48 protein-coding genes and 1 tRNA gene (1 of these 49 running past the window's edge) are annotated in these 57,671 nt (G+C 33.3%); 27 read left to right on the forward strand and 22 right to left on the reverse strand.

What is annotated here, in order from left to right; translation table 11 throughout:
* Positions 1–2,403 (forward strand): helix-turn-helix domain-containing protein (locus P7122_RS13265; protein WP_347402822.1); only part of this gene is annotated, 2,403 nt, incomplete at its 5' end.
* A gap of 52 nt (positions 2,404–2,455) precedes the next feature.
* Here P7122_RS13265 and P7122_RS13270 read toward each other — a convergent pair.
* Positions 2,456–3,598: an acyl-CoA dehydrogenase gene (locus P7122_RS13270; RefSeq protein WP_278006290.1), complete on the reverse strand. Its 1,143-nt coding sequence runs from the start codon at positions 3,596–3,598 to the stop codon at positions 2,456–2,458.
* Between the two features lie 91 nt (positions 3,599–3,689).
* Here P7122_RS13270 and P7122_RS13275 point away from each other — a divergent pair, with 91 nt between their 5' ends.
* From P7122_RS13275 to P7122_RS13315, 9 genes are all read left to right on the forward strand, one after another.
* The gene (locus P7122_RS13275; RefSeq protein WP_278006291.1) at positions 3,690–4,757 is read left to right on the forward strand and encodes an anhydro-N-acetylmuramic acid kinase; all 1,068 of its coding nucleotides are present in this window, start codon (positions 3,690–3,692) and stop codon (positions 4,755–4,757) included.
* A gap of 73 nt (positions 4,758–4,830) precedes the next feature.
* Positions 4,831–6,057, forward strand: a complete 1,227-nt coding sequence (locus P7122_RS13280) for a Glu/Leu/Phe/Val dehydrogenase dimerization domain-containing protein (RefSeq protein WP_278006448.1) — start codon at positions 4,831–4,833, stop codon at positions 6,055–6,057.
* Positions 6,058–6,073: 16 nt separating this feature from the next.
* Positions 6,074–7,465 (forward strand): sodium:proton antiporter NhaD, encoded by a 1,392-nt coding sequence (nhaD, locus tag P7122_RS13285; RefSeq protein WP_278006292.1) that lies wholly within the window; start codon positions 6,074–6,076, stop codon positions 7,463–7,465.
* Between the two features lie 64 nt (positions 7,466–7,529).
* Positions 7,530–8,234, forward strand: a complete 705-nt coding sequence (locus tag P7122_RS13290; protein ID WP_278006293.1) for a MotA/TolQ/ExbB proton channel family protein — start codon at positions 7,530–7,532, stop codon at positions 8,232–8,234.
* 2 nt (positions 8,235–8,236) lie between these two features.
* On the forward strand, positions 8,237–8,629 hold the full coding sequence (locus P7122_RS13295; RefSeq protein ID WP_278006294.1) for an ExbD/TolR family protein: 393 nt from the start codon (positions 8,237–8,239) through the stop codon (positions 8,627–8,629).
* Between the two features lie 48 nt (positions 8,630–8,677).
* A complete protein-coding gene (locus P7122_RS13300; RefSeq protein ID WP_278006295.1) occupies positions 8,678–9,559 on the forward strand; it encodes an energy transducer TonB in 882 nt (293 codons plus the stop codon).
* A gap of 7 nt (positions 9,560–9,566) precedes the next feature.
* Positions 9,567–10,784: a bifunctional folylpolyglutamate synthase/dihydrofolate synthase gene (locus P7122_RS13305; RefSeq protein ID WP_278006296.1), complete on the forward strand. Its 1,218-nt coding sequence runs from the start codon at positions 9,567–9,569 to the stop codon at positions 10,782–10,784.
* A gap of 43 nt (positions 10,785–10,827) precedes the next feature.
* The gene (locus P7122_RS13310; RefSeq protein WP_278006297.1) at positions 10,828–11,121 is read left to right on the forward strand and encodes a hypothetical protein; all 294 of its coding nucleotides are present in this window, start codon (positions 10,828–10,830) and stop codon (positions 11,119–11,121) included.
* A 5-nt stretch (positions 11,122–11,126) separates the two neighbouring features.
* A complete protein-coding gene (locus P7122_RS13315; RefSeq protein WP_278006298.1) occupies positions 11,127–13,625 on the forward strand; it encodes an Hsp70 family protein in 2,499 nt (832 codons plus the stop codon).
* On the opposite strand, the gene P7122_RS13320 is transcribed toward P7122_RS13315, so the two are convergent.
* On the reverse strand, positions 13,622–15,277 hold the full coding sequence (locus P7122_RS13320; RefSeq protein WP_278006299.1) for a hypothetical protein: 1,656 nt from the start codon (positions 15,275–15,277) through the stop codon (positions 13,622–13,624). The genes P7122_RS13315 and P7122_RS13320 overlap by 4 nt on opposite strands.
* A gap of 150 nt (positions 15,278–15,427) precedes the next feature.
* Here P7122_RS13320 and P7122_RS13325 point away from each other — a divergent pair.
* Positions 15,428–15,502 (forward strand) — tRNA-Val (locus P7122_RS13325).
* 160 nt (positions 15,503–15,662) lie between these two features.
* Here the strand turns inward: P7122_RS13325 and P7122_RS13330 are convergent.
* Positions 15,663–16,943, reverse strand: a complete 1,281-nt coding sequence (locus tag P7122_RS13330) for a UDP-N-acetylmuramoyl-tripeptide--D-alanyl-D-alanine ligase (protein WP_278006300.1) — start codon at positions 16,941–16,943, stop codon at positions 15,663–15,665.
* 65 nt (positions 16,944–17,008) lie between these two features.
* On the reverse strand, positions 17,009–18,688 hold the full coding sequence (gene gldJ / locus P7122_RS13335; protein ID WP_278006301.1) for a gliding motility lipoprotein GldJ: 1,680 nt from the start codon (positions 18,686–18,688) through the stop codon (positions 17,009–17,011).
* A 324-nt stretch (positions 18,689–19,012) separates the two neighbouring features.
* Here gldJ and porU point away from each other — a divergent pair, with 324 nt between their 5' ends.
* From porU to P7122_RS13370, 7 genes are all read left to right on the forward strand, one after another.
* Positions 19,013–22,873, forward strand: coding sequence for a type IX secretion system sortase PorU (gene porU / locus P7122_RS13340; protein ID WP_278006302.1), 3,861 nt, complete (start codon positions 19,013–19,015; stop codon positions 22,871–22,873).
* 65 nt (positions 22,874–22,938) lie between these two features.
* Complete coding sequence (gene porV, locus P7122_RS13345) at positions 22,939–24,168, forward strand: type IX secretion system outer membrane channel protein PorV (protein ID WP_278006303.1); 1,230 nt, start codon at positions 22,939–22,941, stop codon at positions 24,166–24,168.
* A 74-nt stretch (positions 24,169–24,242) separates the two neighbouring features.
* Positions 24,243–24,725: a cytidine deaminase gene (gene cdd / locus P7122_RS13350; RefSeq protein ID WP_278006304.1), complete on the forward strand. Its 483-nt coding sequence runs from the start codon at positions 24,243–24,245 to the stop codon at positions 24,723–24,725.
* A 91-nt stretch (positions 24,726–24,816) separates the two neighbouring features.
* Positions 24,817–25,815, forward strand: coding sequence for a pyruvate dehydrogenase (acetyl-transferring) E1 component subunit alpha (gene pdhA, locus P7122_RS13355; RefSeq protein ID WP_278006305.1), 999 nt, complete (start codon positions 24,817–24,819; stop codon positions 25,813–25,815).
* Positions 25,816–25,818: 3 nt separating this feature from the next.
* Complete coding sequence (locus tag P7122_RS13360; RefSeq protein WP_278006306.1) at positions 25,819–27,456, forward strand: dihydrolipoyl dehydrogenase family protein; 1,638 nt, start codon at positions 25,819–25,821, stop codon at positions 27,454–27,456.
* A gap of 106 nt (positions 27,457–27,562) precedes the next feature.
* Positions 27,563–28,495, forward strand: coding sequence for a M28 family metallopeptidase (locus tag P7122_RS13365; RefSeq protein ID WP_278006307.1), 933 nt, complete (start codon positions 27,563–27,565; stop codon positions 28,493–28,495).
* Positions 28,488–29,171 carry an SDR family NAD(P)-dependent oxidoreductase gene (locus P7122_RS13370; protein WP_278006308.1) on the forward strand — a complete coding sequence of 228 codons (684 nt, stop codon included), beginning with the start codon at positions 28,488–28,490 and terminating at the stop codon, positions 29,169–29,171. The genes P7122_RS13365 and P7122_RS13370 overlap by 8 nt, the downstream gene beginning before the upstream one ends.
* Before the next feature lie 213 nt (positions 29,172–29,384).
* Here P7122_RS13370 and P7122_RS13375 read toward each other — a convergent pair whose 3' ends face one another.
* Positions 29,385–29,888, reverse strand: coding sequence for a hypothetical protein (locus P7122_RS13375; RefSeq protein WP_278006309.1), 504 nt, complete (start codon positions 29,886–29,888; stop codon positions 29,385–29,387).
* A gap of 2 nt (positions 29,889–29,890) precedes the next feature.
* Complete coding sequence (locus P7122_RS13380; protein ID WP_278006310.1) at positions 29,891–30,790, reverse strand: hypothetical protein; 900 nt, start codon at positions 30,788–30,790, stop codon at positions 29,891–29,893.
* A 133-nt stretch (positions 30,791–30,923) separates the two neighbouring features.
* Between P7122_RS13380 and P7122_RS13385 the strand changes: the two genes are divergently transcribed.
* The 4 genes from P7122_RS13385 (at position 30,924) to P7122_RS13400 (ending at position 35,772) form a co-directional block, all read left to right on the forward strand.
* Positions 30,924–32,510, forward strand: coding sequence for a vWA domain-containing protein (locus P7122_RS13385; protein ID WP_278006311.1), 1,587 nt, complete (start codon positions 30,924–30,926; stop codon positions 32,508–32,510).
* Between the two features lie 89 nt (positions 32,511–32,599).
* Positions 32,600–33,199 (forward strand): SprT-like domain-containing protein, encoded by a 600-nt coding sequence (locus tag P7122_RS13390; protein WP_278006312.1) that lies wholly within the window; start codon positions 32,600–32,602, stop codon positions 33,197–33,199.
* Positions 33,196–34,278 (forward strand): mannose-1-phosphate guanylyltransferase, encoded by a 1,083-nt coding sequence (locus tag P7122_RS13395; protein WP_278006313.1) that lies wholly within the window; start codon positions 33,196–33,198, stop codon positions 34,276–34,278. Before P7122_RS13390 ends, P7122_RS13395 begins: the two co-directional genes overlap by 4 nt.
* Before the next feature lie 3 nt (positions 34,279–34,281).
* The gene (locus tag P7122_RS13400; protein ID WP_278006314.1) at positions 34,282–35,772 is read left to right on the forward strand and encodes a DUF389 domain-containing protein; all 1,491 of its coding nucleotides are present in this window, start codon (positions 34,282–34,284) and stop codon (positions 35,770–35,772) included.
* On the opposite strand, the gene P7122_RS13405 is transcribed toward P7122_RS13400, so the two are convergent.
* On the reverse strand, positions 35,773–36,540 hold the full coding sequence (locus P7122_RS13405; protein ID WP_278006315.1) for an ABC transporter ATP-binding protein: 768 nt from the start codon (positions 36,538–36,540) through the stop codon (positions 35,773–35,775).
* Positions 36,540–37,277 (reverse strand): MlaE family ABC transporter permease, encoded by a 738-nt coding sequence (locus P7122_RS13410; RefSeq protein WP_278006316.1) that lies wholly within the window; start codon positions 37,275–37,277, stop codon positions 36,540–36,542. Before P7122_RS13410 ends, P7122_RS13405 begins: the two co-directional genes overlap by 1 nt.
* A 113-nt stretch (positions 37,278–37,390) precedes the next feature.
* Here P7122_RS13410 and pafA point away from each other — a divergent pair, with 113 nt between their 5' ends.
* Both pafA and P7122_RS13420 read left to right on the forward strand, forming a co-directional pair.
* Positions 37,391–39,058, forward strand: a complete 1,668-nt coding sequence (gene pafA, locus P7122_RS13415) for an alkaline phosphatase PafA (RefSeq protein ID WP_278006317.1) — start codon at positions 37,391–37,393, stop codon at positions 39,056–39,058.
* Positions 39,059–39,066: 8 nt separating this feature from the next.
* Positions 39,067–39,873, forward strand: a complete 807-nt coding sequence (locus tag P7122_RS13420) for a DNA/RNA non-specific endonuclease (RefSeq protein WP_278006318.1) — start codon at positions 39,067–39,069, stop codon at positions 39,871–39,873.
* 40 nt (positions 39,874–39,913) lie between these two features.
* Here the strand turns inward: P7122_RS13420 and P7122_RS13425 are convergent, their stop codons facing one another.
* From P7122_RS13425 to gcvP, 5 genes are all read right to left on the reverse strand, one after another.
* On the reverse strand, positions 39,914–40,519 hold the full coding sequence (locus P7122_RS13425; protein WP_278006319.1) for a hypothetical protein: 606 nt from the start codon (positions 40,517–40,519) through the stop codon (positions 39,914–39,916).
* 43 nt (positions 40,520–40,562) lie between these two features.
* The gene (locus tag P7122_RS13430) at positions 40,563–41,411 is read right to left on the reverse strand and encodes a glycosyltransferase family 2 protein (protein ID WP_278006320.1); all 849 of its coding nucleotides are present in this window, start codon (positions 41,409–41,411) and stop codon (positions 40,563–40,565) included.
* A gap of 33 nt (positions 41,412–41,444) precedes the next feature.
* Positions 41,445–41,972: a class I SAM-dependent methyltransferase gene (locus P7122_RS13435; protein ID WP_278006321.1), complete on the reverse strand. Its 528-nt coding sequence runs from the start codon at positions 41,970–41,972 to the stop codon at positions 41,445–41,447.
* Positions 41,973–42,001: 29 nt separating this feature from the next.
* The gene (locus P7122_RS13440; RefSeq protein ID WP_278006322.1) at positions 42,002–43,060 is read right to left on the reverse strand and encodes a 3-oxoacyl-ACP synthase III family protein; all 1,059 of its coding nucleotides are present in this window, start codon (positions 43,058–43,060) and stop codon (positions 42,002–42,004) included.
* Positions 43,061–43,236: 176 nt separating this feature from the next.
* Positions 43,237–46,086: an aminomethyl-transferring glycine dehydrogenase gene (gene gcvP, locus P7122_RS13445; RefSeq protein ID WP_278006323.1), complete on the reverse strand. Its 2,850-nt coding sequence runs from the start codon at positions 46,084–46,086 to the stop codon at positions 43,237–43,239.
* A 122-nt stretch (positions 46,087–46,208) separates the two neighbouring features.
* Here gcvP and P7122_RS13450 point away from each other — a divergent pair, with 122 nt between their 5' ends.
* On the forward strand, positions 46,209–47,042 hold the full coding sequence (locus P7122_RS13450) for a UbiA prenyltransferase family protein (RefSeq protein ID WP_278006324.1): 834 nt from the start codon (positions 46,209–46,211) through the stop codon (positions 47,040–47,042).
* Here the strand turns inward: P7122_RS13450 and P7122_RS13455 are convergent.
* The 9 genes from P7122_RS13455 to P7122_RS13495 all read right to left on the reverse strand — a co-directional run bounded on the left by P7122_RS13455 (position 47,025) and on the right by P7122_RS13495 (position 55,386).
* Positions 47,025–47,282: a hypothetical protein gene (locus P7122_RS13455; RefSeq protein WP_278006325.1), complete on the reverse strand. Its 258-nt coding sequence runs from the start codon at positions 47,280–47,282 to the stop codon at positions 47,025–47,027. The two genes, P7122_RS13450 and P7122_RS13455, sit on opposite strands and share 18 nt — an antisense overlap.
* Positions 47,283–47,289: 7 nt before the next feature.
* On the reverse strand, positions 47,290–47,844 hold the full coding sequence (locus P7122_RS13460; RefSeq protein WP_278006326.1) for a sigma-70 family RNA polymerase sigma factor: 555 nt from the start codon (positions 47,842–47,844) through the stop codon (positions 47,290–47,292).
* Positions 47,845–47,912: 68 nt separating this feature from the next.
* On the reverse strand, positions 47,913–48,791 hold the full coding sequence (locus P7122_RS13465) for an SAM-dependent methyltransferase (protein ID WP_278006327.1): 879 nt from the start codon (positions 48,789–48,791) through the stop codon (positions 47,913–47,915).
* Positions 48,792–48,795: 4 nt separating this feature from the next.
* The gene (locus P7122_RS13470) at positions 48,796–49,689 is read right to left on the reverse strand and encodes a fatty acid desaturase (protein WP_278006328.1); all 894 of its coding nucleotides are present in this window, start codon (positions 49,687–49,689) and stop codon (positions 48,796–48,798) included.
* Positions 49,690–50,088: 399 nt separating this feature from the next.
* Positions 50,089–50,592, reverse strand: coding sequence for a GbsR/MarR family transcriptional regulator (locus tag P7122_RS13475; protein WP_278006329.1), 504 nt, complete (start codon positions 50,590–50,592; stop codon positions 50,089–50,091).
* Positions 50,593–50,639: 47 nt separating this feature from the next.
* Positions 50,640–51,407, reverse strand: coding sequence for a hypothetical protein (locus tag P7122_RS13480; RefSeq protein ID WP_278006330.1), 768 nt, complete (start codon positions 51,405–51,407; stop codon positions 50,640–50,642).
* A 26-nt stretch (positions 51,408–51,433) separates the two neighbouring features.
* Positions 51,434–53,464, reverse strand: coding sequence for a M3 family metallopeptidase (locus tag P7122_RS13485; RefSeq protein ID WP_278006331.1), 2,031 nt, complete (start codon positions 53,462–53,464; stop codon positions 51,434–51,436).
* A 185-nt stretch (positions 53,465–53,649) separates the two neighbouring features.
* Positions 53,650–54,129 (reverse strand): 5-(carboxyamino)imidazole ribonucleotide mutase, encoded by a 480-nt coding sequence (gene purE / locus P7122_RS13490; RefSeq protein ID WP_076620265.1) that lies wholly within the window; start codon positions 54,127–54,129, stop codon positions 53,650–53,652.
* A 102-nt stretch (positions 54,130–54,231) separates the two neighbouring features.
* Entirely contained in the window at positions 54,232–55,386 is a 1,155-nt protein-coding gene (locus P7122_RS13495; protein ID WP_278006332.1) for a 5-(carboxyamino)imidazole ribonucleotide synthase, read from the reverse strand.
* A 152-nt stretch (positions 55,387–55,538) separates the two neighbouring features.
* Between P7122_RS13495 and P7122_RS13500 the strand changes: the two genes are divergently transcribed.
* Both P7122_RS13500 and obgE read left to right on the forward strand, forming a co-directional pair.
* Positions 55,539–56,651, forward strand: a complete 1,113-nt coding sequence (locus tag P7122_RS13500) for an adenylate kinase (protein WP_278006333.1) — start codon at positions 55,539–55,541, stop codon at positions 56,649–56,651.
* A gap of 84 nt (positions 56,652–56,735) precedes the next feature.
* A protein-coding gene (gene obgE, locus P7122_RS13505) for a GTPase ObgE (protein WP_278006334.1) crosses the window boundary here: on the forward strand, positions 56,736–57,671 show its 5' portion. The gene runs 63 nt beyond the window's last position; only the first 936 of its 999 coding nucleotides appear in the window; its start codon is at positions 56,736–56,738; the stop codon falls past the right edge of the window.

Below are 57,671 nucleotides of genomic sequence, written 5' to 3' on the forward strand. Positions count from 1 at the left end.
GCTCATAAATTTGTTGAAATTACCAATAGAAATATTTTCCTTACTGGTAAAGCTGGTACCGGAAAAACTACTTTTTTACATAAGTTAAAAGAGAATTCTAGCAAGAGAATAATAGTCGTTGCGCCAACAGGTGTTGCTGCTATAAATGCCAAAGGTGTCACTATTCACTCTTTTTTCCAATTACCTTTTGGGCCTATTATCCCTGAATTAAATGCTTCTAGTGATTTTAATAGGAAATTCAGTAGAACTAAAATAGATATTATTAAGTCTCTAGATTTATTAGTTATCGATGAGATTAGTATGGTTCGAGCTGACTTATTAGATGGAATAGATAAAACGCTTCGTAAGTATAGAGATAGAGATAAAGTCTTTGGTGGCGTACAAGTGTTAATGATTGGAGATCTTCAACAGTTATCACCTGTTGTAAATGACAACGATTGGGAATTATTAAAGAACTATTATAAAAACGTATTCTTTTTTAGTAGTAATAGTTATAAGAAAAGCAATCCAATAGTTGTTGAACTCAAGCATATTTATAGACAGGACAATCCTGTGTTTATAAATATTTTAAATGAGATACGAAACAATATATTAAGTGCTGAGTCAGCAGAATATTTAAACAAACGCTATTTGCCAAATTTTAACCCTAAAGAGGATGAAGGCTATATTTCGTTAACCACACACAATTCGAAAGCAATAAGCATTAATAACAGAGCTTTAGAGAATATAAAAGGCGAGATGAGAGTGTACAATGCTAAAGTCGATGGTAAATATACAGAGCATTCTTTTCCTAATAAAGAAGAATTAAAATTAAAAGTTGGAGCGCAAGTGATGTTTATTAAGAATGACTCTTCTCCAGAAAAACGATATTATAATGGTAAAATAGGTAAAGTTATCTTGTTAGATAAAGATGAAGTCGTGGTTAAATGCCCAGAAGATGAATATAATATTATAACAACCTTTGAAACATGGGAAAATATAAAGTACAATATTGATGAAAATACAAATTCTATAAAGGAAGAAAAGATTGGTAGTTATTCTCAAATACCATTGCGTTTAGCTTGGTCTATAACTATTCATAAAAGTCAAGGTTTAACGTTTGAAAAAGCCATTATTGATGCTGAAGATGCTTTTGCACATGGACAAACATATGTAGCTTTAAGTAGATGCAAATCTTTAGAAGGCTTAGTTCTTAAGAGTAAAATATTACCAAGTCAAATTATAACCGATACAAATGTTTTATCCTTTAGCGAACAGGCAGAAGCTAATCCGCCTAATGAAAAAGTGCTTTTTGAATCTCAGCGATTGTATCAACTTGAGTTAATCTCCGAAATTTTTGACTTCTATGAATTTCTATTTCCTATAAATAGAATCTTAGATGTTTATTATAAAAATAGAACAAGTATTGAAGGTGATATTGAAAAGAAGTTTATAAGCGTCAAAGAGACCATAACAAATCTTCTAAAAATAAGTAACAGTTTTAATGTGCAATTAGAATCGTTAACTCAAAAAAATGAACTTCCTGAACAAATAACTCAGATACAAGAACGATTTACGAAAGGACTATTGTATTTTTTAGAAGCAACAAAATCTAATATTCAAAATCCTTTTAAATCTTTAGTTTTTTCTACCGACAATAAAGCCATTGAAAAAGATATTACAAAACAACTGGATGCTCTGGAAGAACTCATTGTAAAAAAGCTTCTATATTTTGAAGGATTAAAAGACGGCTTTAATACAACCTCTTTTTTAAAGCTTAGATCTGAGGCGGTTTTCTTAGCAAAGAAACACCCCAAAAAACAACGTAAAGCAATTATTGAAGGTACTAAAAATGTAAAGTTATTTGAATTATTAAAGGCTTTACGTCACCATATCGCTATGCGCGAAGATGTTGCCCATTTTCAGGTTTTTACTCAAAAATCGTTATATGCTATGTGCGAGTTGTTACCCACAACATCAGCTGAACTTAAAGCTGTACATGGAATGGGTAAAACAAGAGTTGAAAAATATGGTGCTGAAATCTTAGAAATAATTTCAGAATACATTAATGACAATGATATAGAAATCACAAATACATTACCAATAACGCAACAAAAGCCAAAGCGTCAAAAAGGAGATTCTCAAAAAGAATCTTTAGAGCTTTTTAAGCAAGGAAAAACAATTGAAGAAATTGCAAATATTCGAGAACTAAATGAAAATACCATATTCGGACATCTCGCAAGCTTCATTCCTTCAGGTAAAATTAAAATGACCGAGTTAATCTCAGAAGATCATTACTCAGAATTAAAGTTAGCAATTCCTAAACAAAATTTTGAGAACCTATCAGATTTAAAACACCAATTAGATGATAAATTTTCTTATGCAGAGATAAGATTAGTGTTAGATGAACTATCTAGTAATTAAAAAAGGCTTCAAAATAAATTGAAGCCTTTTTTTAATGATTGTTATAGATTTATTAATCTCTAAGAACACCTCTAGAAATTACAATTTTCTGAATTTCTGAAGTCCCTTCGTAGATCTGTGTAATTTTAGCATCACGCATTAATCGTTCTACATGGTATTCTTTTACAAAACCATTTCCACCATGTATTTGTACTGCTTCTACACTTTGCTCCATTGCAACTTTACTAGCATATAGCTTAGCCATGGCACTAGACATATCGTAATTATTACCTTGGTCTTTATCCCAAGCAGCTTTCATTACAAGCATACGAGCTGCTTCAACTTCAGTAGCCATATCTGCTAATTTAAAAGCAATAGCTTGGTGGTTAGAAATTTCTGTACCAAAAGCTTTACGCTCTTTACTATATTTTAAAGCAAGTTCATAAGCACCAGAAGCAATACCTAATGCTTGAGCAGCAATACCAATACGTCCACCAGATAGAGTCTTCATGGCAAACTTAAATCCAAAGCCATCTTCTCCAATTCTGTTTTCTTTTGGCACTTTTACATCATTAAATTGTAATGTATGTGTGTCACTTCCTCTAATTCCTAGTTTGTCTTCTTTTGGTCCAATATCAAAACCAGGAGTTCCTTTTTCAACAATAAAAGCATTGATACCTCTATGTCCTTTTTCTTTGTCAGTTTGGGCGATTACAAGATAAACTTCAGCTCTTCCTCCATTAGTAATCCAGTTTTTAGTACCATTAATAACATAATGGTCTCCCATATCTATAGCAGTTGTAGTTTGAGAAGTAGCATCACTACCTGCTTCAGGCTCACTTAAACAAAAAGCACCAATACATTCACCAGCCGCAAGTTTTGTTAAGTATTTTTGTTTTTGTTCTTCAGATCCATAAGCTTCAAGACCGTAACAAACTAAAGAATTATTAACCGAAACCATTACAGAGGCAGAGGCATCTATCTTAGATAGCTCTTCCATAATTAAGACATATGAAATAGCATCCATTCCACTACCACCATACTTAGGGTCTACCATAATTCCCATAAATCCTAATTCGCCCATTTTTCGAACCAATTCGTCCGGAAAAGTTTGTGCGTTGTCTCGTTCTATAACACCAGGAAGTAATTCTGTTTGAGCAAAATCTCTCGCCGCATCACGAATCATTAAATGTTCTTCAGTTAAGCTAAAATCCATAAAGTAAAATAATTATTGATTTGTTAAAAAATTCACGCAAAGATAACTCTTTCTTGCTGTTTTTTCAATAAGTAATATTATTTTTACTAATATGATAAAAGCTGAATATAAAGTTGTAGCCGTAATGTCTGGAACATCTCTGGATGGTATAGATGTTATCTACGCAATTTTTAGATATGATAACGATTGGAGCTTTAAAATAAGCCATGCTGAAACTCTAAAATATTCATCTCAATGGAAAGCTTTACTAAGCAATCTAGTAAACAAATCTCTTGAAGAATTAAAAGAATTAGATATCGCTTATTCTGAGTATTTGGCTAACGCAATACAGAGCTTTATAACCAAGCATAACCTTAGTGAGATAGATTTTGTGGCATCTCACGGACATACAGCACTTCATCAACCAGAAAACAAGCTTACTTACCAAATAGGAAATAGAACAGTTTTAGCAGATAAATTACAACAAAAAGTTATTTGCGATTTTCGATTACAAGATGTTGAGTATGGTGGACAAGGTGCGCCATTAGTACCAATAGGCGATAGGTTACTTTTTTATAACTATGATTATTGTTTAAACCTTGGTGGTTTTGCAAATGTTTCGTTTGAAGAAAATGAAAAGCGAATAGCTTTTGATATTTGTCCGGTTAATATTGTGATTAATCATTATGTTTCAAAAATTGGTTTAGAATATGATGATCGCGGAAAAATAGCATCAAGAGGAAATGTACACGAAGGGTTGTTGAAACAATTAAATCAGCTCGAATTTTATCAGCAATCTGCACCAAAATCATTAGGATTAGAATGGGTGAAACTACATGTCTTTCCCAATATTGATAAATTAGAACTTAAGACCGAAGATATACTAATAACTTTTACAGAACATATTGCTTTACAGATAGCTTCGGTTCTAAAAGGTAAAGGAACAAGCACACTCGTAACAGGAGGAGGAGCATACAATGATTTTTTAATTGAGCAGCTTAGATTAAAAACAAAGTCAGAAATCATAATTCCTAATAACAAGATAATAGAATTTAAAGAGGCTTTAGTATTTGGTTTGTTGGGTGTTCTTAGAGATAGAAATGAAGTTAATTGCCTTAAAAGCGTTACAGGAGCAAAGCAAGATCATTCTTCAGGAAAAATTTTAAATCCTAATTCTTAAAATTAATATTTAATTCACTTTTAAGGGCTTTTAGTTTTTTATATTTGTTACAAATAAAAACTTACTAAAATTGATAAAAGAGCTACTTCAAAAGTACGAAGATAAATCCCCAGAAATAGTGTTCCATTGGAACGATCCAGAAACCGAAGCAGAAGGCTGGACAGTTATAAATTCTTTAAGAGGAGGTGCTGCAGGAGGCGGAACCAGAATGCGTAAAGGCTTAGATATGAACGAGGTTCTGTCTTTAGCTAAAACTATGGAAGTTAAATTTACAGTATCTGGTCCTGCAATTGGTGGTGCAAAATCTGGAATAAACTTTGATCCGCAAGATCCTAGAAAAAAAGGTGTTTTAGAACGTTGGTATGCAGCGGTTTCGCCTTTGTTAAAAAGTTACTACGGAACAGGTGGAGATCTTAATGTAGATGAAATTCACGAAGTTATTCCTATTACAGAAGAAAGTGGTGTTTGGCATCCGCAAGAAGGTGTTTTCGAAGGGCATTTTAAACCAACGCAAGCAGATAAAATTAACAGAATTGGCCAGTTAAGACATGGTGTAATAAAGGTTATCGAAAATTCTGAATATTCTCCAGATGTGTCTAGAAAATATACAGTTGCAGATATGATAACTGGTTATGGAGTGGCAATAGCAGCCAAACATTTTTATGACATAGACGGAAATTCTATAAAAGGAAAACGTGTTGTTGTACAAGGGTTTGGTAATGTTGGTGCAGCTGCGGCATTTTATTTTGCTCAAATGGGCGCTAAAGTTGTTGGTATAATTGATAGAGTTGGTGGATTAATTAGTGAAGAAGGTTTTTCTTTTGAAGAAATCACTAATTTATATCTTAACAAAAACGGTAATACACTTGTAGCTGATAACCTTATTCCATTTGATGAAATCAATCAAAAAATATGGTCTTTAGAGACTGAAATATTTGCACCATGTGCTGCATCTAGATTGGTAACTAAAGAGCAGATTGACCAGATGATTGGTACAGGTTTAGAAGTTATAACCTGTGGCGCTAACGTACCTTTTGCAGACAAAGAAATTTTCTTTGGTCCAATAATGGAGCATACAGATCAAAAAGTTAGCTTAATTCCAGATTTTATTTCTAACTGTGGAATGGCAAGAGTATTCGCTTATTTTATGGAGCGCAAAGTATTAATGACAGACGAAGCAATTTTTAATGATACTTCAGACGTTATTAAAAAAGCACTTAAAGAGGTAAAAGAAAGCAATAAAACAAATGTTGGTATAAGTGAAACCGCATTTGAAATTGCACTAAGACAATTAATATAAAAATATCCCTTAATATATGGAAACCGTAATAATTCTCGTATTTGTATTTGGTTATTTAGCCATTACGTTAGAGCATAATATCAAAATTGATAAACTAATCCCAGCCTTAGTAATGATGGCTATAAGTTGGGCATTAATATCTCTTGGAATTGATGATTTTACACAGTGGTTTGATTCTGCCAAACACAGTCTGATGGAAAATTTTGGTCTCTTAAATCATGAAGATAAAATGCATCTCATGGAAGAGACTTTGCTTCATCATTTAGGCAAAACAGCTGAGATTTTAGTATTCCTTCTAGGTGCTATGACCATAGTTGAAATCATAGATTATTTTGATGGTTTCTCAACGATTAAGTCAGCAGTAAACTTCAACAGTAGAAAGAAACTACTTTGGATGTTCTCAATTTTAGCTTTTATCTTATCAGCTATTATAGATAACCTAACAGCAACAATTGTTTTAATTTCAATCTTACAAAAAATTGTAAAAGACAGAGACGTAAGAATTTGGTTTGCTGGTTTAATTATTATTGCTGCAAATGCAGGTGGTGCATGGTCACCTATCGGAGATGTTACAACAACAATGCTTTGGATAGGAGATAAGGTATCTACAGGTAAATTGTTCTCGTATTTATTTATACCTTCTGTATTATGTATGGCTGTGCCAACATTTATTGCGTCTTTACTTCCGGCATTTAAAGGTACAGTAGAATTGCAAGAAGAGGATGATAAACCAAAGAATAAGTTTAGTTCTACTATGTTATTCTTAGGTTTGGGTGCAATTATATTTGTTCCAATTTTTAAAGTTATAACACATTTACCTCCTTATGTAGGTATGATGTTATCACTAGGTGTCGTTGCTATTTTTGCAGAAGTTTACAGTAACTCAAAATTTGCACTCTCTGCAACAGGAGATGGAGAGCATGAAGCGCATGCAAGTCATAGTCCAGTACATTACTCATTGTCTAAAATTGAATTGCCAAGTATATTATTTTTCTTAGGTATATTAATGGCAGTTGCAGCATTAGAGTCTCTGGGAATTTTATTTGGTTTCGCAGATAATTTACAGACTTCTATGCCAATGTTAGGTACAGAATATCATGGTGAAGGTGTATCAGACTTAGTAGTATTATTACTAGGTGTTGGTTCTGCAGTAATTGATAATGTACCTTTAGTAGCAGCTAGTTTAGGAATGTTTTCTGAGCCGCTTGATAATGAGCTATGGCACTTTATCGCATATTCTGCAGGTACTGGAGGTAGTATGTTAATTATAGGTTCTGCAGCAGGTGTAGTAGCAATGGGTATGGAAAAGATTGACTTTTTCTGGTATTTAAAGAAAATTTCTTGGTTAGCACTTATCGGATTTTTAGCAGGTGCTGCTGCCTTTATGGTAACAAGAGCGGTTTTCTAATATACTTAAGTTAAAAACTTAGCGTTATATTTAACAACAACTTACATAACTTAAAATTTATTATATGATATTACTAAGTAATATTCAAGATGGTACAGAAGCTTTAGCTGATGGAGCCTCAGGCGAACAAGTAGAAAAAACGCTTTCTATTATAGAGCTAATTTCAAGTGGTGGACCTTCAGGAATTGTAATTATCCTTGTGTTGTTTATCCTTCTTATTGCAGCAACATATATTTATTTTGAAAGAATTTTTGCCATCAAAGCAGCTTCAAAAGTAGATTCAAACTTTATGAATCAAATTAAAGACCATGTAAGTAATGGTAAGATAGACTCTGCTCAGATGTTATGCGCGCAGCAAAATTCGCCAGTATCTCGATTAATAGGTAAGGGTATTTCCAGAATTGGTAAGCCGTTAGAAGATATAAATACAGCTATTGAAAACGCAGGTAGATTAGAGATTTATAGCTTAGAAAAGCATGTTAGTATACTAGCAACAATTTCTGGTGTGGCACCTATGATAGGGTTTTTAGGAACTGTAATAGGAATGATTTTATCAATTTTTGAAATTGCCAACTCAGGCGGTTCAATAGATATTAAATCTTTAGCAGATGGATTATATACCGCAATGACAACTACAGTTGGTGGATTAATAGTTGGTATTGTTGCTTATGTAGCGTACAATCACTTGGTAGTAAGAACCAACAAAGTGGTGTACCAAATGGAAGCTAACTCTGTAGAGTTTTTAGATCACTTAAACGAACCAATCTAATTATGAATATTAGAGGAAGAAATAAAGTAACACCAGAATTCAATATGTCGTCTATGACAGATATTGTGTTCTTGTTGTTAATCTTTTTCATGATAGCATCTACATTGGTTTCTGCAGAAGCAATAGATTTATTGTTACCGAGTTCAACAAGCAAAACAACTCAAACTAAAAACTTATCGGTAAGTGTGAACAAAGATCTTCAGTATTTTGTAGATATGAAGCAAGTACCCAAAAGTCAGTTAGAGACAGAAGTGTTATCTAAATTAGGAAATTCAGATTCCAGAACTATAACAATACGTTCAGACGAAAGTGTTGATCTAAAGCATGTTGTTTACATTATGGACATTGCTAATAGAAATAAGATAAAATCTACTTTGGCAGTTAAATCTAATTAGCGGCATCATTTTTGAAAGCCATAATAGAATTGAAAGTACCAGAATAAAGTGAAATATTTAGAGACCATACACCAACGTAATTCGGCTAAAATAACAGCTCTTATAGTGCTGCTTATATTTTTGTTGATGTTTTTTGCAGGTCCTCCGTATTTAGATCCACCAGAAGAATATGGTGTTGCTGTTAATTTTGGAACTACAGATGTTGGTAGTGGTAGCAAGCCACTCAGTCAACCAAGAGAAGCTGTTACAGAAGAAGTTGTTGAAGAATCTCAGCCACAAGAAGCTGAAGTAACACCTACTGAGCCAGCAGAATCTACTCCACAAACAGAAGATGTTTTAACACAAGAAGAAGCTGAAGCGATTGCTATAAAAAAGCAAAAGGAAGCAGAGGCTAAAGCTAAAGCAGAAGCCGAAGCAAAAGCAAAAGCTGAGGCAGAACGAATCGCAAAAGAAAAACGTGAAGCTGAGGAAAAAAAGCGTAGAGAAGAAGAGGCTAAAAAGAAAAGTTTAGATAACCTTATTGGTGGTGTAAAAAACTCAAAAGGTAATGACGATGGAGGTGAAGGAGATGATAACGTAGGAGGAAATAAAGGTCAATTAGATGGTGACCCTTATGCACCTAGTTATTTTGGTGGTTCAGGTCCAGGAAAAGGAGGAGTTGGTTATGGACTTGGTGGTCGAGGAAAACCTTCTCGTCAAATTTACAAGCAAGATTGTAACGAATATGGTTTAGTTGTCGTAAGAATTGAAGTTAACAGACAAGGAAAAGTTGTTAAAGCTACTCCAGGTGAACGAGGGACAACAAACACAGCACCTTGCCTATTAGAGCCAGCAAAAAAAATTGCATTATCTCACAAATGGCCAGCAGACTCTAATGCTCCTGAGACACAAATAGGATTTGTAAGTATTAACTTTGATATCGGTCAATAATTAATCAATGAAATATACTGATACAGTCAATTGGATGTTTCAACAACTGCCAATGTATCAAAACAAGGGTAAGTCTGCGTTTAAAAAAGATTTATCTAATACAATTAAGCTTTCGGTACATCTCAATCATCCAGAACAACAATTTAAATCAATTCATGTTGGTGGTACTAATGGAAAAGGTTCCACAAGCCACATGTTGGCTTCTATACTTCAGGAAGCAGGTTATAAAGTTGGGCTTTATACATCACCTCATTTAAAAGATTTTAGAGAACGAATTAAGATAAATGGACAAGTCGTTTCTAAGCAATTTGTTATTGGCTTTATAAAGCGAAATAAGACTTTTTTAGAGTCTAATAATTTGTCTTTTTTTGAAATGACTGTTGGTATGGCTTTCGATTATTTTGCAAAGCAAAAAGTTGATATCGCCATTATCGAAGTTGGTTTAGGTGGTCGATTAGATTCTACAAATATCATTACTCCAGAGCTTTCTGTAATTACCAATATTGGTTTTGATCATGTACAGTTTTTAGGAGATACACTCGAAAAAATTGCAGGTGAAAAAGCAGGAATTATAAAACAGAATATACCTGTTGTAATTGGCCAAACACAAGATGAAACCAAAAAGGTGTTTTCTTCTAAAGCAAAGTCTACAAATTCCGAAATATATTTTGCAGATCAATTGATTGAAGAAGTTTTAGAAAGTGATTTAAAAGGTTCTTACCAAGAACACAACAAAAAAACGGTTATACAATCTGTTACAGTGCTCAGGCAATTGGGTTACGATATTTCAAATTCAAACTTAAAAAAAGGGTTGCTTAACGTTGTTAAAAATTCTGGATTACAAGGACGTTGGCAAGTTCTACAGCAACAACCTAAAATTGTGTGCGATACAGCTCATAATAAGGAAGGTTTAAGTTATACAATGCAACAATTGCAAGCTGAGTCCTACAATAAGCTACATATTGTCTTTGGAGTGGTAAGCGATAAAGACTTAGACGGAATTATATCATTATTGCCAAAACAAGCTTCATATTACTTTTGTAAACCAAATGTACAGCGTGGACAAGATGAAGAATTGCTGAAGGAGTATTTCCTTAACAAAGGGTTTACAGGTAATTCTTATTCTTCTGTAAATGAAGCACTACATACTGCAAAGCTAAATGCAAATACAGACGATTTAATTTACGTAGGAGGAAGTACTTTTGTGGTAGCAGAGGTTCTTTAGAGTCTAAAAATACGTATATTTCAAAATCAAATTTTTTTAAGTGATGATAGAAATTATCAATCAGATATTTGCTTTAGAATCTAAGTTGCAAAAAAACGGTGTAGATGATTATTCAAGAAATTTTGACCGTATTGCTAATGAGTTTAAAAACTTAAATTACCACGTTATCAATCCAATTGGGAAGTCATACAGAAATGAAATGACAGATGTTGAGGCGAGTATTTCGGGTGATTTAAATAAAAATTCAAAAATCACTAAAGTTTTAAAACCTGTTATTTACGAGATTAATGGTAGCGAAACTAGCTTAGTTCAAAAAGGGATTGTAATTGTAGAATAAGATTAATGAAGACTATAAATTTTGCTATAGACTTAGGAACAACAAATAGCCTGGTCGCCAAATATGATAACGGGAAAATAAAAATATTTAATAATCCTCTGGGTTTAAAACAGACCTTACCATCGTGTATAGCCTTTAGAGGCAACAGAATAGTAATTGGAGACAAGGCACTGGATTATTTAGAAAAAGATGCAGAAAATGTCTGCATGCTTTTCAAAAGAAAAATGGGTACACAGGATACATATTTTGTGCCTTCATTAGATAAAGAAATGCAACCAATAGAGCTTTCATCATTGGTTTTAAAAGAGTTGAAAAACTTTTTGCCAGATGATGAGGTTGTCAATAGTGTTGTTATTACTATACCAGCAGCTTTTGATACCATACAATCTAATGCCACAAAAAAAGCAGGTTATTTAGCCGGATTTAAAGAGGTGGTTTTACTTCAAGAACCTATAGCAGCTTGCTTGGCGTTTGCCAATACGTCTAATACCGAAGTTAAAGAAAAAGAACACTGGATTGTTTATGATTTTGGTGGAGGAACGTTTGATGTAGCTTTGGTTGAAGTTGATGAAAGAGAGTTAAAAGTTGTAGATCATCAAGGCGATAATTATTTAGGTGGCGCAGACTTTGATAATTTAATTGTCAAAAATTTAATAGTACCTTTTATTGAAGAAAAAACGGGACAGTCAGATTTATGGAAGTCTTTAAAATCAAAATCTTCAACCCATAAAGGGCTTTACTTTGAATTATTGAAAAAAGCTGAAGAAGCTAAAAAAGAACTTTCAAATTTTGAAGAAACCGAAATAGAACTTGATTTCAGTATTAATGATGTCGATTTGTATGACCACTTAATAGTAAAACGTGAAGTTTTTGAGAATTTAATTCTTTCAAACGTAGAAAATACGGTTACTATCATTAAAGATATTATTAAGGATAATCAATTACTTAATTCAGATATAAAACGTGTAATTCTAATTGGAGGAACTACATATATCCCTTTAATAAAAAAATCAATTACCAATGCTATTGGTGTGGAGGTTAATTCTTCAATAGATCCAACATCAGCGGTTGTTGAAGGTGCAGCATATTATGCAGGCTCTAAACCTAGCGAGCTTAAAGAAGATGAAATTGTTGAGGAAGAAGAAACAAAAGAGGAAGCAATAATAGATTCTAAATTTTTCTACGAACAAAATACCAGAGATGCTGAGGAATTGATTACAGCAAAATTTTCTGGAGTAGATATCGATAACTATAGAATAATACGAAAAGATGGAGGTTACGATTCTGGTGTAAAGGGATTAAAGAATAACTCGTTTTCAGAATTTGTACCACTTTTAGAAGGCAGGCTTAACCAGTTTAAGGTACAATTACTTAATAGTGCTTTAGAAGTTTTAAAAGTTATCGATCCACTTTCTATTAATCACGGAAGCTATAGTGTTAATGGGCAACCATTACCAAATGATATTTGTATGGAGGTCGATGATTTAGACGCTTCGGCTACACGATTAGAGCGCATATTTGCTAAAGGAAGTATTTTGCCATTAAAGAAGAAAATATACAAGACAGCTTCTAAAACCATCTTAAAAAAGTCTAAATCTAATCTTGCTATCAATGTCATCGAAGGACGATCTAATGGCTTGCCAAGTTCTGGTTTAAGTATTGGATATATTGAAATTTTTGGTGAAGATTTAGAGGACGATTTAATAAAAGGAACAGATATTGAGATTGAATTAGAAATTTCTGAATCCAGAGAGCTTAAAATAAATGTGTTTTTACAGTCTTGCGATCAGGAATTCGAAAATGTGTTTAGTGAGTCAGAACGATCTATTAGTGTTAATAAAATCAATACCGAAATCAATACAGTTTTAAGTGATGTAGAAGCAGTAATAAAAACGGCAAATGCTAATGAAAACTTTGAGTATTCTAATAAGCTTGAATCGATACGAGTAGGACTTATAGAAATTCAGATTGAAGCCTCAATGATTAATGATGATGATATTTCGGATACGAAATTTCAACTTGATGATAGAAAACGAAAACTTATACAAGATTTTGATGACTTAACCCGAAATGAGATAGTAGCCAAAGAAATTGAAGAGTATAACGATACAAAGGCAGATTTAGAATATCATCTTAACCAGAATGAAAATGAGCGATACAAAACAAAGTATCAACGTATCATTCAAAATGAAAAAGAGGTTATTAATTCATTAGATAGGTATCTAATTCGTTCAAAAATTAAAGAACTTGAGGATTTATTTAATGCCATTATACAATCTAGTGACGAAAATTTTATTTCCTACTACTTAGGATTAAAACTATATGATAATTTTACAAATAAGCGTAAGGCCGAAAAGTTATTTGATCAAGGAGATAAAGCTTTAGAACAAAAGGATTATAAAGTTATACGACACGTAGTTTACGGACTCTCAGCTCTGGTACACGAGAATGATAGGCATCAGCGCAAAGACTTTAATGACAATAGCAAAACAGGACTAAACTAATAAGATCTGTACTTCTTTTTGTAATATTTAGCGTATAAAGCATCTATATTTATAGAAATTAACTCAATGTCTTTGGGCTCAATTTTATCTATTCGTCTTGTTCTAATCTTAACTTTAGATTTTTGAGGTCTTCTAGATTCATAGACTTTATCTTCAAAAGGTAAAACTGTTATTTCAGAATTTTTTGTAAGTAGACTGTCAATCTTGTATAAATAACTAAAATCTGTGTTTCTGTTAAAATGCGAAAGGCTTGTTTCTACAAAATCTTTTCCTGTGTAAAAAGCAAGGCAATCCTTAGGTTTTAAATTTATATAAGTGCTTTGGTTTCTAGGTATATAAATAGATTGATCTATACCTTGTGTAAGGCGAAAAACAATTAAATCTTCATTGCTTTTGTTTTCTAAAAACGTAGTGTTGTCAGAATCTTTGATATTGAAATAAGGTAGAAGATTAAAAGTTTTAGGGTAAGGATTAGAAAAAGCTTCTAGTTCTGTAGGTGCTAAATCAGAAGAATCTTTTCTAAGAACTTTATTTTTCATCATATACAAGAATCTTATATGATTAGAAAGCTTGTATTTATCATCATTATATGAAGTGCTGTTAGAAGAATTGTACTCACCACTAAGCACTTTTTTAAGATCTTCGTTATCAGCATTTCCTTTTTGCATCTCTTTGATAACACTATCTAAGCGTATTAGTTGTTCATCGCTGGTGTTGGGTGCTTTATAGTTGAAATTATCAAAATTAATAGGATTGTAATCTGGTTTAGAATCGTTAGAAATACCTTTTCCAATCCAAAAAATAAGTCTAATAACAACAAATACTATTAAGACCATATTCCAGCCACTTAGTCCAGAATCAGATTTTTCACTTCTGTGAGAAGAGTATGCATACTCTCGTGCAATTTCTGCATTAGATTCTAAATTATCTTTTAGAAACGCATTTGAGGTGTCTAGATGAGCAAAGGCTACCATAACTCTAGAACAAAACTTGAAACTTTCGTTAGTTACGTTTTTTCTTAAACGATTGTAGGTGTCTACAAGTTCAGAATTTAATTCTAAAACTTCTTCATTAAAAGCGTCAGGATAGGTGTTTAAGCTTAATATAAATACTCTATTACTTATAAAAGCAATAGGAAATTGCTTTTCTTTTAATTTATCATTTTGAATGTATGTGCAAGCGTAGTTTAACCGTGCTTTAAAAAGATTAATAACCAATTGGTTAATAGCCTCAGTAAAAAGATAATTGTGTTGTAGGGTTTTGTGAATTTGCTCATACTTTCCCTTTTTTATGGCATTACCTAAAAATATAACGAGATTTTCTTTAAGATAATCATTCAAAAAATATTTAAGTGTTTCCAGGTCTTGTATTGAAGACTCATCAACAGTAATCTCTTTTAGTTTTATTTGCTCAAAATTGCCAGATATTAAGTGCTTTAACCAAGTGTGTTTTTCAACAAAAATATAGCAGTCTCTTAGACTATCATTCTTTAGGTCATCTATAATTTTTGCTACCTCACCAATATTATTATTGTCTTCTAACATGGCTTTTGCCTTTAGTTGTTTTTGAAGTCTAATTATACTATTGGTATTTAGTTCAGATATTTCATCTAAGCTAAGGTCGAGAAGGTCGGTTAAAGAGGTGTATTTCAAGGCTATATTCTTATAAGAATTTTAAAAGTAATTAAATAAATTAAGTTGAAAAATGTTTTTCATTTTTTTGAATTCAAATTTTTTTAAAAAATTTCTAAAAAAAATTTTGAGATATTAAAAACTAGTCTATCTTTGCAGTCCTAATAATTAGGGCGCGTAGCTCAGTTGGTTCAGAGCACTTGGTTTACACCCAAGGGGTCAGGGGTTCGAATCCCTTCGCGCCCACAAAAGTTCACAGAAATGTGAACTTTTTTTGTTTATAAAAAGGTCATTAAATCAGTATTTTTTTTGAGTGTTGCGTTAGTGGAGTAGGTGTCACAGATTGCAACTCAAAATGACCCATGTAAAAAGTATAAATCCAAGGCAAAAGCTTGGATTTTTTGTTTTATAATAATTCTAAAATACGCTCTAACGCCATTCCTCTAGATCCTTTTATTAAAACTGTAGAATTTTTTAGGTCTAAGTTTTTTAATAAAGGTTTTAAATCTTCAAAGCTTTTAAACTTTTTAGTTGTAGACTTAGTTGTTGTTTTGTAGAAATTTTCTCCGACTAAAAAGATATTTTCATCAAAATTATCTTCAGTAAAATTTGCTATAGTTTGGTGTTCTTTCTCAGCTTCTTTTCCTAGCTCAAACATGTCGCCAAGAAAAAGATATTTACGATCAGCATTAAGTTGCTTAAGATTTTTAAGTGCAGCCAACATGCTTGTTGGGTTGGCATTGTATGCATCTAAAATAATCTTTGTGGTATGTCTATTAATGATTTCTGAGCGATTATTGTTAGGTTGGTAGCTTTCTATAGCTTTTTTTATGTTTTCGGTCTTAACTTCAAAATATTGACCAATAGCTACAGCTACAGCTATGTTGCCATAATTATAGTCGCCTATAAGTTGACTGTGTATGTCAATATTGTTGTAACTTAGGTTAACATAAGGGTTTGCGCTTTTAAACTCAACGATGCAGTCGTTTTCTTTTGTTTTTCCAAACGTTTTTATGTTATGATAGGAATTAATTTGCTTCAGTTGTTTTGGATCGTCTGAGTTTATGAAAACTGTTTTTTCATTAGCCTTTAAATAATCATACAATTCAGATTTACCTTTTATAACACCTTCTTCTCCTCCAAAACCCTCAAGATGTGCTTTTCCAAAATTTGTAATTAATCCAAAATTTGGTTCTGCAATACCACATAGAAATTCGATTTCTTTTTGATGGTTAGCACCCATTTCTACAATGCCAAAATCTAAGTCTTTTGTAAACGATAATAGGGTAAGAGGTACGCCTATATGATTGTTGAGGTTTCCTTTTGTGGCATCTACTTTATATGACGTTGATAGTACGGCTTTAATTAGTTCTTTTGTGGTAGTTTTACCATTGCTTCCTGTTAGAGATATAATAGGTATGTTAATTGTTTTTCTGTGGTAATTGGCTAAATTTTGTAATGTAGTTAAAACATCATCTACCAAGATGCAATTATCATTTATAACTGCATTTTTATCGTCTACAATGCAGTGTTTTGCGCCACTTTCAAATGCTTGTTTTACAAACTTATTACCGTCAAAATTATCGCCTTTTAAAGCGAAGTACATATCACCTTTACTTATTTTTCTGGTGTCTGTAGAGATAGAAGCAGATGCTTCAAACTTTTTATAAATAGATGCTATTTCCATAAGCCTAAAAATAAAAAAGTCCTGATAAATTTATCAGGACTTTTTCAATATTATTTAACGTGTTATTAGTTACGTTTCTTTTGTGATTTTACTGATTTAGAACCTACTCTAGAAACCGCACATCTAAACCCAATATAGTCTGTAGCCATATCTTGTGGGAAATAACGACGCTGAGCTGGATCTATCCAATAAGCTCTGTCTCTCCAAGAACCTCCTTTGAAAACTCTTACTTCATCATTAATTAAAGAAGTTCTGTTGTTAGACTTATCGTATTCTCTAATAAGTTTACCACCTGCAGAATCTACTTCAACACTATGCTTAGGAGAGTTGTACATTTTTCCTGTAGTATTGATTCTTTCATCACCTTCGTCAAAGCTCTCTCTATAGTAACGAGAAGAACGCTTGTCTCCATCTCTAAAGTTTCTGTTGTCACTCTTGTCAAACTGAGTTCTTAAATAAGTATCCTCGTCATCAACAGGTATCTTAGCAATTTCACCAGGAAGGTTACGTGCCACAATTTTACCGTTGCTTAAAGTATCGTATACTATTTCTTCAGTTGTTACAATCTTTACAGTACCATCTTCGTTTAATGCATTTTTAGTATAAACGTTACCTCTATAGTAGTTAAAATCGTTAAAGTCATCATCTACAATAGGACGATAAACATCAGCTACCCACTCTGCAACGTTACCAGCCATATCATAAAGACCGTAGTCATTTGGTTGGTAAGATTTTACTTCGGCAGTAATATCTGCACCATCATCAGACCATCCTGCAATTCCACCGTAGTCACCTTTACCTTGCTTAAAGTTAGCCATTTGGTCACCTCTGTTTACACGCTTACCAGATCTTGTGTATTGTCCATCCCAAGGATATTTCTTACGACCTCTGTAAACATTGTAGCTTCTTAATTCGCTCATACCTAAAGCAGCATATTCCCATTCAGCTTCAGTTGGTAGTCTGTATTTTACAGGAATTAATCCGGTTTCTCTGTTAGCATAAACATTAATTGGATTTCCTTCAGCATCTGTTTGCTGTCTTCTTTTACCACCTTCTAAAACTTCAGAATTACCACCATAAGTTTGTGTTGGTGCATTTGTATATGTGTCTACATCAAAAGTACTTTCTGCGTTTAAGTCTGTTAAGTGAGCATCTCTTTTTATGTAACCAGCGTCTTGTAAAGACATTTCTGCAACACGATTAGATCTCCAGTTTGCATATTCAACAGCTTGAATCCAGCTAACACCTACAACAGGATAGTTAGCATAACCAGGATGACGTAGATAGTTTTCTGTCATCATTTCGTTATAACCTAAACGATTTCTCCATACTAAAGTATCTGGAAGAGCTCCTTTATAGATAAGTGCATAATTTGGATCGTCTGGTGGATATACACTCTTTAAATAGTGTAGGTAGTACAGGTAGTTTACGTTAGTAACCTCTGCTTCATCCATGTAAAATGATTGAATGTGTTGCTGATTTGGAGTGTTGTTCCAATCGTGCATTGGGTCATCTTGTACTTTACCCATTGTAAAAGTTCCACCTTCAATAAATGCTGTGCCAGGAGGAGTTTCTTGTTCTTTGAAACTTGTATTGTATTGAAAACCACCGTTTTTGTCGTTGATTTTCCATCCTGTAGCACTATCAATATTGCCTGAGTTAGAGTTACGTTTACAACTAACAATACTAGCGCAAAGCGTCAGTGCAATTAAAAATTTTAGGTTTGAGACATTTTTCATATCCATATGTTTAAGTAAGCTCGTTGAATTTTTAGTTCCGCAATATAACAATTATAGGTAAACCAACAACTTTTTTTCGCCTGAAAATTCAAAAAAAAATGCATTTCATCCTTTTTTTTGAACACAATAACGGATTTTTAGTCGATTTAACGATGTGTTTTGCTCTTTAATAACGACCACTAAAATAAATTATTGTTGTATTTTTGAAATAAAAATTGAAGTACTATAATAAGCCTATAAATTAACCGTTATCCAACTGTGTTTTATATATTGTTGTTGTAATGGTGTTTACTTTCAGCGTTTTAAGGCTTTTAAATCATAAAATTTTAAATGAAAAATAGCTCTATTTTTATTCTAATTATGTTAGGTTTTTTTGCTTTTGGGCAACAAAAACAATTCAACATTGAATGGAATGGTGATAAGGTATTAGAAACAGAATATAGCAAGATAATTGTTCCTGGTTTTGATCAAAAACATTTTAGTTATGATAGCAAAAATGGGTTGTTGTTTTTTTCGCAATGGGATAGTAGTGGAGGTTTAGTCGACGAAAATTCTGTAACCTTATCTAATGTTGCTTATGAAACGATTACTCAATCAGATCTTAAAAATTTAAGTGTTAATCTTATACCAGAAACGGTAAAGTTTAATTTTTACAATACTAACGCAAGAGGCAAACGCGGTTATTACATTCAGGTTAGTCCTATTATAAATGATAGAGGTGTATTTAAAAAAATTAAATCCTTTACAATAAATTATAATACCAGAGCAAACAGATCGCCTATTGTGGCTAAGTCTCAAATTACAAATTCAGTGCTCAATTCTGGTGAATGGTATAAGTTCTACATAGAAGAATCTGGAGTATTTCAACTAACAAAAGGTTTTTTAAATAGTCTTGGTATTAATACCAATTCTGTAGACCCAAGACAAATCAAAATTTATGGTAATGGAGGTAGGATGTTACCATTGTTAAACTCTGCTAACTATCCGTTTGATGTTGTTGAGAATGCTGTAAAGTTTGTAGGTGAAGACGATGGAAGTTTCGATAATGGTGATTACATTTTATTTTATGGAGAAGGGCCTAAAACCTATAGTGAAGAAAGTTTAACAAACTTAAATCTCTACACAGACAAAACGTATTATTATGTGAATATTAGTTCGGGAAATGGTAAGAGAATTCAGCAAATGCCCACTATTAATGCAGCTGCGGATATAGAGGTGAATACATTTGAAGATTATCAATTTTATGAAGTTGATGAGCATAATTTAGCTAAATTGGGTAGAAGATGGTTTGGTGATGATTTTGATATTGAAAACGAACAAGAGTTCGATTTTCAATTTCCAAATTTAGTTACAAGTGAGCCTGTTAGGTTTGATATTGCTGTAGGATCAGTTTCAGAGGTGGATGGTACAACAATGGGTGTTACCATAAACGGAAATTCCATAACAACGCTTGGTTTGGGTGTTATTAATCCAGGATCTGTTTTAGGGACAGCAAGTGCATATGGAGGTAATTTAAATATTGCAGCAGAAACAATAACTGTAGCTTTAGACTATAATAATAATGGTAATCCGTCAGCTAACGCTTACCTTGATTATATTAATATAAAAGCAACCAGAAATTTAACCTATGTAGGAGACCAATTGATCTTTAAAAACAATGATGTTGCAACTACACCAGGTATAGCACAGTATAATCTTACTAATGCTTCAGGTGTTCATGAGGTTTGGGATATTACAGATCGGTTTAATGTTACAAACACTTTAAATTCAGAAAGTGTAAGTGATCTAAGTTTTAAGGCTGCGTCTGGAGAAGAACGTACTTATATAGCGTTTTCAACTTCAAATGTTATGTATCCTAGTAGAGATTCAAGATCTACATTAGCAAATCAAAACTTAAAAGGAACAATATTTCTGAATAATCAAGGTGTTTTTCAAGACATAGATTATATTATTTTATCACCTTCAGAGTTGTTATCTCAAGCAGAGCGTTTAGCGCAAATCAACAGAGATAGATATAATCTTAATGTAAAGGTTGTTGATCTTCAAAAAATTTATAACGAGTTTAGTACAGGTAATCAGGATATTGCAGCAATTAGAAATTTTATAAAGTATGTTTATGATAATGCAAGTATACCAAGCCGAAGGCTAAAGTACGTTTGTATGTTTGGTGATGGGTCTTATGATTATAAAAACAGAGTAAGAAACAATACCAATTTGGTGCCTTCATGGTACTCTAGAGAAAGTTTTAGTCTTACAAACTCATTTGTTTCAGATGATTTCTACGCCATGTTAGATGATAATGAAGGTGGAATGGGAAATATGGACAGGATGGACGTTGCTGTAGGTAGAATTTTAGCAGATGATGCTCAGCGTGCAAAAGAACTGGTAGATAAAATAAAAGCTTATTATCAGCCAGAAGCCTATGGTAGCTGGAGAAATAATGTTCTGTTAGTGTCTGATGATGTTGATGAAGCATGGGAAAGAACATTGCAAGAAACAACTGATGATTTAGGGACTAATATAGAAACAAACAAGCCCTTTTTTAATGTAGTAAAGATACATACAGATGCATTTGAGCAAGAGTCTTCTTCCGCGGGAAATAGATATCCTCAGGTAAATGAGGCTTTTAAAGATGCCATTGAGGTTGGCGCTTTGGTTGTAAATTATTTTGGGCATGGTGGTGAAGATGGATTAGCAAAAGAACGTATTTTCGATAAGTTCGATGCTCAAGAAATTAATAACATATGTAAGTATAACTTATTCATTACTGTAACATGTGAATATACCAAGTTTGACGATCCTGGTAGACCAACAGCAGGTGAGTTTACATACTGGAATACAACAGGCGGCGCAATCGCATTAATGACAACAACAAGACAGATTTTTGTTACTGTAGGAGAGGATTTTAATGAAACTTTAGATGATCATTTGTTTGCTTACGACTCTAATGATTATTTGCCAATAGGTGAGGTGTTGCGCTTAACCAAAACAGACAACAATATTGCAGGTAATATTCAAAAACGACTAGTTTTTTTAATTGGAGATCCAGCTATGAAGTTGGCATTTCCTCAGCCAGACATAAGATTAACTAAGGTTAATGATGTGGATATTACCCAACCAGTAGATACATTAAAAGCCTTAAGTCATACCAAACTATCCGGAGAAGTTACAGATGTTAACGGAAATGTGTTATCAAATTACAATGGCATATTAACAGCTACTGTTTTTGATAAAAGAATTGAAAGACAAACATTGGCTAACGATGGAATTTCTGATGGAGGAGGTACTATTTATTTAAACTATACTACTCTTGGTGAGATTCTTTTTAAGGGACAAGCTACTATTGAAAACGGACAATTTGAATTCGATTTTATAGTGCCTAGAGATATTGGTATTCCGGTCGGAAATGGAAAAGTTAGTTTCTATGCTCAGACCAGTAATTCTTCTTCTGACCAAACAGGAGCAAATTTTGATATAAAAGTAGGTGGAATAAATGAAGATGCACCAGAAGATAATATTGGTCCTGTAATAAAGCTGTACATGAATGATGAAAATTTTGTTTCAGGAGGTGTTACTAACGAATCACCAAGTTTATTAGCAAAGCTTCAAGATGATAATGGTATAAATACGGCAAGCGGTATAGGTCATGATATCACAGCTATTATAGATGGAGATGAAACTAATCCTATAATATTAAATGAATATTATCAGGCAGAAGTTGATGACTATACTAACGGAACTGTTACATTTCCATTTAGAGATTTAGAGCCAGGCTTACATACATTAACCTTAAAAGCTTGGGACGTTTATAATAATTCTTCATCAACCGAAATTCAGTTTACTGTTTTTGATAAGGATGAAGAATTAGTTGTTAAAAACGTACTTAATTATCCAAACCCATTTGTTAATTATACAGAATTTTGGTTTAACCATAATAGTTCAGAGCCTTTAGAGGTTTCTGTTCAGATATTTACTGTGTCAGGAAAACTAGTAAGAACCATCAATGGGCAAACAGGTGCAGATGAATGTTGTGGTAGTGGATCTTCATCTTTATCGCGTAGTATAGTATGGGACGGAAGAGACGATTTTGGTGATAAAATTGGAAAAGGAGTCTATGTGTATAAACTAAAAGTGAAATCTAGCCGTTTAAATAAGCAAGTTGAAAAAATTCAAAAACTTGTCATACTATAATAATAAATTATATTTGCTAACGAATTAGTGCTATATGTTATAGTGTTAATAACCTAAATATGAACATGAAAAAACACGTAATAACCCTTATTGCTTTTGTAACTTTAAATCTTGCATTTGGGCAAGAAACAATAACCTTTCCAGATCAATCTTCTGTCATAACTACAGGAATGCCATTCATGCTTATTGCTCCAGATGCAAGGTCTGCATCAATGGGAGATATGGGAGTTGCTACATCTGTTGATGCGTATTCCCAACAATGGAATCCGGCAAAGTATGTGTTCTCTGAAGCTAAGTCTGGAATAAGTTTAAGTTATACACCTTATTTAAGTAAACTTGTTAATGATATCTCACTAGGATATATTACATATTTTAACAGGCTAAATGAGTATAGTGCGTTTTCAGCAAGTTTTAAGTATTTTAGTTATGGTGATATACTCTTAACTCAAAGTGAAAATGATCCTGGATTAAATGTTAAGCCTAATGAATTTTCAGCTGATGTGGCATATACCTTAAGACTTGATGACCAATTTTCTATGGCTGTAGCTGTGCGTTTTATGAGGTCAGACTTAAGAATTGCTCAAGTAGAACCTAATGCGGATGCAGCAAGTACTTTTGGTGCAGATATTACTGGGTATTATCAGAGTGAAGAAGAGGCTTACAATGATTTTAATGGTCGTTGGAGAGCTGGTTTTGCAATTCAAAACTTAGGGCCGAAGTTTAAATATGATGATGGTGGTAGAGAAAATTTTCAACCAACAAACTTAAGATTAGGTGCAGGTTTCGATTTTATTTTTGATGAGTACAGTAAATTAGGTGTTACTGCTGAGGTATCTAAGTTATTAGTGCCAACTCCACCAAAGTATGGATTTGTGGATACTAATGGAGATGGAGTTCAAACAGATGATGACCCTAGTACACTAGATGTAGATGAAGGTGAGCCAACAATAATTACTCAAGGACAAGATAATGATGTAAGTTTCTTAAATGGAGTTTTTCAATCTTTTGGTGATGCACCAGGAGGATTTAATGAAGAGCTTAGAGAGTTTACTTGGGCATTAGGTGCTGAGTATACGTATCAAGAAAATTTTGCACTTAGAGCAGGATATTTTAATGAAGCTGAAGATAAAGGAGCTCGTAAGTTTTTTGCATTAGGAGCAGGTTTTAAGTACACGACGATTAATTTAGATTTATCATATTTATTCTCGGCATCAAAAGTGCAGAGTCCATTAGAAAATACATTACGTTTTTCGCTGACATTTAATTTTGGTGACGGTGAGTATAACGAATATTAGAATATAGAAATAAACAGATTTTCAAAAACTATTGTTTAAAAGCAATAGTTTTTTTGTCTATAAAAGTTTTAAATATGAAGGAAGTTAAGATTGAATCAACATTTAAAGTTTACGATGATTTAGGTGAACTTCCAGATGCTATTCAGCAACTAATGCAATCTGCTATTGCAACCAGAGAAAATGCATATGCGCCTTACTCAAAATTTAAAGTTGGTGCAGCTATTCTTTTAGATAACAATGAGGTTGTTGTAGGGAGTAATCAAGAAAATGCATCCTATCCTTCAGGACTGTGTGCTGAGCGTACAGCAATATATTTTGCAGGTGCAAAATATCCTAATGCCAAAATTCTAACAATGGCAATTACTGCATCATCACAAAATCAAGTTACCAATTCACCAATTCCACCATGTGGTGCTTGTAGACAATCTATTTCAGAATATGAAATAAAGCAAGAACAACCCATAGAAATTTACTTTATGGGAGCAATGGGCAAGGTTGTAAAATCAAACTCATTGGCAAATTTATTGCCGCTTGGATTCGATAGAAGTTTCCTATAACGTTTTCGTAGTAAATTTTACAAATTTCAGTTTTTTGGTTACTAACTAATATGTTATTTTTGTTGTTCGGATTAAAAGAACGAATCAAAAAATGCAAAAAATAACTAAAGAAGTTTACCTTAAGTGGTACGAAGACATGTTATTCTGGCGTAAGTTTGAAGACAAGCTTGCAGCAGTTTATATTCAACAAAAAGTTAGAGGTTTCCTTCATTTGTATAATGGACAAGAAGCAGTGTTAGCAGGAGCTTTACACGCAATGGACCTTACTAAAGACAAAATGATTACTGCTTACCGTAATCACGTACAGCCAATAGGTATGGGAGTAGATCCTAAGCGTGTTATGGCAGAGTTGTATGGTAAGGCAACTGGTACCTCTCAAGGTCTTGGAGGTTCTATGCACATTTTTTCAAAAGAACACCGTTTTTACGGAGGTCATGGTATTGTAGGTGGACAGATTCCTTTAGGAGCAGGTATTGCTTTTGGAGATAAATATCACGGAAGCGATGCAGTAACTATCTGTTGTTTTGGAGATGGAGCAGCAAGACAAGGTTCGTTACATGAATCTTTCAACTTAGCAATGTTATGGAATCTGCCTGTTGTTTTCGTTTGTGAAAACAATGGTTATGCTATGGGTACATCAGTAGAGCGTACTGCAAACCATACAGACATCTGGAAATTAGGTCTTGGTTACGAGATGCCTTCTGGACCTGTAGATGGAATGAACCCTATAAAAGTTGCAGAGGCTTTTGATGAAGCTATACAGCGTGCAAGAAAAGGCGGAGGACCTTCGTTCTTAGAAGTTAAAACTTACCGTTATAGAGGTCACTCTATGTCTGATGCACAGCACTACAGAACAAAAGAAGAGGTAGAAGAGTATAAAAAAATAGATCCAATTACTCAGGTTAAGGATATTATTTTAGAAAAGAAATATGCTACAGAAGACGATATCAAAGTTATTGATAAGCGTGTAAAAAATCTTGTTTCTGAATGTGAGAAATTCGCAGAAGAGTCTCCTTACCCAGAGAAGAGCGTTATGTACGATGCGGTATACGAGCAAGAGGACTATCCATTTATACAACACAAATTATAAGCTATGGCAGAAGTAATAAATATGCCTCGTTTGAGTGACACCATGGAAGAAGGAACTGTCGCTACTTGGTTAAAGAAAGTTGGAGATAAGGTAGAAGAAGGAGATATCTTAGCTGAGATTGAAACCGATAAAGCAACTATGGAGTTTGAATCCTTTCATGAAGGTACATTACTTCATATAGGTGTTGAAGAAGGTGAAACTACTAAAGTGGATGCGCTCCTAGCTATAATTGGTGAAGAAGGAGAAGATATTTCGTCATTATTAAACGGCAATTCTGGTACAGAAGTTTCTAAAGAGACTACAGTAGAAGAATTAGAAGAAACCCAAGATGTTTCAGGTGTAGATTTTTCTGGTGCTTCACAAGATATTCCAGAGGGAGTTACAGTTGTAACAATGCCTCGTTTGAGTGACACTATGGAAGAAGGAACAGTTGCTACTTGGTTAAAGAAAGTAGGAGATGAGGTTGAAGAAGGAGATATCTTAGCTGAGATAGAAACAGACAAAGCTACAATGGAGTTTGAGTCTTTTCAGTCAGGTACATTATTACATGTTGGCTTAGAAGAAGGTCAGTCAGCAAAAGTAGATTCCTTGTTAGCAATCATTGGTCCTGCTGGTACAGATGTTTCTGGTATAGCAGGTAACTTTAAGGTTGGTGGACAAGCCAAACAAGAAACTAAAACTGTTGCACCTAAGAAAGAAGAAGCTAAACCTGTTGCAGCAAAAGAAGAAGTTAAGGCTTCAAAACCAGAGGTTTCATCAAGCAACACATCGGGAAGAATATTTGCATCTCCTTTAGCTAAGAAAATGGCAGAAGAAAAAGGCATCAATCTTTCTGAAGTTAATGGTTCTGGAGAAAATGGACGTATAGTAAAAAGAGATATCGAAAACTTTACTCCAAGTGCTAAAGTAGAAACGTCTTCTACTGCAGCTCCAGTAACTAATTTTGCAATTGCAGGCGAAGAAGGTACAGAAGAGGTTAAAAATTCTTCTATGAGAAAAGCTATCGCAAAAGCCTTAGGTAACTCTAAGTTTAGTGCACCACATTTCTACTTAAATATAGAAGTAGATATGGATAACGCAATGGCTTCTCGTAAAACAATAAACGCATTGCCAGATACAAAAGTATCCTTTAATGATATGGTTGTTAAGGCTTGTGCTATGGCATTAGTAAAGCATCCACAAGTTAACACAACATGGGCAGATAGTGTAACTCAATATCACAAACATATTCATGTAGGTGTAGCGGTTGCAGTAGATGAAGGTCTAGTAGTGCCTGTAATAAAGCACACCAATGCATTAAGTCTAACGCAAATAGGTGGTGCAGTACGTGATTTGGCAGGTAAAGCAAGAAACAAAAAGATTAAACCAGATGAAATGACAGATAGTACTTTTACAGTATCTAACTTAGGTATGTTTGGTATAGAAAGCTTTACGTCTATAATCAATCAACCAAATTCTGCAATCTTATCTGTTGGAGCTATAGTTCAAAAACCAGTGGTAAAAGATGGTCAAATAGTTGTGGGTAATACAATGATGTTAACCTTAGCTTGCGATCATAGAACTGTAGATGGTGCAGTAGGAGCTCAATTCTTACAAACACTAAAAAGTTATATCGAAAATCCAGTAACAATGCTGGCTTAATGTATATTGTTTCTAATCAAAAAAGATTTCAATAATCATAAACTAATCCTGATTTGACAATTTACAAATCAGGATTTTTTTATATTTAAACTCTAACCAAAGTCTTATGAAAAAATATTTATTAATTATTGTTGTAGTGTTATGCTATTCATGCTCATCTAATAAAATCACTGAAGATTCAATTAGAAAAAGTATGGAATATCTGGCTTCAGATGAATTAGCTGGACGAGCAACAGGAACTGAAGGTATAGAAAAAGCAGCTGTTTACATTGAAAAGTACTTTAAAAGTAATAACATAAAACCTTATTTTGAGACGTATAGAGATTCTTTTCAGTTAGGTGAAATTACAGGATATAATATTGTTGGTGTTATTGAAGGTAACGATCCTAAGTTAAAAGATGAATTTGTTATTCTAGGTGGTCATTACGATCATATAGGAAAAGGGAAGGAAGTAGATGGAGATTCTATAGCCAATGGAGCTAACGACGACGCTTCTGGAACTATTGCTGCAATGGAGTTTGGACGCTATTTTTCTAAGTCAAAAACCAACAAACGTAGCATATTAATTACACTTTATGCCGCTGAAGAAATGGGATTAAAAGGCTCTGCGCATTTAGCAAAACGTTTAAAGGATGAAAACTTAAATGCCTATACCATGATAAATTTTGAAATGATTGGTGTACCAAGAGCTAAGGAAGAGTCTATGGCATATATGAGTGGTTATGATATGTCTAATTTTGCAACTGTTCTTAACAAGTATGCAGGTGAAGAGGTTATTGGCTTTTTTCCAAAGGCTAAAGAGTATCAACTTTTTTACAGATCGGATAATTTTCCATTTTATAAAGAGCTTAATATACCTGCGCATGCCATTTCAACATTTGATTTTACAAACTTTGATTATTACCATCACGTAGATGATGAAGCAGATAAGATGGATTATGTACACATGAAAAATTTTATGGATAAAATGGTGCCAGCTTTAGAAGGAATGGTTAATGCAGAAACAAAAGAAGTTGTTTTAAAGGAGAAAGATGAGTAAAAATATAATAATTACAGGCACCAGTAGAGGAATAGGTTTTGAATTGGTGCATTTATTTGCCAATCAAGGGGATAATGTTTTAGCCTTATCCAGAAATGCTAAACCGGTGTCTAATCTTCAGTTTGATAATATTTCATCCTTTGCTTTTGATTTGTGCGAAAAAGATGATTATCAAAAGGTGATAGATTTTGTGAAAAATGAGTGGAAACATGTAGATGTTTTAATTAACAATGCTGGAGCTTTGCTTAATAAACCTTTTTCAGAAACTTCTTTTGAAGATTTTGAACACGTCTATAGAACTAACGTTTTTGGTGTTTCAGAAATGACTAGAGTCATTTTGCCATTTATGAAAAAAGACAGCCATGTTGTTACCATAAGTAGCATGGGAGGTATTCAAGGCAGCATGAAATTTCCTGGACTAGCAGCATACAGCTCTAGCAAAGGAGCGGTAATTACATTAACCGAGTTACTTGCTGAAGAATATAAAGAAACAGGACCTCAATTCAATGTTTTGGCACTTGGCGCTGTACAAACAGAGATGTTAGAGGAAGCTTTTCCTGGCTATCAGGCACCAACTACAGCACAGCAAATGGCTGAGTATGTATTCGATTTTTCTATTAATGGTAATAAATATTATAATGGAAAGGTGTTGCAGGTGTCTAATTCTACGCCTTAAAAATTAATTATTAAAAAAGAGGTTAACACAATATTATAGCTGTTTTTATTTTAGCAAAAGGTAGTGTTTATAGTTAATGCATTACTAATCAATACATCTTATTGTCTTCTTTTTGTTGTATGATTATCTTGTAATTCATAGAGCTTTTTAGAGCCCTTGAGCATATAGTAGTTTTTGGAAAACTAAGAGAAAACAGCAAAGTAGACAGAATAGTTAGTTTTTAGAAAACTGAATTTTATTAGAGATTAAAGTTTTATCATCTACCTTAATCTGTTTTTTAGTTATGATCGCATTAATAGTATCCGTACTTTTAGTTTTATCGGATACCTTATCATAAGATAGCTTTATTTTCAGAACGCTATCATTTACAAATACAACATTGCCTATTTGTTTGATGTTTTTTATGATGAAAAAATCATCATTTTTAAACTTGTTAATGGAATCGTTAGTGAAGTTTTTTAGCTGTTTTGATACTTCTTTATTAAATTCTGGGTGTTCGCTTTGCAAAGCTAATAAGTCGTAGAAGTCTTGTAATTTTTGGTTTACAAGCTGATTGCTAAACTCATATTCTGCATCTGCAGGAGCTTCATAAGCATCTACTTCTTCAGTTGCAATGATATCATAGCTTTCGCTTGTTGCTTTTTTTGTTTCCATGGCACAGCCAGCAAAAAGTATACTTGCTATAAATAATGTGATATGTTTTAGCTTTAAATTCATCACTAATTAATTATAAATTTTAGCTTAACAATCTTTCCATCAATTTCCTTTTTCTCTAAAATTTTCATCCCTTTTAAGCTTCGGGTTGGTATTGTTAATTTCTGAATAAACTCTTGTTTAGAATAAATTTCTACAAAATCACTTTCCTCAAAAAACTGGTATATTTCGGCATTATCGCTAAAAATAATATTTAGTTTCTCTCTGTGCTTTTTCCATTCTTTAATGTTTTTGTTGGTGTAGTAATTCAGCATTAGAGCATAGTCATCAGTCTTTAGTTTTATAATTTTGTTCTTACCAGAATTGTATTTTCTTACAATAGTATCCGTTTTGTAATAAGGCGATTCAACAATAAATTTTATTTCTTTTTCATCAGTTTCGTAATTAAAACAACCCAAAGAATCTGTGTGTTGATGTATTGGAGATTGTCCATTTTTTAAAACTTTAATATTTAAAATTGTACTTTTTATAGGTTCATTTTTTATCGAATCGTAAAAACAAAATTCATAATTGTAGCTAGTATTAATGATAGAAAAAGCAAGCAATGCACATGGAACTATTAAAAGTAACCACAGATACTTTGAGAAAGCTTTTTTATGAGTCTTAGTTTGCGTTGCGGTTTTATGATTTGCTTTAAAATCATTCCAGTTCTGATAGCCAACATAACAGCTAAGTAGGTTAAGCATATCAATTCTGGGTAATTTTTTGGCTTCATTCTTTATATAGGTGTAAAACCATTTTTCGCTAACTCTAGCTTTTACTTTGCTAAATAAATCTTCCTGAAAAGCTACAATATCATCTCCTTTCCAGTCTTCAATTGTTTTAGAAGCACTATTGCTTTCTAAAAACTTTGAAGCGATAGCCAGTTTTAACTGAGAAAAAATATGTTGTTCTTCTAAATTCAAAATTAATTTAAGAGGTTAAAAACCAGTTGTATATAGGTTGTAAACTGTTTACAAAAGATATACAAGCGTTTTTCAAAAGATAGGTGTTAATGAATTATAGGTTTGCTCTTATAACGATTAAAAATATAAAATTATGAAGGCAAAATCATCTAAATCTCTAATTAAATTATCAGTAGTATTGTCTATACTATTGTTAAGCAACGCATGCGAAGTACATTCTGGCAAAGCAAAAAGTGACCTATACGAAATTGAAGCAGTAGAATTATACGAAACTACAGATGAAGAAGTTGTTCTAGAACACAACACAGAAGAATACGATCGTATCTACGAAAACGACTTTAAAAATGCAATTCAGAATCCTTTATCAACATTTTCTATAGATGTAGATAATGCATCTTATAGTAATGTAAGACGTTTTTTATCTAACAATCAATTGCCACCAAAAGATGCTGTGAGGATAGAGGAGATGATAAATTATTTTAATTACGATTACCCACAACCCAAGGATGAGCATCCTTTTTCTTTTTCTAATGAAGTTGCAGATTGTCCGTGGAATACTAAGCATAAGTTAGTGCATATAGGATTGCAAGGAAAATCATTAGACTACAACGATTTAAAATCAAGCAATTTGGTATTCTTAATAGATGCCTCTGGTTCTATGAGCGACAATAATAAATTGCCACTGCTAAAGAAAGCTTTAAAGTTGCTGATTAATGAACTAAATGCTAACGATAGAATTGCTATTGTTGCGTATGCTGGTTCGGCAGGTGTTGTTCTGCCATCTACCAAAGTTTCTAGCAAAGAAGAAATTATTGAAGCCTTGGATAGGATTGAGTCTGGAGGTTCTACAGCTGGTGGTCAAGGCATTCAGTTGGCTTATAAAATTGCAAAGGAGAATTTATTTGAAGATGGAAATAACAGAGTCATCTTAGCAACAGATGGCGATTTTAATGTTGGCGTTTCGTCAAGTTCAGAATTGGTGAGATTGATAGAGGATAAGCGAAAAGAAGATATTTTTTTAACGATATGTGGTTTCGGAATGGGAAATTATAAAGATGGTAGAATGGAGCAGATTAGCAATGCAGGAAACGGAAATTACTTTTACATAGACAATATCAAAGAAGCCAAAAAAGTGTTTTCTACAGAGATGAGAGCCAATATGTTTACCATAGCTAAGGATGTAAAAATTCAGATTGAATTTAATCCTAATCAAGTAAAAGCATATCGACTCATTGGTTACGAAAACAGAGTAATGAATAATGAAGATTTCAATGATGATAAAAAAGATGCAGGTGAGTTAGGTGCTGGTCATACGGTTACAGCATTGTACGAAGTTGTGCCATTAAATTCAGATGAGTCTGTAAAGAAACATGATGATTTAAAATATCAAAAAAAACAAGTAACAAATGCTTCAAAGAAAGATGAAATGCTAACAATTAAATTCAGATATAAAAATCCGAAAGAAAATGAAAGTCTTTTAATAACAAAAACTATTACTGATGAAGGTTTGAAGCTAGAATCAACATCAGATAACTTTAGGTTTTCTTCAGCAGTTGCAGGTTTAGGTCTTTTATTAAGAGATTCAAAATATAAAGGAGATATGACGTATGAGCGTGCTAAAAAACTAGCAACCGGCTCAAAAGGAAAAGATGCAAACGGTTATAGAAGTGAATTTGTAAGCATGATAGAAACCGCAGAATTACTTTCAGAAAAATTGTAAGAATAAAATTAGAAAAGCACTTCTTAAAAAAGGAGTGCTTTTTGTTTTATTGATTTTATAAAAGCATTAAATCCACTACTTTTGTTTTAATGCAAGATCAACTTTTAGAGTTTATTCCAGAGCAAGCACAAGCTCAGGTTAAAGCCTTATTGGCAAAGGATAATTTAGTCATTAAAGTAAAGCAAGAACGCAAGACCAAACATGGTGATTACAGACAGTTGCCTAATGGTATGCATCAGATTACTGTAAATGCAAATTTAAATGCCTATCGGTTTTTAATTACACTGATTCACGAAGTTGCTCATTTTGAAGCATTCGCTAAGTTTGGACGATTTATAAAGCCACATGGTAAAGAGTGGAAACTAACGTTTCAGCATTTAATGTTGCCATTTTTAAGACCAGAAATATTCCCAATGGAGGTATTGCCTTTGTTGGCAAAGCACTTTAAAAATCCAAAAGCATCGAGTGATACAGACACGCAACTAGCTTTAGCTTTAAAGAAATTTGATGAAGATGATGATAAAACCTATGTTTTTGAAGTATCTTTAGGTAAAACTTTTAAACTCTATAATGGTAGAGTTTTTAAAAAAGGAAATACTAGAAGAAAACGAATAGAATGTGTTGAGGTAAAAACAGGTAAACTATATTTGTTTAACCCTAATGCTGAAGTAGAAATACTAGACAAATGAAAAACAAAAATTATTACGCCATTTTAATGGCAGGCGGAGTAGGCTCTCGATTTTGGCCAGTAAGTACACAAAACTTTCCAAAGCAATTTCACGATATGTTAGGAACAGGAGACACTTTAATCCAAAAAACCTTCAATCGCCTTGCTAAACTTATTCCCGAAGAAAATATTTTTATTCTTACTAATGAGCGTTATAATGATTTGGTTTTTGAACAATTACCAAGTGTTACAAAACGTCAGGTTGTATTAGAGCCAGCAATGCGAAACACAGCTCCTTGTATATTATATGCATCTCTAAAAATTAAAAAAGAAAATGAAAATGCGGTAATGATTGTGGCACCAAGCGACCATTGGATAGAGGATGAAGATGCATTTTCAAACAATGTGCAAACAGCCTTTGATTATTGTGAGTCAAACGATGCTTTAATGACTTTGGGTATTGCACCAACCTTCCCAAATACAGGTTATGGGTATATTGAGTATAATAAATCATCTGAAGATGATATAAAACCTGTAAATCAGTTCAGAGAAAAACCAGATTACGAAACTGCTAAGTCTTTTTTAGCACAAGGTAATTTTCTTTGGAATGCAGGGATTTTTATGTGGAGTGCAAAATCTGTAGTTGCTGCTTTTCAAAGAAATCAACCAGAATTATATCAACTTTTTGAAAGTGGTTATAACACATACAACACTGCATCAGAAGACGATTTTATAAGAGATAACTACCCAAAAGCAGAAAACATATCTGTAGATTATGCGCTTATGGAGAAAAGTGACAATGTCTATGTAATTCCAGCAACTTTCGATTGGAATGACCTAGGTACTTGGGGAAGTTTATATGATAAACTAGATAAAGATTCTAATGACAATGCTGTCGTAAACGCTAGAGTTTTAGCCGATGATGCATCTGGAAATATGATTAGATCTAAAAAAGATAAAATCGTTGTTGTAGACGGATTAAAAGATTACATCATTGTAGATAAAGACGAAGTTTTGCTTATCTTTCCTAAAGCAAAAGAACAAGATATTAAAAAAGTACTCCAGAATGTAAAAGCTAATTTTGGAGAAGAATATGGTTAACATATGAGTAACGAAAATAAATTCAATTTTTCTGAGGAAGAAAACTCGAGAGTAACAAACGAAATGAATAAAGAGGCTGCCGTTGAAGAAAAAAAGGAAGCCGTAAAGAAAGATGCGCAAGGTTTGTTTGCGAGTATCAAAAACTTTCTCAGTGAGCTTTTAGACTTTAGAGACGATACCGATAGAGACGCTACAATTGAAGCCATAAAGGCAGATATATCATTCAAAGGTGCAACAGCCTGGATTTTGGTATGTTCTATAATGGTCGCTTCTGTAGGCTTGAATGCAGATTCTACAGCAGTAGTTATTGGTGCCATGTTAATTTCACCATTAATGGGTCCAATTCTTGGTGTTGGTATGTCTATTGCTATTAATGATATAGACACGCTTAAAAAGTCATTAATAAATTTAGCCACCATGATTGTGCTGAGTTTATTAACAGCTTGGTTGTTTTTTAAATTCTTTCCATTAAGTGAAGATACAAGTGAGTTACTTGGTCGTGTAAAACCAGATATTAGGGACGTTCTTATTGCCTTTTTTGGTGGTTTAGCATTAATAATTGCAAGGACCAAAAAAGGAACCATTGCTTCAGTAATTTTTGGTGTAGCGATTGCAACAGCATTAATGCCACCATTATGTACAGCAGGATATGGACTGGCAAAAGGCAACTGGCCTTATTTCTTAGGTGCTATGAATTTGTTTACAATCAATACTATATTCATAGCCTTAGCAACATTTATAGTGCTTAAAGTGTTGCGTTTTCCAATGCTTAAATATGCAAATTCATTAAAGCGAAAGCGTATAGCAAGATTTGCTGCTTTAGTGGCTATTATTGTTATGATTTATCCAACAATAACATTCTTAAAAGTACTAAAACAAAGAGGGTACGATAACGATTATAGTAGGTATATAAAAAATGAAATTGAAACTAATAACGAGCTTTGGTTTCAGAAAGGTATACCACATTATAACGATAAAAAAATTACACTTTATTTTAATGGTGAAATTTCTGAAGCAACAGAAACAGATCTTAAAAATGAACTAAAGCAATACGAAAACCTTAAGGATTTTAGTTTAGAAATTTTCGGAAATAAAAACCGTAGTTTCGATAAACTTTCTGATGCTTATGATAGAGCCATTGATGAGCTAGATAAAAAAGACCTTATTATTTCAGGATTACAAAAACAAATTACAGAATTGCAAGGAACTGTTTCAGGTTTAAATCAGCAGATTGAAGCTAAAAATACTTCTGGGGAAATTGCATTTTCTAGCTTAGCAAAAGATGCAAAAATTAGATTCTCTGACCTAGAGTATTTTGGTTATGCTAAGATGTTAGAATCCAAAGACTTTATTAAGGTAGATACACTTTCTGTAGCAAACATAAAGTGGAAAGAATCACTTAACGATAGTTTGATTTTAGTAAAAGAAGGCGAGCTTTTAATCTGGTTAAAACAAGCTTTAAAAACAGATAAAGTAAGTATTAATAGAAACTAATTATTGGTTTTCTTCCAAGTACATTTTACGTACTTTTTTAAATAATTCAGAAGAATAAACAAAACTGGTAACAGCCTCATTGTCTGTTCTAAAAATAGTGTCCTTAGAACCTTCCCATTCTTTGTGACCATCTTTAAGAAAAACGATCTTTTCTCCAATCTCCATAACGGAGTTCATGTCGTGAGAATTGATAACTGTTGTTATTTGGTATTCGTCTGTAATTTCTTGAATAAGATTATCTATTACTATAGAAGTTCTTGGGTCTAACCCAGAGTTTGGCTCATCACAGAATAAATACTTTGGGTTATTTACAATTGCTCTGGCTATAGCAACACGTTTTTGCATACCACCAGAAGCTTCACTTGGCATCTTTTTATGAGCATCAGGTAGGTTAACACGTTTTAAAACAAAATCAGCTCTGTCTTCCATTTCACTTTTACTCTGTTTAGTAAACATTTGTAACGGAAACATTACATTTTCCGCAATGGTCATAGAATCAAAAAGTGCACTACCTTGAAACACCATACCGATCTCAGAACGAAGCTCGGTTTTTTCATCTCTACTTAGCTTGCTGAAAATTTTACCATCATAAGCAATACTACCTTTTTCATAATCAAATAATCCAAGTAAACACTTTAAAAAAACAGTTTTTCCAGAGCCACTTTGACCTATAATAAGATTCGTTTTGCCTTTGTCAAAAGTAGTTGAGATACCTTTAAGAATATGAGCATCTCCAAACGATTTGTGTAAGTCCTTAACTTCGATCATTAGCCTAATAATAAACTGGTTAATAAAAAGTTTAGTAAAATAATTACAACACTAGTCCATACAAAAGAGGTCGTGCTCGCTTTACCAACTTCTAGCGCTCCACCTTTCATAAAATAGCCGTAAAAAGATGGGATTGTAGCCAAAATAAATGCAAAAACCATTGTTTTTATAAAGGCATATGCCATATGAAACGGTATAAAGTCATTTTGTATACCTACAACATAATCTTCTAATGTACCATAGCCTCCATAAACACAAGCTGCTAAACCTCCTAAAATACCTAAGAACATTGCAATAGAGATTACAAAAGGGTATAACGTTAGTGCAATAAATTTAGGGAAAACTAAATAATTAATAGCGTTAATTCCCATTACTTCTAAGGCGTCAATTTGCTCGGTAACACGCATGGTACCAATACTAGACGTAATAAAAGAACCTACTTTACCTGCCATAATTATAGAAATAAAAGTAGGAGCAAATTCAAGTATTATAGATTGTCTTGTTGCAAAACCAACAAGGTACTTTGGTATTAATGGGTTACTAATGTTTAGTGAGGTTTGTATAGCAACAACTCCACCCACAAAAAAACCAATAAACGCTACAATACCTAGCGAACCTATGATAAGGTCGTCAATGTCTTTAAGGATTAAAGTTTTTAACACAGACCATTTTGTAGGTCTGCGAAACATATCTTTAATCATTATAAAATAAGTGCCAATATTATGAAGGTACTTCATGTAAGAATTTCTTAGTGCTAAAGTATGAAAAAAGATGAGTTTATTAATGTTAATTTAAATTAAGATGTCTTAAAAACTGTATTTTTGAAGTTCAAAAAATGCACTTTTTAATTATGAAAAATATCTTCACTTTAATGATCTCATTATCCCTGTTTTATTCATGTGGAGCTCAAGAAAAAACACAGGTGAGTATTGTTGAAAATACAAATAAAGAAACCAGCTCAAAACCTAAATTAGTTGTAGGTATCGTTGTAGACCAAATGCGTTATGATTATTTAACACGCTTTGAGTCTAAATTTGGTGATGGCGGTTTTATGCGTATGATTAATGAAGGTTTTAACTGTAAAAACAACCACTTTAATTATGTGCCAACCTATACAGGACCTGGACACACTTCAGTTTATACAGGTACTACGCCAAAATATCATGGTATTATTTCTAACAATTGGTACGATAAAGATATTAAAGAATCTGTTTACTGTGCGCAAGATGATTCTGTGGCTTCTGTAGGAACCGAGCATTCTGCAGGAAAAATGTCTCCACACAGAATGTTAACCACAAGTGTTGCAGATGAGAATAGACTATTTACGCAAATGCGTGGAAAAACTATAGGTATCGCTATAAAAGATAGAGGTGCTATTTTGCCTGCAGGTCATACAGCAAATGCAGCATATTGGTTTCATGGAAAGAATGAAGGCGTATGGATTACAAGTACATTTTATAGAAATGATTTACCTCAATGGGTAAAAGATTTTAATGACTCTGATGCTGTTGAATCTTACCTTAAAGTTTGGGATACCTACCAGCCAATAGAGACTTATATTGAAAGTGGTAGTGATCTTAATAATTACGAAAAAGGATTTAGAGGTAAAGAAACAGCAACATTTCCATACGATTTGGCAGCTCTAAAAGATACGAATGGAGGTTACGATGTGTTAAAAGCTACGGCTTATGGTAATAGTCTTACGGTAGATTTTGCAATAGCAGCGCTAAAAGGCGAAGCTTTAGGACAAGATAATGATACAGATGTATTAACGGTAAGTTTTTCTTCAACAGATTATGTAGGTCATAATTTTGGTGTAAATTCTAAAGAAGTAGAAGATACATACATTCGATTAGATAAGGATTTAGAAAGATTCTTTAATTATTTAGACGAGAATGTTGGCGAAGGCGAATACACAGTGTTTCTTACGGCAGATCATGGAGCAGTAGATGTGCCTGCGTATTTACAGTCCGTAAAAATTCCAGCAGGTTATTTAGACTACAATTCTAGAAAAGAAAAGTTCAATAAGTTTTTAACCGATACTTATGGTACAACAGAGATTGTAGAAAACATAAGTAATAACCAAGTGTTTTTGAATAAGGCAAAGCTTAAAGAGTTAAACTTAAATCTTCATGATGTAGAACAAGCCTTGGTAGATGAGCAAATCAGTTATTCAAACATCGCAAAGGTGTATACAGCAACAGCTATGAATAGCACAGATTTTACAACAGGAATTGAAGCGTTGTTGCAAAACGGATTTAACCAAAAGCGTTCAGGAGATGTTATTATTGTAGATGATATAGCGCACATCGCTTACAGCAAAACAGGCTCTACACACGGTAGCGGACTTAATTACGATACACACGTACCATTATTGTTTTTCGGGAAAGGAATTAAGCATGGCGAAACGGTAGATAAAACGGTTATACCAGATATAGCACCAACAATTTCTGCACTTTTAGGGATTAGTTTTCCTAATGGAGCTACAGGTCAACCTTTAGGTTTTGTAATAGATTAAGCTTTATTTTGAACAAAAAACGAGTATATTCCATAATAGCTATCATAATTTTGATAGCTATTTATGTTTTTGAGCATTACCTAAATTCAGAAGAAAAATCGGCTATTGTAGAAGAAGGTAAACAACCAAAAACAGAAACCAACGAATACTTTTTACCGACTAGTACTACAGGACAAATTGTACATCATCAAAACTATTCATTATCGTATAGTGAGCCATACGAACAAGCAGAGTGGGTAGCATATGAACTTAAGTCCTCACATCTGAGTTCTACAAATCACAAACGACCATATTTTGAAATTGATAATGCTGTAAAAAGTGGAGCAGCGCATTGGAGAAATTATAAGCAATCGGGTTACGATCGAGGACACCTTTGTCCGGCAGGAGATCGTAGGTTTAGTAAAGCTGCACACGATGAAACTTTTTTAACCAGTAATATTAGTCCGCAAGAACATCAATTTAATGCTGGTGTATGGAACAGATTAGAACAGAAAGTAAGGTATTGGGCTAAAAAATATGATGGTGTTTTTGTGGTTACAGGAGGAATTTTAAAAGACGGTCTAAAAACAATAGGTGAAGAGCGTGTTGCTGTGCCAAATCAGTTTTATAAAATTGTTTTAGATTATACCAACGGAAAACCAAAAGTATTAGCTTTTCTGATGAATCATAATGACTCAGATATGCCATTATATAAGTTTGTGGTATCAGTAGATGAGGTTGAAAAATTAACAGGAATAGATTTCTTCCCAGAACTAGATGATGCTATTGAAAACAAAATAGAAGCATCAAGCAGTTATAAAAATTGGAGTTTTTAATAAATTTTATCATGCTGAACTTGTTTCGGAATCCTTAGACTTATTTTAGTTTTTCATAAACTCTATAACTAAATTCGTTAATGGTGTTTTCAATCATTTTTTCTGCATTTGCGTTAATTCCGTCTTTTACAATAATACCAGAAATAGTATATGATTCTCGAGGATCTGTATTGTGTTCTTTTTTTACCGCAATTTCTTCTTCCAGGCGTTTTGATTTTATGGATCCAACTATTTTGAATTTAAAGAAATCTTGCTCCGAATCATTTAAGTATTCCAATCCGTCGTTGGAGTAAACAGATTTTGATTCAGAATATTCTTGAAAAACCAAAGAGTCTACCGATAATATAATTTCGTCCTTTTCTGTTAAATAAATATTTCTTTTTTGGAGTTTTTTAACTAAAGTGCTTTTAATTCGATAATTTATATCTAGACTTAAAGAGTCATTTAAGTCAAAGAATATGGGTTCTTTAGATATTATCTTATTAATTATTGTGGGTTTATAATCGAGCTTTAATTCAAATTTATTATCAAATTTTTTATTCTTCCATTTGAAATCATTTGAAGTATTTTGAATACTTACAGCATTACAACTTATTAATAGAAAAGTTAAAATTGAAAAAATTAAAAAAGTTAATTTTTCTTTCATAATAGAATTCGTGAGTTTTATTCAATTTTAAAAAAAAACTTAGTTAATGAAGCTTGGATTTTATCCCTTTCCAACGCAAGTCTCTAATAAACTTACCTTCATCTTTAGAAACCAGAAATTCAGTTTTTAAGGATTTAGCTTTAAAATAACCAGCCATATAATCTTTGAATAATCTAAAGCTGCCTTTCTTCGACGCTAATTTTACAGCAGAAATTAAAGTAATCCAAAAACCATAGCGCATTTTATACATCGCTTCTCCTTGCAGATATTTAGAAGCCTTGTTGTAAGATTGTCCTGTAGGTTTCAAATGTTTTACATGAAGTGATTCGTCTGTTAGAATGTTCCAATTATGAAATTTTGCTAATAACTCATCTACAGTATCCCAACCCATAGAAGGTTTTAATTGCCCAATTTGATTAAAACAGGTTTTACGATAAGCTTTCAAGGCACCTCTAATATGATCTTTATTGGTAAGATTTTCAAGAATCCATTGGTTGTCTTTTTCGATGTAACAAAAACCAGAAGCCATACCAAGTTTAGGATTTTTACTATAATGATTAGCCAGCGTTTCTAAATAATTATCCGGAAAAATAAGGTCTGCATCAAACTTACAAATCACATCATAGTTGTCATCTAAAGTTTCAAAACCCTTGTAAAAGGCATTTATGATTTTAGAACCAGGTAAATGCTGATCTGATGATTTTGAAATCACCTGAGAAATCCAAGGATGCATTTTTGAAAAACCATCAACTACAGCTTCTGTATTATCGGTAGAATTATCATTTACCACAACCAACTTTTTAGGCAAAAGTGTTTGCTTTGCTAAGGACTCTAGTGTTTTGCTAATAAAAGCCTCTTCGTTATGAGCTGGTATGATGATGTAGAAATTCAATATCTAAATTCTAAATTTCAAATCTAAAGAATTCTATCCGGAAATTCTTTCAGCGTAGATAATATAATACCGATTTGTAAAGTGTCTTAAAAGCGGTCTAATACCGATTTTTTTTACAGGATTGGTCCATTGTTGTCGGTCTATAATTTTCCAGCCTGTTTTTTCTAATAACCAGTCGAGTTGCCAATCTTCAAACTCATGGTAATGTCTGTCCCATTTATCAGTCTTACTTCTGTACGCTGAAGCAAACCATAATCTTAGAGGAACGCTAATGACAAGTTTTTCGGTCTTAATAGATTTCAAAACCTCGTATGGAGAGAGTAAGTGTTCAAAAATTTCGAACGCAGTAACAACTTTAGCAGAAGAATTTTCTATTGTAGAACGGTCTTCGTCAAGGTCTTCGCCTTTGGTGTTTTCAACAGTATAACCTTCAGAAACCATAACTTCTGAAAATGGATTTTTAACACCTAAATCTAAAATTGTTTCAGAAGTAGAAATGTGTTTTTGTAAAAACTGAAGAGTGAGTTTAAATCGCTTGTTAGGATATGTTTTTTCGTACATTACATTTCCGCAACAGCGGTAAAGTTTTATTAATATCTGTAAACAATAGCGTTGATATGCATACCAGCGCCAACACTTGCAAATATAATAACATCTCCTTTATTGATTTGGTGATCTTCGAGTTTATTGTTTCGTATTAAATCAAAAAGGGTAGGGACAGTTGCTACAGAACTATTTCCTAATTTATGAATGCTCATTGGCATAATACCTTCTGGAGCTTTTGCTTTAAAAAGTCTGTAAAAACGTTTTATGATGGCTTCGTCCATTTTTTCATTTGCCTGATGGATGAGTACTTTCTTTACTTCAGAAACGTCAACACCACTTTTTTCTAAGCAATCTTTCATAGCTTGAGCTACGTTGGTTAATGCAAATTCATAAATTTTACGACCATGCATTTTGATGTAGCGCGTATCTGGGCAAAGATTTTTATTGTTAGAATTTCCGAAGAATAAATAGTAAGCTTCATCGTAAGTAAATGAAGCCGATTCATGTGCTAAAATACCTTCTTCAGTATCTGTAGCTTCAACAATACTAGCACCAGCACCATCTGAGTATATCATAGAATCTCTGTCGTGCTTATCGACTACTCGAGAAAGCGTTTCTGCACCAACAACAAGACAGCGTTTTGCCATGCCAGCCTTAATGTATGCTTGCGCTTGTATAACTCCTTCTACCCAACCAGGACAACCAAATAAAATATCGTAAGCAACGCACTTAGGGTTCTTGATGCGAAGTCTGTGTTTAATACGTGAAGCTAGACATGGTAAAATATCACTCTGAATAGTGTTAGCTTTTACGTCACCAAAATTATGAGCACAGATGATATAATCTATAGTTTCTGGATCTATGTTGGCATCATCAATAGCTTTTTGGGCAGCAAGAAAACCAATGTCTGAAGCGACTAATTGATCGTCTGCATAACGACGTTCAACAATGCCAGTAATGGCTTTGAATTTTTCTACGATAACTTCGTTTGGATGATTAATTTTTGATCCGTCAGTATTTAAAAATTCATGTTGATGAAAATCTTCATTTTTTTCAATCCCTTTAGGAATGTAGCTTCCTGTACCTGTGATCTTAATTCCCATGCCTCAAAATTTGCTATTAATTTACTAAGCTAATTAAACTCTTATACATGAAGATGGATAAACCTTGTAAAAGTGATATTTTTTTTAAATTCTTAATTATTCTGAATTCTATTGTAAATACCATAAAAAAAGTGCTTAATTTGAGCACTTTTTCTATTTGTGTTAATATTTTAATCTTAAGCCTCGATATAATCTTCGATTGGCGCACAGCTACAGATTAAATTTCTGTCTCCGTAAGCATCATCTACACGTCGTACACTTGGCCAAAACTTATTATCTCTAATATAGTCTAGTGGGAAAGCTGCAGCTTCGCGACTATAAGGTAATAACCATTCATCTGAAGTTAGCATTTCTAGTGTGTGAGGTGCATTTTTTAGCACGTTATTAGGTTCTTCTTTTGATGCGTTATCAATCTCTTTTTTAATAGAAATCATAGCATCACAAAAACGATCCATTTCAGCTTTACTTTCACTTTCAGTAGGTTCTATCATCATGGTGCCTGCCACAGGGAATGATACTGTTGGTGCATGAAAACCATAATCCATTAAACGCTTTGCAATATCAGTAACTTCGATGCCGTTAGCTTTAAAATCACGACAATCTATTATCATTTCGTGTGCAGCTCTTCCGTTTTCACCTGTATATAGTGTTGGGTAGTAACCTTCTAAACGTTCTTTAATATAGTTGGCATTAAGAATTGCAGTTTCGGTAGCTTGTTTTAATCCTTTTGCACCTAACATTGAGATGTAACCATAAGAAATAAGACATACTAATGCAGAACCAAAAGGAGCTGCTGAAATTGCCGAAATAGATTGGTGACCACCTGTTTTTATAATTGGGTTGCCAGGTAAGAAAGGTACCAGTTGTTCTGCAACACAAATTGGACCAACACCAGGACCACCACCTCCGTGAGGAATTGCAAAGGTCTTGTGTAAGTTAAGGTGACATACATCTGCTCCAATATTTCCAGGATTGGTTAACCCAACTTGAGCATTCATGTTAGCTCCATCCATGTACACTTGTCCACCATTATCGTGGATGATCTGTGTAATCTCTTTTATAGCAGATTCGTAAACACCATGCGTAGAAGGGTAAGTTACCATTAATGCAGAAAGATTATCCTTGTGTAATTCTGCTTTTTCTCTTAAATCATCTATATCAATATTTCCGTCTTCTGATGCTTTTGTTACAACAACTTTCATACCTGCCATAACCGCACTTGCAGGATTTGTTCCGTGTGCAGACGATGGAATTAAACAGATGTTTCTATGATGATCTCCACGAGATTCATGATAGGCTTTAATTACCATAAGACCAGCAAATTCTCCTTGCGCTCCAGAGTTTGGTTGTAAAGATGTTGCGGCAAAGCCAGTAATTTCTGTAAGCTGATTTTCTAATGTATTTAGCATTAATTGGTAACCAGCAGCTTGCTCTTTTGGTGCAAATGGATGCATATTGCCCCAACTTGGCCAACTAAGTGGTAACATTTCTGAAGCAGCGTTAAGTTTCATAGTACAAGAACCTAAAGAAATCATCGAGTGATTTAATGCCAAATCTTTACGCTCTAATTTTTTGATGTAGCGCATTAATTCTGTTTCAGAATGGTAAGCGTTAAAAACATCAAAAGTTAAAAATTCTGTTTGACGCTTTAAGTGATCTGGAATTGTATTAGCTTCAGAAATTGATGTAATCTCATCTGTAGTCGTTTCTGTTACAGCTTCAAAAATTGAAATAATTTCATTTAAGTCTGAAACAGTAGTAGTTTCATTTATAGCTATAGTAACAGTATTGTTGTCTGGATAATAGAAGTTAACTTCTTTTTTTACGGCTTCGTATTTTACTTTAACAGGATCTGCTTTTATTTGGATAGTGTCAAAATAATGTGAGTTAACTTGCTCTAAACCTAATTTTTCTAAAGCAGTAGCTAAAGTTGCTGTGGTATTCTGAACTTTATTAGCAATAAATTCTAAACCTTTTGGGCCGTGATATACAGCATACATTCCTGCCATAACAGCTAATAATACCTGTGCTGTACAAATGTTAGAAGTTGCTTTGTCTCTTTTAATGTGTTGCTCTCTGGTTTGTAAAGCCATACGTAAGGCTCTATTGCCATTAGAGTCTTTTGTAACACCAATAATACGACCAGGAACGTCTCTTTTATAGGCTTCCTTTGTAGCAAAATATGCAGCGTGAGGACCACCATAACCCATTGGAATACCAAATCGTTGTGTTGTACCAACAACCACATCAGCACCAAATTTACCAGGTGCTTCAAGTTTTACTAAGCTTAAAATATCTGCAGCTACAGCTACTTTGATGTTTTGAGCATTGGCTTTTTCTATAAAAGATTTTATGTCTGTAATTTGTCCGTTTTTACCAGGATATTGTAAAAGCGCTCCAAAATAATCTTCAGATAGGTTGTATTCCGCTTCATTACCAATTTCTAATTCAATACCAATCGGTGTTGCTCTGGTTTCTAAAAGCGCAATAGTTTGTGGTAATACTAAGTCTGAAACAAAGAATTTGTTGACACCTGCTTTTTTCTGAGCACGATCTCTAACCGCAAACAATAAACTCATAGCTTCTGCAGCAGCAGTACTTTCGTCTAAAAGTGATGCATTTGCAATTTCCATACCTGTTAAATCAATAACCATAGTTTGGAAATTTAATAACGCTTCTAAACGACCTTGTGCGATTTCTGCTTGGTAAGGTGTGTAAGCTGTGTACCAGCCTGGATTTTCTAAAATATTTCGCTGAATAACAGCTGGTAGATTAGAAGGGTGATATCCTAAACCAATGTAAGATTTGAATACTTTATTGAGCTGAGATAATTTATTTATATGTTGTAAATATTCTTGTTCGCTCATTGCAGGCTCTAGATCTAAGTCTTTTTTTAGTCTAATACCTGCTGGTATAGTTTCTGAAACTAATTGCTCTATGCTAGAAGCACCAATGGTGTCTAACATTGCGTTTTTTTGTTCTTGGTTTGGGCCAATGTGTCTAAGTGCAAAAGAGGTTGTATCCATTCTTAATTCTGCTGTTTTTTTTGATATGCAAAAATACAGAAAACCACTATTTTATTGAGTAATGAGAACTAAAGTTTTTAACCGAAAACAAGGGTTATTAACACAATGATTATTTTTGTCTAATGCATATTTTAAAGCAAATATTAAATTTTTACATCAACAGTAGTATTCATGTGGCTTTGGCTGTGGTTGCAATGACTTGGGTAACGCTTGTGCAGTTTGAAATGGAATATAATACAACTATGCTGGCCTTTGTGTTTTTTGCTACCATTACAGGCTATAATTTTGTAAAGTATTTTGGTGTAGCTAAATTTCACCATAGAAGCTTAACAGTGTGGCTAAAAGCCATTCAGATATTTTCTTTTTTTGCTTTTTTAGGAATGGGTTACTTTGCTTTACAACTCAATGTAAACTCTCTAATATGCCTTTCTGTATTTGGTTTTATAACATTTTTATATGCTATTCCTTTATTGCCGATGCGTTACTTTAGAGATGAAAAAAAGAATTTAAGAGAAGTTAGTGGCTTAAAGGTTTACGTAATAGCATTGGTATGGATGTTTACAACTGTTTTTTTGCCATTAATTGATAATGGTTTTTATATAGACGCTAATGTTGTAGTGACAGCTGTACAGCGTTTTATTTTTGTGATAGTATTAATGCTGCCTTTTGAGATTAGAGATCTTGTTTTTGACAGTGTGAAATTAGCAACAATACCACAGCGAATAGGTATTAAGAACACTAAAATTATAGGTGTGTTGTTGCTGTTAGTCTTTTTCTTTTTGGAATATTTTAAAGATGAAATAAAGAGTGTAGATATTATTTCAAATGGTGTAATACTGTTTGTAACACTCGTTTTTGTGTTGTTTGCTCACAAAAAACAATCTAAATATTACAGTGCGTTTTGGGTAGAAGGTTTGCCTATTTTATGGCTTGCAGTTTTATTGATGCTTCTCTAGTTCTTCTTCAAACTGTTTTTTTAGTTTGTTTCGTTCATCTTTTTTAAGACAATCAACTTCGGCATGCTCAATAACATCACTTAATTTGCTGTTCTTTTTAGAATAAGCTTTTGTGACACGACACCATGTAAGTCTTATGGTTAGTTTTATACGCTCCCAACCGGTAGCTTCTCCATATTGTGATTTGTCACAAATGTGTTTGGCCTCTTCGCAACTTATAAATAAAAAATTTTTTTTCATTTTGATTTTAAAACCAATTTTCTTCCATGCAATCAGCTAAAGCTGTTCTTGCTCTGTGTATTATTACCCAAAGGTTAGACGCAGTAATATCTAATTCATTACAAATCGTTTCGGTGTCGTAACCTAAAATTGTCTTCATTTTAAAAACTTCAGCTTGCTTTTCAGGAAGTTTAGATAGACAATCATAAATAGCATTACCTAATTCGGTATTTTCTAATTTGTCTTCAGCAGTTTTATCAAAAGGATCGGCTACACGTTCTTCTAGCCAATCGCCTTCAGATTCAGAATCATTGTTGTAGGTCATTCTAACTTCAGCTTTTCCTTTGTTAGAATTTATTTTTCTGTAATAATCTATGATTTTCCGCTTAAGAATAGAGACCAGCCAAGTGCGCTCACTGGCTTCGCCCTTAAAATTGTTCATGGATTTTAGGCCAGCCAAAAAAGTTTCAGATACCAAATCTTGAGCCATTGCTCTATCATTAACCCTAGAGATGGTATAGTTAAATAGGTAATCTGAATACAAATCAATCCAGTTGTTAGGATTTAATTGATGGTTAGCCATTCTTAGTTTTCATTGCTTAGTCAAAAATAGTTAAAAAAATAAGACCTAAAATGGGTGTTCACATTTTCCTAACGTTTCGTTGCACTAATAATGTAATATCCAAAACTTTTAAGGTGCAAACCAGATAACAGAGCGTAGAAAGATCCTTTTAAATTATGAAGACTTTCTCTTTTTAGGTTTTTGAAACCAAAAATTTTCTTGAAAATAAATCCTAAAATGGCAAAAGGCACATGCAGAACAGAAGGAGCTACTCTCATCGAGACATCTTCAACCTTTATGTTGGTAAATCCTAGTTCTTTTAAATTTTCCGTTATGCGCTGGTGTGTCTCTAGTTTTTCTAAACTCCAGTGGTTACATAATTTATTGTAGGCAAATTTGCCGCCTTTGCATAGTTGAGATCTGTCTTTTTTTAGAAAAGCATCAGCCATAACAAAGCGTCCTCCAGGTTTTAGTAGTCTGTGCATTTCTTTGAGGGAATTAAAATTATGACCCGAATGGCAAAAGCTTTCAATAGCTACAGCAGAGTCAAATGAGTCGGATTGAAATGAGGTGTTGTTATAATTTTCTTTTAAAATGATACCGTTTTTACCTTCTAGTAATTCGTTGCCTTTTTTTACCTGAAAATCGGATAACGTTACACCATAAGCTACGACGTTTTTGTAATGCTTTAATGCATATCGCATTGTGGCTCCCATACCACAACCTAAGTCGATAAGTCGGTTTTTGGTTTTACCTATGTTTAGTCTTTTTGTGACTTGGTTGTTCATTTCATTTAACATAGAATCGCGTTTAAAAGGATTTGTTTTAAACGGAATGAAATAACCAAAATGCATGTTGTAATCGTTACTCCAAAACTCATAATCTTCGGTAGCTTCGTTATAGAAATCTACCATTTCTATTCGGTTTTGTTCTGCAAAATCACTGTAAGGTATGGATTGTGTTTTCATGGTGTTATAGTTTTGGTAATTTCCAATTTGTAGAATTGTAAGCTATTGCGGTTGATTTTAAATTTCCTTTCTGTGTTTTTACAGCAGAAATAATTTTTAACTTTTTTAATAAATATGCAATCATCCATCCAAAATCTATTTCATACCATTTTGAAGAAAATTTAGCTGAAGTAGGATAAGAGTGATGGTTGTTGTGAAAACCTTCTCCAAATGATAGTAGTCCAAGTAATATGTCGTTGTAGCCACTCTCATCTGCGCCATTTATTTTATGTCTAGAGTAACCGTATTTATGTGATGCGCAGCCAATATACCAGTGGCCAAGAATTATGATTGACGTACGTAAACATGTTGCAATAAGCATGCTGTTAAAACCAACAAGAAAATACAGTAGGAGCATAAAGATGATATAATGTAATTGCCATGTTTTATGTAGCCAAAGTATAGTTGAATCGTTTAAATCCTCTTCTGGAATTTGATAACGTACTAAATCTGTTGGAATAAAAGTAAGATGAAGATTCCAGTAGTAATCTGTGAACAAAGAATGTTTATATTGAAAGTATCTAGGGCAATCATTTCTGTTTTGCCAATAGTCTCTAAAGTAATGTTGTTTTAACCAATTTAATGGACTTCCTAATCCAGTTAATGCAAAAAGATAGAGGCTGATTTTTCTAAAAGTTTTACTTGTTTTGTAGGATTTGTGTATGATGCCTCTATGTAAGCCAACAGAGTGACCTATACCTACAGTTAAGAACAAGAGTAGAATGTTTAAAGCTAAGTCTTGCCATTGAATTGATGAGTAATCAATAAATAAGATAGGAAATAGCATTGTGTATAGCCAGATCGTTTTTTTCCATGAAAATTGAATTATTCCAAAGGATGTTTTAAGATTTTTATTCATTATTTCTGGATTTTATAGGTTATGAATAAATTATGAAACGCAAGACAAATTGATGTGACAAAACACAAGGTTATAAGTTGCTGTCCGGAATCTAAAAAACCTTTATTAACAAGGAAGAATGTATAAAGTACAGATGCAACTAAAAGTATGTAAAGAAGGTAGTTTGTCCTAATAGCAGGTGACATTTCTTTGAAATAAAATCCAATAATTATCGCAAATAAAATCTGAAAAGCACCTAATACGATTAAGAAAAGTAGTGCATAGAAAGGCATAATAATGAGTATTAGGTTAAAGACAATTAATGTAATATTAAGTTGATAAATAACTCTTGTTGTTTTCATAATTCTATTGTTTTAAAACTTTCAAAAAAAATTGAAAGTTTAGTTTAAAAAAATATAGCTACTTCATTAGCTTTATAACAGACTTTGTTAACCAGTTTTGTTTTTGGTTTACTAATTTGTTCATTAAGGTGTCTAAATCGTCTGTAAGTTCCTTTAAGGCTTTGGTTTGTTTTATTAATTCTTTAGTGGCTTCTGTACCATCATTTTCAATTGAGGAGACTTCTTCTAAAACTTTTATAACAGGTTTTATTTCTCTGCGGCTACGTTCTTTGGCAACAATACGAGCCAGTTCTTGCACATCTTTTTCGGTGGTAAAAAACTCTTTGCGCTCTCCAGATACCAATACTTTAGTTACAATTCCCCAATCTATAAGTTGTCTTAAATTCATGCTGGTATTACCACGTGAGATTCTGAGTTCTTCCATAATCTCTTCCATTGATAAGGGTTTTGTAGAAATAAAAAGCAACGCTTGTATTTGAGCCATGGCTTTGTTAATGCCCCAAAGTGACCCTAAACTTCCCCAAGTACTTACAAATTTATCTTTTGCTTCTTTATATTCCATGTAGCAAATATATAATAAATTTTAAACTTTCAATAATTATTGAAAGTTTATTTGATTTGTAAATGAATATGGTCATCATGTCTTACTGCTTGGCAGCCATGAAACCTTATTCTGGAATCTTGAAGATTTAAATTGCTTTTAAGATAAGGTTCAATGAAAATTTTTTGTGTTTCAGAATGAGATAAAAGATGTTGAATTAACTTTTTTGTTGAAGATTCATCAAAAGTCAGTTCTTTGTCTGTGCTGAAAGTAAGATGTTTAGTGAAATCATATTGCCAATACCCATTGTCAATACAATTTTTAGATATTAGGTTATTTGAGTTAACAAAAGCTCCATAGCCAGAGAATGATGGTTTTTTATTGGTAGCCTTACCTGTCTTATCTAAATACATAAAACTAAGATCTATTTTCTTTCCATCATTATGGCTTAAGTGTGGTAATAATGGAAAGCCGTTATAAAAAGGAAAGTTAGCATCTAAATATGTTATTCTAATACCACTTTTTTGACTGCTTTTTAGTAAGATCTCTTTTAGTTCTGGTGTAACGTAGTTTCTAAAAGCTAAAGGGTAAAACCAATTTTTAGGTTCTAAATTATTACTGAATAAAGGTAATTGTACTCTGCCAAAGTATGAAGCAATAGGTGGTACAATGATAATGTTGAATACTAAATAAATTAATGGAAAAACATAGCGTTTTTTCCAATTTTTAGCTTTAGATAATACAATAGTAATTATCCAAACAAAACCGCCAATTTGTGTTAAGGCGGTTAAGATTGTTATAATTAAAATGTGTCCAATAAGCTTTAAAAACCTCATAAGACACTAACGTGTATTGTGAGTGTTTATTTCAGTAAACCAGCACGTCGTAGTAACGCTTCAGGTTGAGGTTCTTGCCCTCTAAACTTTTTGTACAAAGTCATTGGGTTTTCTGTGCCACCTTGAGACAATACAAATGCCTTAAATTTATCGGCAACCGTTTTATTAAAAATGCCTTCTTGTTTAAAATATTCAAACGCATCTGCATCTAAAACTTCTGCCCATTTGTAGCTGTAGTAACCAGAAGAGTAGCCTCCTTGAAAAATATGTGCAAAAGCTGTACTCATACAGTTTTCCTCAACATCAGGATATAGTTTTGTTTCGCCAAAAGCTTCAGATTCGTGTGTTTTTACGCTTGTAATTGCTGTTGGATCTATACCATGCCAGCTCATGTCTAGCATACCAAAACTCAACTGACGCAAGGTTTGCATACCTTCATGGAAGGTTGCTGAAGCTTTTATCTTTTCAACCAGTTCCATCGGAATCACGTCTCCAGTTTCGTAATGCGTAGCAAAGAGTTTTAGAGATTCTTCTTCGTAACACCAATTTTCTAAAACCTGGCTTGGTAATTCTACAAAGTCCCAAAACACACTTGTACCAGAAAGACTAGGGTAGGTGGTGTTGGCTAACATGCCATGAAGCGCATGTCCAAATTCGTGAAACAAAGTCGTAACTTCATTAAAGGTTAATAAGGAAGGTTTACTCTTTGTTGGTTTGGTGAAATTACAAACGATAGATACGTGAGGTCTCTCGTTAACACTATTTTTAATCATTTGAGGCTTGTAAGATGTCATCCAGGCACCATTACGTTTTCCGGATCTTGGGAAAAAGTCGGCATAAAATATAGAAACCAATTCGCCTTCACTATCGGTAACTTTATAAGTTAAAACATCTTCATGATATTTATCGACAGTGTTAATTTCTTCAAACTGAAGTCCGAATAATTTATTAGCGACAGTAAATGCACCATTAATAACATTTTCTAATTTGAAATATGGCTTTAGTTTTTCATCATCTAAATCGAATAATTTTTGTTTCAATTTTTCAGAATAGTAAGCCGAATCCCATTTTTGTAACTGGTCAATACTGTCTAACTCTTTTGCAAAAGCTTCGAGTTTTTCAAACTCTTCTTGTGCGGCTGGTTTTGCTTTATCTAAAAGTTCATTTAAAAAAGCGTTAACTTTCTCAGGTGTTTCTGCCATGCGCTCTTCTAAAACAAAATGAGCATGGGTTTTGTAGCCTAAAAGTTGAGCACGCTCAAAACGAAGATTAGCAATTTTTAAAACAATATCCTGGTTATCTAAGTCGTCGTTATGAAATCCTTTGCTGCCAAAAGCTTTGGATAATTTTTCGCGAAGTTCACGATTATCAGCGTAAGTCATAAAAGGGATGTAGCTTGGGTAATCTAAAGTGATTAGCCAGCCATCTTTACCTTTGCTTTCAGCTAATTGTTTTGCTGCTTCTTTGGCACCTTCTGGTAAACCGGAAAGATCAGATTCGTCAGTAAGAAGCATTTCAAATTTGTTGGTTTCTGCTAAAATGTGTTCGCCAAATTTTAGTTTTAGCTGACTTAATTCTTTATCAATAGCACGTAATTTTTCTTTTTTGTCTTCAGATAAATTAGCACCATTTCTAGAGAATCCTTTATATTTTTTATCAAGAAGCGTTTCTTGTTCTGTAGTTAATTCTAAGTCTCCTTTAGAATCATAAACAACTTTTACACGTTTGAACAATTCTTCATTCAATGTAATATCGTTACTAAATTCAGATAATAAAGGAGAAACTTCCTGAGCTATTTTTTGAATTTCGTCATTAGTTTCAGCAGAATTTAAATTGAAAAAAATACTCGAAATTCTGTCCAATTCTTCTCCAGAATAATCCAATGCTTCAATAGTGTTCTCAAAAGTTGGTTTTTCAGTGTTATTAACAATGACATTTATCTCTTTTTTAGCACTCTCTATAGCGGTTTTAAACGCGGGAAGAAAGTCTTCATTTTTTATTTTAGAAAATGGAGCTGTATTGTATTGAGTATCAAAAGATTTGTTGAGAATTGTCATTTTTATCGTCTAATTTTTCTTACGTATGTTGTTGATAATGTGTGTTTTAACACTATTTTAAGAGAATTGGCAGTGAAATATTAATTAAGTTTTTCCTACATTTGCATCATCTTTGACGAACAAGAACTTTTGTTCTTAAGGATTGGTTAATAGCGAAAAAAGCCTCGACGGAAGTTGAGGCTTTTTTATAGGTCCTTTGCAGACTCTATAACCTTAGCTTTTAAACCTTCTTTGTAAACGATTACCTTGTCTAGAATACACTGGTCAGAACTACCTAAAATTTGAGCTGCTAAAATGCCTGCATTTTTAGCTCCATTTAATGCTACAGTCGCCACAGGAACTCCGCCTGGCATTTGTAAAATTGATAATACAGAATCCCAACCATCTATTGAGTTGCTACTTTTTACAGGAACACCAATTACAGGTAATGGAGATAGCGAAGCTACCATGCCAGGTAAATGTGCAGCACCACCAGCACCAGCTACAATAACTTTGATGCCTCTGGTATGTGCGTTTTTACTATAATCGAATAATTTTTCTGGTGTGCGATGTGCAGATACGATATCAACTTCTACTTCGATATCAAATCCTTTTAATATATCTATAGCGTCTTGCATTACTGGCAAATCGCTTTTACTTCCCATTATTACTCCTACTTTGCTCATGCTTATATAATATGTTTTATGTCTGGTCAAGTGCAGTCGAGACCTCTATATAGAAAATAAATTTTTTAGAATGACCTCTCGACTGCGCTCGAGGTGACATTTTTATTCACTAATTACTTCTATTGTTTTCTTTACTTTTTCAGCAACTTCACGCGCCTTATTTATATCTTTATTTACAATGGTAACATGTCCCATTTTACGGAACGGACGTGTTTGTTTTTTTCCATAAATATGAGGTGTAACGCCATCCATTGCCATAATGTCTTCAATGTTTTTGTAAAGTACGTTGCCTGTGTAGTCTTCAGCACCAACTAAATTAACCATAACACCTGCTACTTTACTTTCTGTGTTGCCAAGTGGTAACCCTAAAATACATCTTAAGTGCTGCTCAAATTGGTCTGTATAACTTGCTTCTATGCTGTAATGACCAGAGTTGTGAGGTCTTGGTGCAACTTCGTTTACAATAATATCATCATTTTCGGTTTGAAACATTTCCACTGCCAAAAGTCCAACATGCTCAAAAGCAGCTGCAGTTTTTAAGGCCACAAGTTCTGCCTTTTTTGCAATGTTATCCGGAATTCTAGCCGGACAAATTACATACTCAACTTGATTGGCTTCAGGATGAAACTCCATCTCAACTACTGGATATGTTTTTAAATGACCTTTACTGTTTCTAGCAACAATGACAGCCAATTCATTTTTAAAAGGAATTAAATCCTCTGCGATGCATTCAACATTTGGTAAATCTACCAAATCCGTGTAGCGTCTTACAACTTTTACTCCTTGTCCGTCATAACCAAATCGAGCACTTTTCCATACAAACGGATACTCTAATCCACCATTTTCTACAGCATCTTCAATTTCAGATGTATGCGCAAATCTCGAAAAATCAGCCGTTGGGATATCGTGGTCGCGATAAAATAGTTTTTGTGTTGCTTTATTTTGAATGGTACGTAACGTCTTTGCTGAAGGATATACTCTTATGCCTTCCTTTTCAAGCGTTTCCAGAGCTTCAACGTTTACGTTTTCAATTTCAATAGTAAGGATATCAACTTGTTTACCGAAGTTAACAACCGTTTCGTAATCTAATAAATCGCCAACCGAAAATTCATCACAAGCCAGTCTTGCAGGTGCGTCTTTGCTAGGATCTAACACGCATGTATGTATGTCGTATTTGCGTGTATGATACAAAATCATTTTGCCTAATTGTCCACCACCAAGAATTCCGAGTTTAAAGTTTGAAGAAAAGTAGTTCATGTTTACTTCCCGAATACATGGGAAATTTTTTAAGATTCAACATTAATTCAATGCAAAAATAAGCTAATTATAGCAGATACTGTTAAATTCGTAATTCAAAAAATCGGCAATCGGCAATCAATTCATTATCTTTGCATTTCTAAAATAATACCATGGTTGTTAAGCTTCACGATTTATACTTTAAACCCTTTGTTAATGCAGATGAAATTGATGGTGTGGTGCAACGAATGGTCAATGAGATTGCCGCAGATGTAGGTGATGAAATACCTGTTTTTGTTGGGATTATGAATGGTTCGTTTATGTTTGTAAGCGATTTTGTGAAGAAATATCCAAACCCTTGTGAGGTTACGTTTATAAAATTGGCTTCTTACGAAGGCGTTAAGTCTACCGAAGACATTCAGAGACTTATTGGGTTAACGCAAGATTTAACAGATAGAACGGTTGTTATTTTAGAAGATATAATAGACTCAGGCAACACGCTAGAAGAGGTGCATCGCATTTTTAAGAACGAAAACGTTAAGCAACTTCTTATTGCTACATTGTTTTACAAGCCTGAAGCTTATGACAAAGACTTTAAACTTCATTATGTAGGTAAAGAAATTCCGAATAAATTCATTGTAGGCTATGGATTAGACTACGATGGTTTGGGAAGAGATTTGCCAGATGTATACCAATTAAAAACAACACAACACATGACAAACATCGTGCTATTTGGCCCTCCAGGTGCAGGAAAAGGAACACAAGCAAACTTCTTAAAAGAAAAATATGATCTAGTACATATCTCTACAGGAGATGTTTTTAGATATAACATTAAAAACGAAACTGCCTTAGGTATGTTAGCGAAGTCTTACATGGATAAAGGTGAGCTGGTGCCAGATCAAGTAACGATTGATATGTTGAACAAAGAGGTTGAAAAAAATGCCGATGCTAACGGTTTTATTTTTGATGGTTTTCCAAGAACAAATGCACAAGCTAAAGCATTAGACGAATTGATGGATAGTAAAGATTCTCAAATTAATGCTATGGTAGCCTTAGAAGTTGATGATGAGGTGTTGGTTGAGCGTTTATTAAAACGTGGAGAAACAAGCGGAAGAGCAGATGATGCCGATGAAAGCATCATCAGAAACCGTATTAAGGAATACTATAATAAAACAGCTATTTTAAAAGATTACTACTCAGACCAAGATAAATATTTTGGTGTTGATGGAGTAGGTAGTATTGAAGATATCACCGAGCGTTTAAGTGCTGTGATTGATAAGCTGTAAAAGTTTATTCCTGCGAAAGCAGGAATCTTATGATTATAAGCTCTATTTTAATTTAAAAGATTCCCACTTCCGTGGGAAGTTAATATGACAGAAGGAAATTTTGTAGACTACGTAAAAATGCATGTTGCTTCCGGTAATGGAGGTAAAGGTTCTGCGCATTTACATCGCGAAAAATATATAGCCAAAGGTGGACCAGATGGTGGTGATGGTGGTCGTGGAGGTCACGTGATTATTAGAGGTAACGAAAACTTATGGACGCTATTGCATCTTAAGTTTAAGCGACACATTAGAGCAGGTCATGGTGAGCATGGTAGTTCTGGTAGAAGTACAGGAGCCGATGGCGAAGATGCTATAATCGAAGTGCCACTTGGAACTGTGATAAGAGATACAGAAACCAATAACATCCTTTTTGAAATCACAGAAGCTGGCGAAGAAAAAATCGTTGCAGAAGGTGGTAAAGGTGGTCGTGGTAACTGGCATTTTAAGAGTTCTACAAACCAGACTCCTCGTTATGCACAACCTGGTATTCCTCTGGAAGAAAGAGATATTACTTTAGAATTAAAAGTATTAGCAGATGTTGGTTTGGTTGGTTTTCCAAATGCTGGGAAATCAACTTTACTGTCTGTGTTAACGTCTGCAAAACCAAAAATTGCAGATTACGAGTTTACAACGCTCAAGCCTAATTTAGGCATTGTAAAATATCGAGATTTTCAGTCGTTTGTAATGGCTGATATTCCTGGTATTATTGAAGGAGCAGCCGAAGGAAAAGGACTTGGCTATTACTTTTTAAGACATATAGAGCGTAATTCAATCTTACTGTTTTTAATTCCTGCAGACGCAAAAGATATTGTTGAGCAGTACGAAATTTTAGTAGATGAGTTAAGACGCTACAATCCAGAAATGTTAGATAAAGAGCGCTTTGTTTGTATTTCAAAATCTGATATGCTCGATAACGAATTAAAATCTGAAATGTCTACCATTTTAGACAAGGATTTAGAATGCAAGTACATGTTTATTTCA

Source organism: Winogradskyella marincola, from assembly GCF_029624125.1.
GTDB classification, from domain to species: Bacteria; Bacteroidota; Bacteroidia; order Flavobacteriales; family Flavobacteriaceae; genus Winogradskyella; species Winogradskyella marincola.

What these genes read in the sequence shown, in the direction of transcription:
- P7122_RS13450 (WP_278006324.1), top strand. Translation starts at nt 46,209, where the DNA reads ATGCATATTTTAAAGCAAATATTAAATTTTTACATCAACAGTAGTATT.
- P7122_RS13425 (WP_278006319.1), bottom strand. Translation starts at nt 40,519, where the DNA reads ATGAAAGAAAAATTAACTTTTTTAATTTTTTCAATTTTAACTTTTCTA.
- porU (WP_278006302.1), top strand. Translation starts at nt 19,013, where the DNA reads ATGAAAAATAGCTCTATTTTTATTCTAATTATGTTAGGTTTTTTTGCT.
- P7122_RS13435 (WP_278006321.1), bottom strand. Translation starts at nt 41,972, where the DNA reads ATGTACGAAAAAACATATCCTAACAAGCGATTTAAACTCACTCTTCAG.
- gcvP (WP_278006323.1), bottom strand. Translation starts at nt 46,086, where the DNA reads ATGGATACAACCTCTTTTGCACTTAGACACATTGGCCCAAACCAAGAA.
- P7122_RS13305 (WP_278006296.1), top strand. Translation starts at nt 9,567, where the DNA reads ATGAAATATACTGATACAGTCAATTGGATGTTTCAACAACTGCCAATG.
- cdd (WP_278006304.1), top strand. Translation starts at nt 24,243, where the DNA reads ATGAAGGAAGTTAAGATTGAATCAACATTTAAAGTTTACGATGATTTA.
- P7122_RS13370 (WP_278006308.1), top strand. Translation starts at nt 28,488, where the DNA reads ATGAGTAAAAATATAATAATTACAGGCACCAGTAGAGGAATAGGTTTT.
- P7122_RS13440 (WP_278006322.1), bottom strand. Translation starts at nt 43,060, where the DNA reads ATGGGAATTAAGATCACAGGTACAGGAAGCTACATTCCTAAAGGGATT.
- gldJ (WP_278006301.1), bottom strand. Translation starts at nt 18,688, where the DNA reads ATGGATATGAAAAATGTCTCAAACCTAAAATTTTTAATTGCACTGACG.
- P7122_RS13480 (WP_278006330.1), bottom strand. Translation starts at nt 51,407, where the DNA reads ATGAGGTTTTTAAAGCTTATTGGACACATTTTAATTATAACAATCTTA.
- purE (WP_076620265.1), bottom strand. Translation starts at nt 54,129, where the DNA reads ATGAGCAAAGTAGGAGTAATAATGGGAAGTAAAAGCGATTTGCCAGTA.
- pdhA (WP_278006305.1), top strand. Translation starts at nt 24,817, where the DNA reads ATGCAAAAAATAACTAAAGAAGTTTACCTTAAGTGGTACGAAGACATG.
- P7122_RS13410 (WP_278006316.1), bottom strand. Translation starts at nt 37,277, where the DNA reads ATGAAGTACCTTCATAATATTGGCACTTATTTTATAATGATTAAAGAT.
- pafA (WP_278006317.1), top strand. Translation starts at nt 37,391, where the DNA reads ATGAAAAATATCTTCACTTTAATGATCTCATTATCCCTGTTTTATTCA.
- P7122_RS13290 (WP_278006293.1), top strand. Translation starts at nt 7,530, where the DNA reads ATGATATTACTAAGTAATATTCAAGATGGTACAGAAGCTTTAGCTGAT.
- nhaD (WP_278006292.1), top strand. Translation starts at nt 6,074, where the DNA reads ATGGAAACCGTAATAATTCTCGTATTTGTATTTGGTTATTTAGCCATT.
- P7122_RS13270 (WP_278006290.1), bottom strand. Translation starts at nt 3,598, where the DNA reads ATGGATTTTAGCTTAACTGAAGAACATTTAATGATTCGTGATGCGGCG.
- P7122_RS13315 (WP_278006298.1), top strand. Translation starts at nt 11,127, where the DNA reads ATGAAGACTATAAATTTTGCTATAGACTTAGGAACAACAAATAGCCTG.
- P7122_RS13470 (WP_278006328.1), bottom strand. Translation starts at nt 49,689, where the DNA reads ATGAATAAAAATCTTAAAACATCCTTTGGAATAATTCAATTTTCATGG.
- P7122_RS13360 (WP_278006306.1), top strand. Translation starts at nt 25,819, where the DNA reads ATGGCAGAAGTAATAAATATGCCTCGTTTGAGTGACACCATGGAAGAA.
- P7122_RS13310 (WP_278006297.1), top strand. Translation starts at nt 10,828, where the DNA reads ATGATAGAAATTATCAATCAGATATTTGCTTTAGAATCTAAGTTGCAA.
- P7122_RS13475 (WP_278006329.1), bottom strand. Translation starts at nt 50,592, where the DNA reads ATGGAATATAAAGAAGCAAAAGATAAATTTGTAAGTACTTGGGGAAGT.
- P7122_RS13395 (WP_278006313.1), top strand. Translation starts at nt 33,196, where the DNA reads ATGAAAAACAAAAATTATTACGCCATTTTAATGGCAGGCGGAGTAGGC.
- P7122_RS13495 (WP_278006332.1), bottom strand. Translation starts at nt 55,386, where the DNA reads ATGAACTACTTTTCTTCAAACTTTAAACTCGGAATTCTTGGTGGTGGA.
- P7122_RS13485 (WP_278006331.1), bottom strand. Translation starts at nt 53,464, where the DNA reads ATGACAATTCTCAACAAATCTTTTGATACTCAATACAATACAGCTCCA.
- P7122_RS13460 (WP_278006326.1), bottom strand. Translation starts at nt 47,844, where the DNA reads ATGGCTAACCATCAATTAAATCCTAACAACTGGATTGATTTGTATTCA.
- P7122_RS13275 (WP_278006291.1), top strand. Translation starts at nt 3,690, where the DNA reads ATGATAAAAGCTGAATATAAAGTTGTAGCCGTAATGTCTGGAACATCT.
- P7122_RS13375 (WP_278006309.1), bottom strand. Translation starts at nt 29,888, where the DNA reads ATGAATTTAAAGCTAAAACATATCACATTATTTATAGCAAGTATACTT.
- P7122_RS13385 (WP_278006311.1), top strand. Translation starts at nt 30,924, where the DNA reads ATGAAGGCAAAATCATCTAAATCTCTAATTAAATTATCAGTAGTATTG.
- P7122_RS13405 (WP_278006315.1), bottom strand. Translation starts at nt 36,540, where the DNA reads ATGATCGAAGTTAAGGACTTACACAAATCGTTTGGAGATGCTCATATT.
- porV (WP_278006303.1), top strand. Translation starts at nt 22,939, where the DNA reads ATGAAAAAACACGTAATAACCCTTATTGCTTTTGTAACTTTAAATCTT.
- P7122_RS13295 (WP_278006294.1), top strand. Translation starts at nt 8,237, where the DNA reads ATGAATATTAGAGGAAGAAATAAAGTAACACCAGAATTCAATATGTCG.
- P7122_RS13330 (WP_278006300.1), bottom strand. Translation starts at nt 16,943, where the DNA reads ATGGAAATAGCATCTATTTATAAAAAGTTTGAAGCATCTGCTTCTATC.
- P7122_RS13465 (WP_278006327.1), bottom strand. Translation starts at nt 48,791, where the DNA reads ATGAAAACACAATCCATACCTTACAGTGATTTTGCAGAACAAAACCGA.
- P7122_RS13400 (WP_278006314.1), top strand. Translation starts at nt 34,282, where the DNA reads ATGAGTAACGAAAATAAATTCAATTTTTCTGAGGAAGAAAACTCGAGA.
- P7122_RS13500 (WP_278006333.1), top strand. Translation starts at nt 55,539, where the DNA reads ATGGTTGTTAAGCTTCACGATTTATACTTTAAACCCTTTGTTAATGCA.
- P7122_RS13390 (WP_278006312.1), top strand. Translation starts at nt 32,600, where the DNA reads ATGCAAGATCAACTTTTAGAGTTTATTCCAGAGCAAGCACAAGCTCAG.
- P7122_RS13455 (WP_278006325.1), bottom strand. Translation starts at nt 47,282, where the DNA reads ATGAAAAAAAATTTTTTATTTATAAGTTGCGAAGAGGCCAAACACATT.
- P7122_RS13365 (WP_278006307.1), top strand. Translation starts at nt 27,563, where the DNA reads ATGAAAAAATATTTATTAATTATTGTTGTAGTGTTATGCTATTCATGC.